This window comes from Hyphomicrobiales bacterium (genome assembly GCA_039973685.1).
Classification (GTDB): domain Bacteria; phylum Pseudomonadota; class Alphaproteobacteria; order Rhizobiales; family JACESI01; genus JACESI01.
The window spans coordinates 1-57,671 of record JBDWKL010000042.1 but is presented as its reverse complement, the minus strand read 5'-3'; the positions used below and the strand labels follow the sequence as shown (position 1 = coordinate 57,671).

Here is a 57,671-nt window from a genome sequence, read left to right as displayed (position 1 = left end):
AAAACACTGAGTGCGCTCAAAAAATAAAACACTGGCTTATGTGTTTGATCTACTTTTTTCGAGAAAACGAAAAAACACACCGCGCTAATGAGCAAGGCGATGTTTTGGATTATTTCAGCCAAACCATTTTCAGCAAAGGCACTGTTAAGCGCCTGCTGAGGGAAAACATCCAGATTGAGCGCCGTGAAAAATATAACGGTAATTAGAACCAAAATGCACGTGAGACCTAAAGATAGAGGGTATCTATTTGAACTCGTAATAAACCGCATTTAACAATCACCCTCTGTCCTATAAATTATCGCAGATCAGATCTGGCAATATGACAGATTTCATTCACCTTCGTTGCCTGCATAATAGGGTGGCTAAGCAGCATTGCAAGCTTCTTGCGCACGTCACGACATCTTAGATTATCTGACATAGCCAACCGACGCTAAGCGCTATCATCCGCCAAATAGAACTGGAAACTCATCCGCAACCAACGGCTCATTGTTTTGCAATGTGACCTGCGGGAATGGTGGTGATGTTACGATCCCTTCCCTGCGCACAAAGCTTACCCCATCACCCACCAACCGCAACGAGAAGGCTCGTCGTTCGCTGGTAGCACTGGTGTTGGCTGGTGCGCCATGGATGGTTTTATAATCAAAGGCCACCGCATCACCAGGCTCCACCGCCCAGCCGACGATATCGTAAGCGTCTCTGTTGCCATTGATATCAGGAATGTTCTCCAACCCGTCATCTTCGTTCAACGCGGAACCATCAAAGCGCTGCGGGCGATATAACGTGTCCCACTTATGCGACCCGGGAACAAACTCCAGTGTGGTTTCTCGAGGCACCACATCAAGCGGAATCCATAGGCTGAGCGTCTTAGGTCCAGACACACAATAATAAGGCGCATCGTGATGCCATGGTGTCGGCACACCAGTTTCAGCCTCTTTAACCAGAACATGTTCATGAAACAGCTGAACCTTCTGGCTTTCCATCAGTTCCGCTCCAATTTCAGCAGCGGTAGAATTGAAGATGAAATCCTTATACTCAGGAATCCGGTCCCAGTTGCAATAATCGACAAAGAAGCGCCCACCTCCGTTTTCGCCCTTGTAAATTCGAGCTCCTTGATCGTGGTCTTTCATGTTGGCTGCAACGCCATCTTGGAGGGTTTTGATCCAATCAGAAAACACCCCACGCAAAACGGTCACACCGTTATCGCGGAACTCCCGTTTTGCATCCTCAGTGATATAGCTACCCATGGCGTCCTCATTGTCGTTTTAGTCCGTTGGCAAAGCTTACACGCCGACACAGAAAAAGAAAAACAATTCAATCAATGATCAATAACCGAAGGAGTGTTGCCTGTTTATTGAGTGCGTGGCAGGCTATCTGCGGCGATACAGACATGGCCTAGTTAGAAACCGACATGACAAAAAGGTTTGATGAAACGATGCGAACTCTCAAATTTGTTCTGATGATCATTGTGGTTTTTGCAGGTTTTAAACCAGCTTTAGCGCAGACTATCCCAACAGAAACACTTAAGTCTGTGGTCTCGGTGTTACCCGTTTGGCCCAACCAACCACAAGGCGGCACGGGTGCACGGGCTGGTACTGCGCCTGAGGGTAGCGGCGTTGTGATCACCAAAGAGGGGCTGATCGCAACGGCATGGCATGTCATCGCGCCCGCACGGCGTATTGATGTGCGCCTGCATGATGGCCGCATAGTGCCTGCTGAATTGGTTGGCAAAGATGAAGCAAGCGATATCGCGCTTTTGAAAACAGAAGCGGCACTCGTCCCATTCAAACTCGCAGATGAACCAGCAATCTCATCCTCCGTCTGTGCTATCGGCAATGCCTATGGGCTCGATCTTTCAGTCACTTGCGGCGTTGTATCAGCGGTTCGTGTAGGTCATGCGGGTTTTAATACCGTCGAAGATTTCATCCAAAATGATGCGGCGAGCAATCCGGGCAGTTCTGGCGGCGCACTGGTGAACGAAGCAGGTGAACTTGTCGGCATGCTATCAGCAATTTTCGCCTCACAAGCTGATACCAATGTGGGTGTTAATTTTGCTGTTTCTGCAAGATTGTTAGATCGCGTTGTAACGGCCTTACAACAAGATGGTGCGGTGGAATACGTGCAAGCAGGTTGGCAAGTGACGCGGCTGCGTCCTGTACAGGCAGCTGAGTTCTCTGGTGCTCTTATCCGCAATGTTACGCGCGATGGCGTCGCTGAAACCAGCGGGCTTCTGGCTGGTGACATTATCACGCGCATCAATGGCCGCCTGATCCGCCGCCCACAAGATGTGCGCTCTGAGATGGCACTTGTGCAAAACGGCACAGAAGCGAAGGTGCAAATCATCCGCCAAGGCCGTCAAATCAACGCGTCGCTGAGTTTCGAACAAGAGGAACCGAACAACGCTCCCACTGAGAGCACGGAGCAAGTTCCAATCGCACGGTCGACCGACCCAGATTGCCCGCATCCAGCCGCCGTGTGCCTTACTCGTCAGGCTGTCTTCCCCATTGAGAGCTTTGATCCAATTGCGAGTGCTGTGCGTATCGGGCCTGACCTTGTTGTCACAAACCGCCATGTGATTGGCGACCGAAAAACCGCCAACATCCTGACGCCAACAGGTCCCGTTAAAGGCGATGTCATCGCTTCTTCTTATCGAGGTGATCTTGCCGTGTTGCGTGTTTCTGGCTTGCCTGCAGATGGTTTGATTTTGAAGCCCGCAGATGGCCAAACCGATCATTATGACAAAGGCACTTATTTCGCCGTTGGCGCTGATGCGGCCCGTCAGCAAGTGCGTGTGTTCGACGCGGGACAAACGATATTGCCGCCAGCAAATGGCGCTCCCTTTGGCAGACACCACGTGACGTCACGCATGCAACCTGGAGTCAGCGGTGGCGCGTTGATCAACGCCCAAGGTCAACTTGCTGGTATTGCTGTTGGTGGTGGTGAGGGCCGATACGAAGCCCTGCCCCTGCCCCAAGTCAACAAATTATTGGCAGGCGTTGATGCTGATGATGCTCCAACCACTCAGCAAACATTAGGCAAAGCTTTTGTCCGCTGTGTCGCAGCTGTCGATGCTGCGCGGGACACACCAAGAGGCCAAGCCCATGACGCATCACTCGTTGAGGCACTCACAGACTATTGCCTGACAAGCGAAAACCCCGGTGAAATGGTGAATGCAGGACGATTACTTGGTATTGGGCGAGCGACAAATGAAGCCATTAACCTGCATGAAGCCGTTGTTACGCGTGTACCAAACTCAATCAATGCGCGCCTATCTCTTCTTGTCTCCCTACAGCTAGGCGGCCGTTTCATGGAGATGCTTCCCCATGCACGATGGCTGATGGATGTTATCGCCGATGACCCACAAGCTCTACGCTTTGCTATTCAATCTGGCGTATGGGGTGATGATAAAGCACTGGCTGAAAGAGCCTATGCAAAATTGCTGAAAGCTGATCCACGCCAAGCTCAAGCGGCACGGCGTTTCATTGACAATGCCCCGCCAGCGCCACCGCGCCGTTAAATATCGCAGAACACCACTAGTCTTGGCTCGGATCGATAATCCAACCAACCGCGACCAAACCGTCCTTGCGTGGTTTTGTAGCACGGGCAAAGATTTTGGCTTTCAAATCGGCGGCTGAAAGCGCGGGCGATTTAGAGAGCATGCGGGCTGCAAGAGCTGCAACGCGCGGCACGGCATAACTGGTGCCAGATGCCCTACCCTTTGCCCCTCTAAAATCAACAACGGGCTGGTTTTCAGCGGGCACCATTAAATCCACACTGGTCTCTCCCCAATTCGACCCTTCAGCCAAATGTCCAAACGCATCTGACGATGTCACTACGATGATATTGTCGAGCTTCAATGCACTCGGCCAAAGTGGGTTCGCGTCAATGTCCTCGCCATTATTCCCCGCCGATACGATGGCAAGCATATTAGGGTTAGCCTCCATTGCTGCTCTAAAGGTCACCCAATCTGATTGCTTGCGACTACCAAGCGGCATTGAAATAATACGCGCGCCTGCCTTTGCTGCCTGTTCAACAATTTTGCCCATACGGCTCATATTAGGACGAGGATAACGATAAGGAATGAGCGCTGCATCGGGTGCTTCACGCGCAATAATGGAAGCCACTGGCGTACCATGGCGAACGGGTTGAAAAACGTTTCGCGCGGTATCGCCATCATAGGGAAGTTGATCAAGGTCCCAAAAATCATAACCAATTGGAATAGACGTTTCATCGCGTGCCAAGCGGTTTCGAAACAGCGGCAAATCATAAGCAAGACCACTATCAATGAGAGCAATCCGCACCCCACCCGCATCCCTGCCCGCAGGCCAAGAGGCTTGCAATGTCTCGCGCCAAAGCGTGGTTTTCAAGTCTTGATCAAGCTGTTCGAGCAGGATGTTTTCGCCGTCTTCATAAATGATACGTCGCGCCGAGCGCACCATGCAATTGCCGTCGGTTTGCGCTTGCATAAGGGGGCGTGGCGCGCGCCCTTCTTTTGCGTCTTCAAAAACATCAGCAGTGAACCGGCGAAGTTGCTCGTTTGCGTGAATATAGGTCAACCGCAATTCACGATTATCTGGCAACGCAAAGGCAATTTCATGGCGTTTGAAACGAGCGTTTTCCGGCGACTTCTCTTCCCGCAAATACCACGCACCGATTAATTCAGCTTGTAAGGATGGGCCATCGATTAGATTGGCGGTACAGGCATTTTTAACAGCTTGCTGTAACCATTCGCTCGGCTCATCAACTCGCTCTTGAGCCAAGACATCGAGGGCGGTCAACATCATATAAAAAGCAATCGCAAAAGCGAAAACCGATCGTTTCCAATACAATGCTAAAATAAACGACAAACTGAGGCACCTGATCAATCGCCCTTGAAATGGCGAATAAGATTGTTACCTGCAATCATCAAACGCTCAACGAGATCCGTCAAGTCAACGCAAAGGCGTCACGAAGAACCAATGACGAACTATTTTTTTTGTTGCTGAATGCCTTTGATGACACTGAATAAAGCGAGCAAACCTGTAATTATAGAAATAATGTAGACGCCGCTTTCCATCTCAAACAATGATGGGTGTTGTTTTTCATCGACAAAATAACACAAGCCAAACCAAAGAAATGTACTGAGCGCCATCAAAACACTCGCGCTCAGAAAGAACCTGATTGCTGGAGCTTTATCTTGATCCATTTTAAGCATTCCTCTCCAAAAAAAGCAGGGTTAGCCCGCATCATTGTGCGATCAATTCCAACTTCTGCTCCTCATTTACAATATTCTCGATTTAATCCGTGATCATTCCTCAAAGTGCTTTGCTGTTATAATTCAATTCAATTCCTCGCCGCTGAAAGCGAGAAACAAATCCGACAGCGCGACATAAAGGTATTACAAAATTGTCGATTTAGTATAGAATTATATGGCGTTCAAATATAACTATTCGCTCATTTCAGCGTTCAACTCCCCTCGTGGTAAATGAAATACAAACTTTTGGAAGGGTGAAAAGTGAATAAAATCCTAGGAAACTCCTTGGTAATGGATCAAGCGCACGTTGGCGACCTGCGACCAGAAGACTTTACTCACCTGCAAACCGCGTTCGACCTGCTCCCGAAGGTGATCTTCTATGTAAAAGACCATAATCGCCTGTGGGTAACATGCAACAAGGCAGCTTTGAGCCTTTTGCGGATGTCCGAGCTATCTGATGTGATTGGGACGGGGGAAGAAGATTTTTTCCCACCTGCGGTCGCTACAGCCATCAAAGAAGACGACTTGCAAATTATCGAAAATGGCGAATGCATTGTCGACCGTGTTGAAGTTATCACAAATGAGCAAGGCAAGCTGGTTTGGGCAATGACGAGTAAGATACCAATTGTAAATGCAGAGGGCATCGTGCTGGGCATTATGGGTCTCACTCAAATACTCGATGTGAATGCCCAACTTCCTGCTGGTTTTGAAAAACTCAAAGTTGCCATTAAGAAAATCGACGAATCCGTCGAAAAAATGCCGACGGTCCCAGAACTTGCTGCTTTGGCCGACATGTCAGAAAGCCATTTTCGACGTAGTTTCAAACAATGTTTCGGCATTGCACCGCAAGATTTCATTATGCAACAAAAACTGCATCATGCAGCAGAGCGTTTGACCACAACAGACCTTTCAATCGCACAAATTGCAGTTGCCTGCGGCTTTGGCGATCAGAGTTATTTTATTCGTCAATTCGGTCGTTTTTTCGGAGAAACTCCAGGCAAATATCGTCTTAAATGGCAGTAGACAAAAAACCTCTATCCGCCTCTCAAGGGTTGAGATAAGGTTCACTAAATTCAGTCGCCAGAACAACTTATGGACTTTGGGCAAATGGGTACAGAAACAGTCAACACTTTGGTTGTTGGAGGTGGTCAAGCAGGCTTAGCCATGAGCGAGCATCTTCGTGACAATGGGGTTGAGCACCTTGTTTTGGAGCGCGATAGAATAGCCGAACGCTGGCGCACCAACCGCTGGGATAGTCTGGTTGCCAATGGCCCTGCGTGGCACGATCGTTTTCCGACAAAAGAGTTTGATGACATAGATGGCGATGGCTTTCCCACGAAGCATAGTGTCACCGCTTATTTTGAAGAATTTGCCAAACAGATCGAGGCACCCATTCGGTGCGGTGTTGAGGTTTTGTCGGCTGAGAAAGATCAGGCTGACACAGGCTTCATCGTTGAGACCACGCAAGGAACCATCCAAGCAACAAACATCGTTGCTGCCACTGGCCCCTTCCAACACCCTGTTATCCCGCCAGTTGTTCCTAATGATGTTGATGTTTTACAAATGCATTCAACCGCCTATCGCAACCCTGACCAGCTGCCCGAAGGCGCGGTTATGGTTGTTGGCGCAGGATCGTCTGGCTCACAAATTGCCGATGAACTGTTACGCTCAGGCCGTAAAGTCTATCTTTCCGTTGGTCCACACGACCGCCCCCCGCGAAGCTATCGTGGCAAAGATTTTTGCTGGTGGTTGGGCGTCTTGGGCAAATGGGAAATGAAAACACCACCTGCAGGCCGCGAGCACGTAACCATTGCTGTCAGCGGCGCTCATGGCGGACACACGGTTGATTTTCGAGAGCTTGCAGAACGTGGCATGAACCTTTGTGGCATGACGCAGGCTTACAATGATGGCACGCTCACTTTCGCAAGCGATCTTGCAACAAACATCAAAGAGGGTGATGACAATCTTCTCTCTCTGCTTGCTGAGGCAGATGAGTATGTAACCGCACAAGGTCTCGATTTACCCTTGGAAGAAGCCGCTAAGATAATCCGACCAGAACCTGAATGTTTGGCGAACCCAACATTGTCGATTGATTTGAGCGAAGAAGGCATTACTACCATCATTTGGGCAACAGGTTTTAAGCAAGATTTTGACTGGCTAAAAGTTGACGCGTTCCATGAGGATGGCAAGCCTCACCACGCTGACGGCGTATCCAAGCATGGCGGCATCTATTTCCTAGGCCTTCCTTGGCTCTCAATGCGCGGGTCGTCCTTCATTTGGGGCGTTTGGGTAGATGCCAAAAACCTCGGCAGCCATATTGCCAACCGCAACCAGACATTGGGCCTGTAAGTAGTATGAACACCCTTGAGATACTAAGGCAGCTCATTGCGTTCCCAACAGTTAGCATTGATCCCAATCGCGCGCTGATCGACTATTGTGATCAAATCCTCCGAGGTATCGGCGCGAAGACAGTGATCATCGAAGATGAAACTGGTACAAAGGCCAACCTTTTCGCGACCATTGGCGCAACGGATAGACCCGGTGTTTTATTATCAGGACACACCGATGTTGTCCCAATTGCGGGTCAAAATTGGACGAAGGAACCGTTCACCCTCACCCAAGAAGGTGACAAACTCTTTGGGCGCGGCACCACGGATATGAAGGGCTTCGTTGCGAGCGCTTTAAGTGCGGCAATAAAAGCATCAAAGCGAAGTCTCAAAACGCCGCTGCATCTGGCACTTTCCTATGACGAAGAAATCGGCTGCATTGGCGTTCGGTCTATGATCGACATGTTAAAAGAAGCACCATTCAAGCCAGTGTTTTGCATCGTTGGTGAGCCAACCCTTATGGCGGTAGCAACAGGCCATAAAGGCAAAACAGCTGCCCGCGTTCAATGCACGGGGCAAGAGGCGCATTCCGCCCTTGCGCCAACCGCGCTCAATGCAATCCATCTAGCGTGTGACATGATCGCCTTTATTAGATCATTGCAGGAAGATGTGGCGGCAAACAATCTCCACGATGATGACTACGACATCCCCTACACCACCCTACATGTTGGCAAAATCAATGGTGGTGTCGCGCTTAACATCGTACCGAATAATACGGACTTCTTTTTTGAAATCAGAAACCTGCCGGAAGATGATCCAGCGATCTTGATGGAGAAAATCACGGCACATGCTGATAAGCTTATTCAGCCTTTGAAAGCAGAATTCCCGCAAGCATCCGTCGATATTGAGATCACCAACACTTACCCGCCTTTAGGCACGGCAAAAGACGCGGATGTCGTGGACTTCGTAACCTCGCTCACCGGCAAAAACGCCACCATAAAAGTAGCCTTTGGTACGGAAGGTGGATTGTTCTCGACAGAGCTTCGCATTCCAACTGTTGTTTGCGGGCCAGGTTCTATGGATCAAGGCCATAAGCCAGACGAGTACATTGAGCTAGATCAACTCACACAATGCGATGCGATGATGGATACTCTCATTAATCGACTTGAAGCAGGAATTTAACTCACCTACTGCGTCAACTTATCTTGGCGCGCCAACCACACGACGAAATCGTGGATTGTGCCCTCATAGTTTTCCTCGGCCAATGGCCCACCAACGGCATGAACAGAGCGCAGCGAGCGTTGCATTGCTTCGAGTTTCTCGCGGTCTTCGCGGTTCACCTCTTCCCACAAATCAATGCGCTGCTTGATCGTTTCTTCATCCAAATCATCGCCATAAGCTGACATCGTCCATTTCACTTCGATGGAATCAGCAGAAAGAGGGCGAATGGACAAAGAGACAAGCAGTGATGCCGCAATGCTTACGACTTGGCACGGGAAAACAGAATAAAGCGTTGATCGATGCCGCGCTTCCTCATTCAGCCCAACAGCCCCATGCCCACGAGGTGGGATTTCATTGGGATAGCGCGCGAAATAACTGGTAAAGCCGTTACCAGAGGCCGCTTTCTCGCACAGTCCTGTCGGCGTGTAGCCATGCAGTGTTTGTGGGTGAACAACGGAGAGATGATATCCCTCCATGAAGTTCTCAATCAAGCATTTCCAATTCGCATTCCAAACCTCTGTGGCAGAATGCACCACATGGAAATTTGTCGGGTCATAGGCGCCGATCAACTCATCTAGGCCCGTGAGTTCCGCATCAATATCGGCCGGATGGTCGTCGAGCGACACATAGATAAACCCAAACCGCTCAACACAATGAAACGTACCAAGCTTGCATGTCTTGGGATCAAACGCCGCGTTCTTCATGCGCCCCGCGCGTACAAGCCCACCATCGGTGCCATACATCCACGCATGATAAGAACACACAAACCGCTTGGTGTTACCGTTGCCCGTTGCAAGCGGCATTCCGCGATGGCGACACACATTTGAAAGCGCTTTGATATTAGTCTTATCACGCACAACGATCAAAGGTTCATCGAGCAGTTGCAGTGTCAGATAATCCCCTTGATTAGGGATCTCATCAGCCCGCCCGATACAATGCCACCCACGGCGTAAAAGTGTGGCACGTTCGTAGTCGAAAAAATGCGGGCTTACATAAAACTTACCCGGTAGCCCCCAAGGGCTATTCTCGGCTGATTTTGCTATTCCATCTAGTTCCTGTCGCATGGACGAAACAGATGCGGTCAAGGCGCTGAAAGCAGTTAATTGCTCACTCATCTCCCGGAACCCCATATGATGGCGCTCCTTGTGGGTTAAGCGCACGTTGAACATAGGCTTCTAGCTGAGGCTTATATACGTCCCAAGCATTTCTAATTGAGACTATCGGACAATCTTGCGTCCAATCACATCTTAAATCCGACACAGGCCAAGAAACTTTGTCGCAAATCTGCATTCCTGCTGAGTGAATAGGCCCTGCTTCACCACCAGCATCTAGTCCGGCTTGCATGGCAGCAAGGAGCCGATCACCTATATGACCCGTTGCATTTTCAAAGCCTGAAACGATTGCAGCAGGCACTTCGGCGTTGGCTAATAGGTTGCCAGCAGCCACAACATCCCTGCCCTCTGCCTGCGTCCAAATACCGAGCGAATTACTGCCGGAATGGATCGCTGTATTGCCCTCAACATCAATGGCCAGAACCTGCCGAAACTCAAGGTGCTTTTGGGTGGCTTTGATCTCTGCAATCGCCTCGCTCGATGACATGCCCTTCGCCATTAAATCAAGCGTCAAAGGCCCAAGCGACGGGTCCGTGACATTTTGGCTAGCAACAGCACCAACGCCTGCGCGGGTATAAGAACAGCGCGCTGCAACTGCCGGAGAGGATGAGGCAACAGCAACGCCAAACATGCCAGTTTCAGCACAGCGAGCGACAAGAGAAAACGTCATTCTGGGATCACCGCCGTGCCATCAATTTCAACCAACCACTCAGGCCGCGCTAAAGCTTGCACCACAAGGCCAGTGGATACGGGATGCACGCCTTTGATATATTCACCCATGGTGCGGTAAACAGCTTCGCGATGGCGAACATCGGTGATGTAGACCACCACTTTGACCAAATGCTCCATCTCACCGCCCGCTTCTTCAATAAGCTGCTTGATGTTCTGCATGACTTTGTGGGTCTGCTCCACAGGGTCATGGCTCTCAATGTTCTTAGCATCATCCAAATTTTGCGGGCATTGGCCTCGCAGCCATACGGTCTTGCCGCCTTGGGTCACGACAGCCTGACAAAGGTCATTATCCAAATCTTGCTCTGGATAGGTTTCCTTGGTGTTGAATTTTCGAATTCGGGTATGCGCCATAATTGTCTCGTTTTTAATGGAGGCTGACAAGCAGCTTAGAAGAATGCCTATAGAGGTAATTAGCCAGCTTGTTGCATTCTTGAATTGAGATAATGGGCAAAATCATAATTTGGCCGCTCAAGGTGAGACAGATGACCAGGTTTTGCAGCCCTTGAACTAAGTCCTTTATAGACCTTCTCAGTACAACCCTTATCTTCTACATTCACCTCATCAAGCAGCGTTTTCAACTGCTTGAAGTTTTCCCGTGCGGATGGATCGTTGGCGTAGTCCTCCGACATGCCGCCACCAAAACCGATCTTAACCTGCCCCACACCTTCTGGCTGCAAAGTTAAGTACCAAAAATATCCCGGCGTCAGGGTAATCAACAAGCTTGGGTAAATCGCCAACAGGTATGTCATGCGACGGCGATCCCCGCTCAAGCGCGTATTATTTGGGTGCGCCATTGCGATCTTTAGTGAATCGTCTTTGAGAATTGTGTGATAGTTGAACGCCTTTTCACCTGCCGGACAAATCATTTCTTCCAGCTTAGAAAGCCCACCAATGGTACCCGAATGACAAACGGGCAAATGGTAGCTCTCCATGAAATTCTCAGCGAGCACCTTCCAGTTTGTGTCCCAAACATGGGTTTCAAAAAAGGTCTGGCGATAGTTCGTCATGTCATAGTCGCCAACCAGTTCCTCGACCTTCACAAGCTCGTCAGCGACTGGTTTCGCGTCTGGGTTCAACGTGACAAATGCCCAGCCGAGCCATTCCTCACAGCGAACTTGCGGTAACTTATAGTGATCTTTGCAAAAACCGTTGTTCTGCGTCATCGCTGGTGCGCCGCGCAATGTGCCATCAAGGTTATAGGTCCAAGCATGGTAAGGGCACACAATAGCGCGGGCATTGCCCTGCCCTTCAAGCAAGGTGGACATACGATGCAAGCAAACATTCGACATCGCCTTCAACGTGCCGTCTTTATCTCTCAAAACAATAATCGGTTGATTAGCGAGCTCAAGCGTCAAGTAGTCGCCTGCGTTTTCTAAAGAAGAAGCGCGACCGACACAGAACCAATCCTTTGAAAACACGTCAGAAAGCTCACGCTGCAAAAATTCATCCGACGTATAGACAGATGTTGGCATTGCATGCGCTTCTTCAAAAGGAACAGACACATTGTCTGCAAGTTCTAAAACGGCGTCTGTCATCAAAAGCTCCCGGAACAATTCACCAACACGGGTAAAGGTAGAAATCCACGGGATACATTGCCATATTTTCAACAGCGATCAAGCAGATTTTCGTTTGTTGGCTTTATCCCCTATTTTAGCCAAACAAACAAAAATAGGATGTCTAGTTTCCGACAGAAATAACAGCTGCTTGCGCCCCATCTACGATCGAGGCTGGAATGATAGTCACGCCTTTCACAATCCCGCCAACGACGGTCTTAATAGCCGATGGAGATGATTGCGCAGACAAAGTATTGCCGTCCTTCAACCCTCGACCAATCAAGCCCACAATGTCGGGTGATGATGCAAATTTTGTATGGTTCGTGCTTGAAGCGCCTTCAATCTCAGTCAAATCGATTACTTTCAAACCGAGCTTTGCAAGTTCAACTGGATCCGTTGCTCCGACACGATTAACGCCACCAGCCAGCCGTTGGGAAAGGTTAAGCGCACGATCATCATTGGATACAAGAACCGTGAACCGATCTTGCAGGCTTCTAACGCTCTTTAATTGCGTCTTGAAGAAATCAATATCAATATCAGGTGATGCCAGCACAACATGACGAAGCCGCCCTCCAGTGGAGCCTCTTTGTCTCAATTCCAAGGTACGCATGGCTTCCAATGTAACTAAATTACCCATGGAATGCGCGACAACATCAAAATGCGTAGCATTCACATCACCCAAAATAACGCCGAGACGGCTCAGCTGTTCACGCGCTTGAAGGGCACTATTGATATCATAAAGATAATCAAACGTGCTGCCCCTTGATGCCCAAGAAAACAACACCGGAATACCTTCATACTTCGTATCATGAACGAATTGAGCAACGCGCAGAACAGCAGCGCTGAAATTCGTGTTATATCCATGGACGAAAACGAGAATATCCTTTTGCTGTCCAAATCGTGACGCTAATTGATTATTCAAGTTCGCTTGAAAAGCTACAGGACTTTCAATCAAATTAGGTTCTGACAAAATAAAGCTTTTAGTGGGGTCAATGATTTTACCATTGAGCCGCTCAATCGCACCTTCTTTATGTCCTGCAGGGATCGAAACATCGATAGAACCAAGCTGCATGGTCGGCGAGCGTTCGCCACTGAAGTATTCGAGCTTATTGCTGGATTTTTTCCGCGTTGTGGCGATGTAAATTTTTCGAACTGTCGCGCCATTTTGTTGGGCTGCCGTAATATGCTCAGCACCCAAGCCAACCACATCACGAGGAATACCCGCACAGGCACCCAAAAGCACAGCCATCAATAAAACGACAACAATCGACGCAAATTTATTGGTTGGGATATTTAACAATTCTAGATCACTCAGTGCCAAAATAGATGCGGGATATTGTGTGAATCAACATTCGCATAATTCAACGTCATTCAGCAACTAAATCTCATTAACATTTAGTTCATCAAAAAATCTAACGATTAGGATCATATTCCATCGATACAAATACAACCGTCGGTTACTCAAAATAAACACTTATGTATTATGACAACACTCATATTCATACTAATTTGAGCGCGGCTGATGAGAAGTTATTTAATCGAATTAATGACATTTTTTACGGGCAACTTGCCAAGTTCCGCCGGTATTACAAAAAACAGTGAGACCGCTGGCAGGATACGAGCAAGCCAAATTGCTGCGCTGACAAACGTTACCCCATTGATGATGCTTGCTAACATCGTAAATGCTGGGGTCGTTTTGCTCTTCATTCAAAATGATCCTTATGCGGAATACCTACCTATCTGGGGCATAGCCCTTTGTTTCTTCTCTGCCCTTGGTATTTATAAATGGCAGAAAGTTCGGGACCGTAAAAGCTATTCGGCGTCAATGCGCGCGCAAAAGAAATTCCTGCAAAGTGCGGCATTATTTGGCTTGATATGGGCCTTTATTCCGATGGTTTACTATCCTCATTCGGGACCGGGTACACAAGTACTCGTCATCGCGATAGCTGGCGGTATGATGGGCGGCGGCGCCATGTCGCTATGCTCCATCCCAAAAGCCATGCTAATTTGGCTTTTATCAATGGGAGCTGGCTGCGCTATTGGGCTTGCTATCGCGGGAAAACCATCAGACTACGGTTTACTCGCTCTCCTAGTTTGCTTCATCATAATGTTGTTGCATTCAGGCCGATCGCTTGCTCTGAACTACCTCAACAATTTGATTAGTGCCTTCAGTTTGGAAGAAAAGAACGACACCATTAGCGTCCTTTTGAAAGATTTCTCTGAAAACACGAGTGATTGGTTATGGCAATCGGATGAGTATGGAACACTCATACATGGTCAAGAAGGTTTTGAGACGTATCTTGGCACAATACCGCAATGTTTCTGTGTAACAGGCAAAAAAGAAACGGCCGACTTTGTTAAGATCAAGGGCGCCAATATGATTAAAAAATATTGGTCGAACCGCGAGGCATTCATGGATGTGCAAGTCAACGCCTTCGTCGATGGCAAGGTCCGTTGGATCAGCATCGCTGGCAAGCCACTATATGATGTGAAAGATAACTTCATCGGCTTTCGCGGTGTGGCATCAGATATTACCGACAAGAAAGAAGCGGAAGAGCGCATTGCCTATCTGGCACATAATGATGCCCTTACCGGCCTGGTAAATCGAACTCATTTTTCGCGCTCAATAACAGAACACATCAATAGCAAAGATGAAAAAGGCCTTTGGGCAGTGATGTTCTTGGATCTTGATGGCTTTAAATTGGTCAACGACAGCAAGGGCCATGCTGCAGGTGATCAACTATTGGAAATTGTCGCTAAGCGCATAAAATCACTGTGCACAGACAACGACGTGGTCGCCCGACTAGGTGGTGATGAATTCGCTATTTTGTGCCGAAGCGCTAACAGCATTCAGGCTTTAACAACTTTTGCCGAAAAACTAATCAATGCAATTAAGCAACCCTACCAATTGGTTTCGGATCACAGTGTTTCAGGTATAAGCACATCGATCGGCATTGCATTGGGAGATCACGGCGCGGCTTCAGAAGAAAGCCTCCTCCACAACGCTGACCTTGCGCTATACCGAGCTAAGCATGAAGGAAAAGCCACTCACCGGTTCTTTGATTTAGAAATGGATCAACTTGAACGAGAAAGACGACTTTTAGAACAAGATCTTCGCGAAGCTCTTTCAAAAGATCAGTTGTCAGTCTCATTCCAACCGTTGGTATCAGCTGAGACCAAAAAGACTGAAGGCTTCGAAGCCCTTGTTCGTTGGAACCACCCAGAACGCGGTATAATCTCTCCAACTGAATTCATCCCAATTGCAGAACGTATGGGTCTGATCACCGAAATTGGCCACAAGGTCCTTTGTGAGGCTTGCTATCACGCGGCTAGTTGGCCAGCTCATCTATTTGTTTCAGTCAATCTATCACCGCAACAATTCATCAATAGCCGCATTGTAAAATGCGTAACCGAAGCGCTGACGACAACGGGACTAGAAGCACATCGTTTGGAACTTGAGGTGACCGAGGGGCTACTCATTGAAAACACTGAGAATGTCACAAACGTACTAAAAGAACTGAAGGAAATCGGCGTTTCAATAGCCTTGGATGATTTCGGCACTGGATATTCTAGCCTGTCATATTTGCTCAAGTTTCCTTTCGATAAGCTCAAAATTGATCGCAGCTTCCTTATGGCGATTGAGACAGACGAAATGGCGAAAAACGTGTTCGCAGCCATTGCTAAATTGGGCAACATTTTAGAACTCAAGATTACGGCTGAAGGCGTTGAAACAAAAGAACAAGTGAAAGTGCTGGAATCGTATGATTGCACACAATTCCAAGGCTTCTTGTTTGGTCGCCCTCTCACTATTGAGGATATGCCTGCATTTTTGATGCAAGAACATAATTGCACAAATGATGTAGACACCCAAACCGACGATGAAAGCAAAATGCTTGCTTAATTTGGTATCAGGGGGCGAAGAGGCGCCAATGTTTTTCGATTAAAAACGAAGAGCCTCTATCAAGTCCCTTGTCATCACGACAAATGATGAAATCGCTAGACGGGTCTATACAGGTAAACGCCCCGTCTATCCGCTGTAACATTGAAGCTTCAACCAGCGTCTCATCGCGATCAATCGTTTTACCGTCAGAGCTCTTAAGCATTATCCTCGCCGTAGACCACCCAAGCGGCTTTAAAACCTCATCACATGTAATGTTATCATTCTTGTTAAACCCCAAAAGTGCAAATTGGGGTGAATGACTTCCTTCTTCAACGTGCCCTAAAAGCTTGGTGTCCACCTCTCCTCGCCTAAACCCAACACCTTTGATGAAGGCAGGCTCCGCTAACCGATGCAGCGGAGAAAAATGAGGTGTATCAATCAAGGGGCCGTCAAACCATTTCCAATCACCCAGCCCTTCAACCTCCACCTTGTCACCGATATGGCGCACAACAAGGGTCATATGGTTGATCATGCAACCGAAACCGTCTGTCACGTAGAGCGGAACGGGGTCTTCATGCGCAAGATTTGGAATATCCATTGCAGGGGCAAAATTCAAAGAAACAACCGCCGCGCTAAACCCTTGCCGCTTCATCATTTGTTTTAAGGATTCTTGAAGCGGGAAATACCCGTCTATCGTGTCTTCAAAGACATGGCCTGCGAGCGGGATGATGGTGGGTTTGGTTTTCATACCTAATATAGATTGAAATACTCATCCTGTTCCCACTCAGAAACAGTCATCAAATAGCGCTTCCATTCAGCCCGTTTGATATGGCTTAGATAATCGACAAAGGCATCACCAAGCGATGCACGATAGAGAGCGCTGCCCTCAAACGCCTCAATCGCTTCAGCCAAGGTTTCAGGCAACAATTGCGCGTCACTATCATAAGGCGAGTTGGTGGCTTCTGGTGGTGTCGCACCGCGCTCAATTCCATCCAAACCCGATAATATTTGACCAGCAAAAGCAAAGTAAGGGTTCGCAGTAGAATCTGCCACGCGGTTTTCTATTCGGCTTGCGCCATCACCTTCAAAAAGCAGCGCACGAACCATAGCCCCACGATTATCATAGCCCCACTGAATACGGTTTGGAGCAAGTTGGAACGGCGCGAACCGTTTATATCCGTTCACCGTCGGTGTTGTTAAAAGACAAGATGCCATTGCATGTTCCAGCAAACCCGCAATCCATCCCGACGCCTCTTTCGTCAGCTCGTTCCCTTTGCTCGGTGTAAAGCAATTCTCACCTGTCTCAATTGAAGAGAGTGATTGATGCATGTGCCAACCGTTTGCCGCCGCATTTGGCAATTTTGGCTTTGCCATGAAACTAGCATGTAGCCCCTTCTGGCTACTGATCTCTTTCACCATGGTGCGGAATGATACAAACCGATCTGCCTGCGTCATTGGGTCGGATGGTTCGAAGGTAAATTCAAACTGGCTCGCCCCCATTTCAATTTCCATCGTACGAACCGCAAGCCCCATCTGCTCACCAGCACGACGAAGCTCATCAAGGATCGCTTCTACTTCGCGGTAGCGATGTTCGGCCAGAAACTGACCGCCTTGGGTCAAGTTGCGCGTTTTAACGGCTTTAGGCGGCATTGTGGCATCAGAGTGATCCATGCCGTCATCAACACGCTCATAGAGCTGGAATTCCACCTCTAGGCCCATCAGAGCGCTATAACCAGCATCACTGAGCTTTGTGACGGCGTTCGACAGCACTTGGCGGGATGAAACACTGATCGGCTGGCCTTCGCGGTCAACCAGATCACACATGATCAAACGAGAATGCGGCGACCACGGCAATGTCACCATTGTCTCAGCACGCGGCACCATCAACACATCGCTCGCCCCATTAAGCGCAAGGCTGCCGATGGAAACATCATCATCCCATACGGGAAATACGGTCTTTTGCGATGTATCTTTAAGCAACAAGGTAGACGGCATACCAACGCCAGAAGCAAAGGCAGAAGCAAGCGCACTTGCTACAATGTTCTTACCGCGCAAAATGCCGTGCTGATCTGGAAAGACCAAGCGCACCGTTTCAACCTTGTCAGCTTCTACTTGCGAGATACAGGCAGCCGCGCTTTCAATATCGCTCTCAGTCAAAACTGATTTCTTAGCAAGCAACCCTGCTTTGATTTTAGCAATTAGGTCTTGGCTCATTTTAACTGACCGACGCATCCCACGAACAAGCAGCACGTCGTTCCATATCTTGTTCCCAACTGGCATTTTGCCAATTGTCTGTGGACGCAACCGCATCATTGGAAAGTGGTCCGACCACCATTGAGGCGTCTACTTGTTGCATCGGCAATGCATCTAATTCGCCAGCTTCCACGGCTGCTATTGCTTGTCTCAACATACGGCGATGACGAATAATCGCCACATCCGAACGCCCCAAATGCTCACGCGTACGGTCTTGAATAGAACCCATCATTTCAACCGCCCACTGATCGTGCACGTTGATATCTAGCCCCATGCCCGTATAGGTGACATTGCGCTGTTCGTCAGGGTCATAGTGATAATCGTTCGACTTGTTCTTGATCGGCGCATATTCTGGCAAAGTGTGTTCCGCCAAGCGCTGTTCACGCATCAGCTCTTTATTCACCGGCGTGTCGAAGCTTGTGAACATCGTATACCAATAGCAATTCTCATCATCCACAGGCACATGCCACTGTGTGATGGTCATCTCACGCGACATCGGAATGCAAATCGCTTCGGGGAAAATCGCGTTAGTCACCCGCACATGGGTCAGTTCGTTTTCCATATGGCGAAGGGCGGTAATCTTCAGCCCATAGTCGGTTTCATCCACTTTCAATTCTGGGCGTGGATACTCACGCAATATCTGCGTCATCGGCATATTGGTGTGTGCCGCCTTATCGCGGAACTGTTTGCCGTAGCTATCGTCTGGGTCTTCATCTTCTAAGAAACGATGCAAAAAGCTTGCGTGGGCCGGATCAATACCAATCTCTAGCGCTTGCATCCAATTGCATTCCCACAAGCCTTTGAATGCAAATACATGCGTATCAGGCGCTCTAAAGCAATCAAAATTCGGAAACGCGGGCGGCGCGCCCTCACCCATAAACGCAAAGAAGATGCCGCGCTTTTCGACAATCGGATAAGTCGGGCCGCTCTCATCAACAATCACCTGTTCAGGGTGAAAGGTTGGACGCTCATCAGGGTTGGACTGGCGTGTGACTAAGTGTAGCTCACCATTGGAGCCGCGACATAACGCCAATCGTTCGCCCATCAAATTGACAGGCAACAGCTTATCGCCATCAAGCTCATCAACCAAGGCTGCAGGCTGCCAATATTGCCGAAGCACCTTGCCAGCAGATGTTTGCGGGCCAATGCGCGTCAACTGATCATTCAAGCTTTGCGGTATCATGATGCACCTTCGACTGATTGTATTTTTGGAAGACCCGAAGGTTCACCTTCTGCCGTGTAGGCATAGATTTGACCATCAACCTCGTACAAAGGCAACATCGGCACTTTAATCGCCTTATACATGTGCGACCCCTCAGGCTCTGCAGGTTGTTCGACACATTGGCCTGTGCGGTCAAAATGCCAGCCGTGGAACGGGCAACGAATGCCGTTATCTTCTAAGCGCCCATAACAAAGATCAGCACCGCGATGCGGGCAATTGCGCCCAATTAAGCCCAACTCACCTTCGTCATCACGAAAGAGCAAAAGCGGCTTTTCATCGATTAAAATTGGAAGAAGCGGACGCGGACGATCAAGGTCGCGACGATGCGCAATAAAGACCCAGCCGTCTTGGCGGTCAGATGTTCCATCAATAATGGAATGATGCGGAGGCATGGCGTAATCTCAAACCGTATAAAGCAGTTTGTAGACTAACGATCAAAATTTGAATGTAAAGAACATTAGCCGACCCCAAGGATCGGCTAATGCGTAATTGTATAAGCGGAAAAAAGTACCGTTTAATCTCTAGGCTTACCAGCTTTAAACGGCTTGCCGCCGCCTTCGCTGCGAGCGCGATTTTTCTTGCTTGATTTCTTACCTATAGGTGGCTTCGCGCCTTTTGGCTTGCGGCTTAGTGTATGTTCACCGCCACCCCCATCTCCACGACCTCTTGGCGCTTCGCCGCGAGGTTTAGGTGCATTACCGCTGTCATTTGAAAAATCGCTCGGCCCTTGCTTGCCTTTGCTTCTTTTAGACGCTGGCTTATCACCACGGAATGGCCGATCGCCTCGTTCTCCACGCTCTGGACGATCACCGCGCTCACCACGCTCTGGGCGATCACCACGCCCGCCACCTTTGCCACCTTTACCGAATGGCTTAGACGACTTGGAATGTCTTGGCTTACCGAACTTGCCATCCTTCTTAGAATGTCTTGATGGTCTTTCACTGACACTCGGCGCACCAGCAAGCTGTGTGATAGCGGCGCCTTTTTCAAGCTCCATTCTATCACCTAAATCAGAAAGAAACGCCTCTACTTTGGCTTCAGCGATTTCGACATAAGAACAATCATTGTCAAGTTTGATTGCACCAATGTCGCGTCTGTTCAGACCACCAAATTTACAAACCATTGGCAAAATCTGGCGTGGTTCTGCGCCTTTATTGCGGCCACCTGTAATGGAGAACCAAATACTTGGTCCAAACTCTTGGCGCGGTTCTGGTGTAAAGTCGAGTGTCGGGTTGTTGCTTGATAATTCTTCAGGCGATGAGCGTTGCGCCCGATAAAGCCTTAGATAAGCCGTCGCCAATTGAGCCGGTGTGAAGGTTGTCTCTAACTTGCTAATAACCTCTTGCTCTGATTCAGAGGCAGGCGTCTGCCACGTATCATCATTGAACAGGCGCTCAGATTCTCTTTCCTTCACCGCATCAGCAGAAGGTGGCTGGATCCAATCAGCTTGGAGTTTCGCCATATGCAGCATGCGTTGTGCTTTTTTGAAGGTCTTCTTCGTCACGATGAGCGCACTAACACCCTTGCGCCCTGCCCGACCCGTACGGCCTGAGCGGTGCAACAAAGTTTCGTGGTTGTTTGGCAACTCAGCGTGAACCACCAAATCAAGGTTCGGCAAATCAATACCGCGCGCGGCCACATCAGTCGCCACACAAATTCTAGCGCGACCATCACGCATAGCTTGAAGCGCGTGGGTGCGTTCTGCTTGTGACAATTCACCCGATAATGACACAACCTTTAGACCGCGATTAGAAAGGCGGGCGGAAAGACGGTTCACCATTGCGCGTGTGTTGGCAAAGACGATTGCGTTTGGCGCATCATGATAGAGCAACGTGTTGATCACGGCTTTTTCTGTATCGTGCGGCGATGTGTTCATCACGTCATAGCGAATATCCGCGTGCTGGTCTGATTTAGACTGCACAACAACACGCTCAGCACGGTTTTGATAATTTTGCGCCAGACGAATGATGGATTTTGGAACAGTCGCAGAAAACAACAATGTTTGGCGTTCTTCAGGCGCTTCACCGAGAATGAACTCCAAGTCTTCGCGAAAACCAAGATCAAGCATCTCGTCGGCCTCATCAAGGACAACGGCTTGTAGCTGGCTAAGGTCGATACCCTTGCGCTGAATATGGTCACGCAAACGACCCGGCGTTGCAGCAACAATGTGAGCACCACGGCCCAGCGTGCGGCGTTCTTCGCGCACATCCATACCACCAACACATGATGCAATCTCGACGCCTGCTTTTTCATAAAGCCACGCCAATTCGCGTTTCACTTGCAGCGCAAGTTCGCGGGTTGGGGCAATAACAAGAGCGAGCGGCGCCCCTGCTTTACCGAATTTTTCGTCATCGCCCAGAATGGTCGGGGCAATGGCCAAACCAAAACCCACCGTTTTACCCGAACCCGTTTGGGCTGAGACCAACATATCGCGGCCTTCTAATTCTGGGTCTAAAACGGCATTTTGAACAGGTGTAAGTTCCGCATACCCGCGGTTATCGAGTGCTTCTTGCAATACTTTTTTCAAAGGAATTCTTTTCTTTTATGGGCTGCTCAGCAGCCATTTCGGTCTAAAAGCGATCGCTTTTTGATCTTGTGAGGCTCTAGTAGAGTGAATTGCAGCCAATGTATAGGGCAAATGGGCAGTTTGTACCATTTGTCGGCTTGTTTGCTTAACGTTGGGTCCCCACAAACGGTTATGTAACCACTTTTAGCCGCTAAAATCGCCGCCACCCGCCACTTCACTGCGTTTATTGCGGATATGATCAACGGTGTACTTATCACTCTCCCGCATCATAAACAGCGCGACGAAGGCGGCAAGCGCTGTCACCGTGGTGAGATAGCGGTTATGGGGAAAGGTCGAATAATTCATCATGCGCGGAATGGCGGCTGCAACGCCTGTTGAATGGATCACCACCACGAAGCCATAAATCGCGGTGCGCTGATACCCGATGATAAAACACACGGCGACAATCAACTGCACCACACCCACACCATAAGCAAACTCATTGGTGACAAATTCCCAGCCGTAAGTCTTGTTATAAACACTCACCATCCACTCAGGCCGAATGAACTTTAAACTCGCCCAAGCAAACAAAAAAAACGCCCCACCGAGCCGGAGAACCAACAACGCCGCCGATAGATTTTTAGGTGCCATGATGTGTTTTCTCATTTCCCATTTTTAATGATGGCATAAGCACACAGAAAAGGAGCACAATCAAATGGCCTGCGAGCATTGAAGCTACGAATCTTCTAAATTTACGAATTAAAAATACAAACAGAATAAATTAATAATAAAAATCAAATGCATTACAATACATTTGAAACCACAAAGAAAAATAACCACGTAATAATTAGGAGATATTATGGAAAATAACAATGAAGAAATACACAATACTATTACCGGATCATTTGAAGTAATTCATGACACTTGGGCGAAGGAAAACGTAGATCGCGTGGTGAAAACCCTCACGAAGATCAAACCCGAGCTGTCAGACACTCCAGTACATATTCTTAGAGCGCCGATCCACACCGCTTTCGTGACAATTGAACAGCAAATTTACGTTTCGCATAGATTATTAGAACTCTGTGCCGATGATGCAGTATTAGCTTTCATAATCAGTCATGAATTTGCTCATCTAAAACTTGGCCACCTTGATTACGATAACGGGTGGATTTCAGAACAGGCTCCTGAGTTTATTGACTCGCTTGTTGGAATGTTAAAAATCAACCTCAATCGTTTAGTGAACGGATGTGATGATGAAGCCGAAGCTGACCTTTATGCGCTACGTCTTTGTATTCAAGCTGGATATGATGCAGAGAATTGCTTAAAAATCTTCGATATTTTGGAGAAGGTCGCGCTCGACCATGGTGACATTGAAGGCGTTTATGGTCCCGATTCACTCTATGAAGATTTACATGGCGAACAGAGTTGGTCGGATCGGCTTGAGATATGGTGGTACTATAAAAATCGAGGCTACCTTCCCGTTATTCACCGTAAAAAAGTGTTGCTCGATATGCTCAAAGAAGATCAGCTAGATCAATGTGGATAACAAATAGCATTGAACGATAAACCTCGCAGCTACGCTGATGTGCGTTTGGGCGGTACAAACAATAAGATATTCAGCGCGCCAGCCCTTCCAAACACACATCAACAATCACCAAGCACCCATCCCGCAAGCTCTCCCGCTCCATAAAGCACAAGCTCTCTGCCCCCTTCACGCCCTCAACCACGGCGCGGTCATCCTCAAGGTGCGGTACGTGGATGAAGCCAGCAAAGCGCGGCGGGGTTTGCCAGTGGTCGGTGCTGAGCGTTTGGTAAAGCAGGTAGTTGCACAAATACCCGCCCGCATCATGGGAGTGTTGTGCGTTGAGGCCTTTGGTCTTTAGCGTCTCGCCAATCAATCGAGTGGGAAACGTCGACGGAATTTCGCTCGCCCCATCTGCAGAAATACACGCCGCTGGACAATGGCCATCCACATCTGGCTTATCCGTATGCAGCGCGTTTTTGCCCGTGGCCTCCAGCTTAAAACCCGTGGCGTTTTGGTCTAGCCCGAAGTGCAGCACCACGTCTGGATTGAGTTGTTTTGAAAGCTCCGCCAAGTCACGATCCACTTGGGCATAGCTCGTCTTAAACAGGTGAAAATGAAAGTCCGCGTTAAACCGCGATAGGTCTTGCGCCTTAAGCCATTCAATCAAGCTCTCGGTCGGGTTTACTGGCGCACCAGGAAATTTCGAGAACCCCGTTATCAAAACCTGCAGCTTCATTTCTTACCCTTCGCAAACCATTCAACACCTACTAGCCCCATGCCCCAACAGAGCACAAGCGTTCTTTGTCTGGGTCAAAGGTTTGAGCGTCGCCCTCACCGTCCATCACCTTAAGCGCACTCTCCTTGAGCGCCGTTTTGATGGCTTGTTTCTGCTTTGCATGCTTGTCACCCTTCGCAAGACAAATCGCGCCCTCATGGGTGTAGGCATAGCACTCACCAGATTTCGGCTCGATAAAGCGCACCTTCGATAATCGCTCGACACAGCTTTCCAAAAAGGCAGCATCATTGGCGCTCTTTTGGTCTTCAAATATCTCATCTGGCGAACCAGCTTCAATGTTGATGTCTTGAAACCGAGCAATTTGCAGCAAGGCCTCAATGTCATAGACAATCATCTCATCATTCCAGCCAAGCGCCACGGTTTTTGGCTTCGTTCCTTTCTTGACCGAGTTATCCAAGAACTCAAAATGCACCGCTTTTGCTTTTGATTGGACCCAAGAAAAGAACAGGTTCGGCATGCCCGTATAGGCCTCGATATTGTGATAGAGCAGATCATCAACCGCCTTATAACGCCCTGTTGTAAGCCCCCGTCCCCATGCGCGTTCCACAAGAGCATCTGGCGGTGTCACCATGAAGAACAGGTAGATCGTATGACCAAACCTCGTGAGTAATCGACTGCTTGCTTCATCAACGGGGTTGGTTGAAAAACTATCAAAGCGGAACCGATCAATCAGCAAATGGGAGATGCCGCGCTTGCTCGCTTTTTCGCTCATATAGTGATCAAGCTTGCGGTCGATGATTTCCAATTCGCGGCCTGTTAGCATCGCGCCATATTTATAATCATCACCAAGGCTCTCATACTCCAGCAGATACTTGCGCCAATAATCGGGGCTGATGAGCGCGAAGTCCTCCCACGGCACACCAAGCCGCTCCGCCATGCGCCGTTGTTCTCCGCGTATCGTGCTTTTGCCAGAAGCGGACGCGCCTTTAACGTTGAATATCACTGGCTCTTTCTGGTTCGGCAACACACGATATTGTTCGCGCCTTGCTGCCTCATCAATCAACGGGTCGAGCGTGTGATTGATCTCGTTCGCGCCGTATTGATTGAGCACCAAACGAACGCAGACATCGCGGATCAAATCATGTTCCGCAACGATGCGACCACGTTGACCGATATGGGAACCGACAACACGATGCAGCGCTGCAAGACACGCCTTTTTCAGCGCATCGGCTTCGGTCGTCTGTATGTTTTGCCAATCATTCAATGCATTAAGTTGGCGCTCTTCTTCGCTCACACGCGGCGGTTGTTTGTCTTTTGGGGCGAAGAATTTGAAAAGCCCACGGGGCTTCTTTTCAACTTCACTAGGTGCTGGATGACCAAATTTCCCAGCTAATTCGACGTCGATAATTCGAGCAGCATCGCTTCTGACTTGCTTATATTGGGCCGTAAAATCGCCAAGCTTCGGTTTTACATGCTCTGCAAATAATCGCTCCACCATGCCACGCAAGCTAATGCCGAGGTCTTCGTAAGCTGGCCCATCTTTAAGTGTGAAATCCGCCGTTATGCGAACCAGCAGCCGATGAATAATCAGCCGTTCTGGCGTAAAAGTCGCAAGCAGCTCTAAGGGCAAGCCGAAGGTGTCACGCAGCTCAACAGCTTGCTCATAGGAGACCTCGCCATTTTCAGGCCGATACAATGTCACCAGCGGCATTAGTCTGGTTGGTATTTCAGACTGAAGCCCAGGGTTCCACGGACCAAAGGGGGCATCATTATCCACAGCACCCCCCTATTTCTTAACTCGTTGCCTGCGGTGGCTTCTTGCGAAAACCATCTCTGATTTTTTTGATAAGCGGCAAGAAGATCAGAATGATCGCAATCACTGTAATCGGCCCCGCAATTGGACGGGTGAAGAAGATTGAAAACTCGCCATCTGATAGCAACAAAGATTGCCGCAAGGTCGGCTCCGCAATTGGCCCAAGCACAATCGCCAAAACGGCTGGTGCAAGTGGGTAATCCAACAATCGCAGGAAGAATGCACCAAGGCCAAATATCAACATCAGCCACACATCAAACAGGTTTTGATAAGCCGCATAGGTACCGACCAATGACAAAACGAAAATGAGCGGCGCTAAGATTGTAAACGGCATCCGCAACATCCAGAGGAATATCGGGATGAACGCCAGATTGATGATCACAGCCACGAAGTTAGAAATATAAAACGAACCAATCAACGGCCAGACGAACTCTGGTTGATCACGGAACAACAATGGGCCGGGTTGCAACCCCCAGATCACCATACCCGCCAACAACACAGCCGTGGTTGGAGAACCTGGAATGCCGAGTGTCATCATCGGCAACATAGCACCCGTTGAAGCGGAATTATTCGCCGATTCTGGTGCGGCCACACCATCAATCGAACCTTTGCCGTATTCCTCAGGCTTTGACGATGTCATCTTGGCAACGCCGTAAGACATCAAGGCCCCCGGTGTTGCGCCAGCTGCTGGCAGAATACCAACGAAAAATCCGAGCGCAGAGCCAATAGCTGTCCCACGCCACGCATAACGGAATTCTTTGATCGCCGTAATGATACGGTCAAAATTGATCGTCACCTCAGACATGGTATTCTTGTCTCGAGACGAGTTGATCGTCCATATCATTTCACCAATCCCGTAAACGCCGATGGCAAGAACAAGGAAGCGAATGCCGTGGGTGAAGCCAGTGATGTCAAAGAAGATCAAGCGCGGTTCGCCTGAGATAATATCAAAGCCGACGGTTGCCATCACCAGACCAAAACAGATTGAGATGATGGTCTTTGGAATATCATCACCACCAAGCCCAACAAATGTTGCGAACGCCAAAAGCATAAGTGCGAAAATTTCAGGATTACCGAATTTCAGCGCGACAGCTGCAAGCGGCGGGGCGAAGGCGGTGAAGAGAACGTTTGAAACCGTGCCGCCAACAAAGGAGGCGATCGCCGCCGTCACCAGCGCTTTATCCGCCTGCCCTTTAAGTGCCATTGGTCGCCCATCAAAGGTGGTTGCAACCGCTGTTGACGCGCCCGGAATGCCAAGCGTTATCGAGGAAATCGCCCCCCCATACATGGCGCCATAATAGATGGCAGCAAGAAAAATCATCGGCGATGTCGCCGTTCCCGTCCAGCTTTGAATAACAAAGGTGAATGGCAATAAAATCGCGACACCATTTACAGAGCCAAGGCCCGGCATAGCACCAACAAACAATCCAACAATCACACCGATAATGGCCAAGCCGAGATTAACAGGCTCAAGTGCGATCAAAATTCCATCTATGAGGGATCCAATAACTTCCATGGGTGGGCTCGCGACTAGAGAAAAATATCATAAAGAGGGATGAAAAGCGGTTCGAGATACCCCTTGGGCAGCACGATCCGCATAGCAACATCGAAAAAGAAGAAGCTCACAACAGGCACTGAAACAGAGATGATTAGGCACTTAAGCCAAGTATGCCGACCGAGCACGATCATGTAATACATCATGAAAACCGGTATCGCGCCGTAGAAGCCGAGCACATGGATCAGCGCCATAAAACCCAGCAGGCCGCCGCCAACCATGATCACCATTTTCTTGCCGTAGTTATCTAAAAACGGCTCTTCAGATTGTGAAGGCGGTGAGGTTTTCTTGTACCAATTATAGCCAACCCATCCTGAACAAATCAGCATGACGAAGGAGAGCCAAAACGGCCAAAATCCGCTGCCAGGCCCCTCACCTTCGATGAAGCCAACATTGGCAAAGCGTTTCACATCAGGGTTCCACGATGGTGGTTCCCCACTCTTCCACATTAAATAGATGGAGAGGATACCCAACAAAACAGCGGTAACGATCTCAGCTCGTCTCATCAAATATCCTCCCAGTAATCGAATAATCGAGCGCTTATTTAATCGCGCCAGATGCTTTTAGTATTTTCTTGTGGCGCGTTACCTGAGTATCCCAATAAGAAACCAGACCATCACCTGCGAGGAAATCACCTTGAAGCGACTTGTCGCTCTTATATTTCTGCCAATCAGCTGAGTTGAACACTTTGGTGAACAAGTCGCTGTAATAAGCAGTTGCTTCAGCGGACATGCCTGGTGCACCAACAACAGCGCGCTGCATGAAGTATGAGAAGTCCGCGCCTTTTTCTTTGGCGGTTGGAACATCTTTGAACAGTGGCAGGCGCTCATTTGTAAACGCGACCAATGGGATCACATCACCAGACTCATAAAAGCCCAATGCTTCAGATGGATTGTTCACTGATGAGGTAATTTGACGACCCGCCAAATCTTTCGCAACAGCACCACCACCCTTGTATGGGATGTACTTGATAGATAGCCCGAAATTATCGTTCAGGAAGTCTGTAATGATGTTGTCTTCTGAATTCTTGCCAGTTCCGCCCATAACCCAGTCAGAACCGCGTTTTTCCGCTTCTACAAGGAACTGTTCGAAGGTTGTGATGCCTTCATCTTTGTGGACCCAAAGCAAGAAAGTATCTTCTGCCATGCGGCCAACAGGTGCGAACTTCTTCACATCAACACCAAGACCAGGCTGGCGAAGCGGGGTTGTGAAGAACGAGTTCAACGTCACCATAATTGTGTGGTCAGGATCACCCGCGTTTTTCATATGCACCAGTGCTTCAGCACCAGAACCGCCAGATTTATTGGTTGGCACGAGTGGCCGATTTGCAAGGTTTTCTTTTTCGACAATGGCTTGCATCAATCGAGCCATCTTGTCAGCCCCGCCGCCTTTACCGGCCATAATAACAAAATCGATAGGCTTATTCGGTTCAAAGGCGCTTGCAGCCCCTATGAATAGTGTCGCTGTTGCTGCAATTGCACCAACAATTCCTCCCAATAGTCTCTTCGTTTTAGCCATAATATCCTCCGTGGCTTATTGGCAAAACACGGCAACCCTTGGATCTAAAAATCCACTTTGGGGTTATGTGTTCAGCCTTTTTCTAGTTTTAGTATTCCCTTCGTCTTATGCTCCTGTTGCCGCCTCCCAACGGCCACATTTGCTTCTTGAATTACCTGCTAAATCAAGCAGATCTCTACTCAATCAGATAACTGATCGAATTTAACTTCCCAAAAGATCACCTTTGGACAAATTTACGCTAGCAGCCCATTCAGCCGCAGGAATTTTGCCGCTGCCTACTGGTTTAACGCGCTTAATCAAAACCCGCCCGCCAATGGCTTGCACTTCAACGCCGTTGTCAGAGACACTGATCACCTTGCTGGAGATACCGTCACCAGCAACACGTTCGCAGTCATAAATACCGACCTCATCACCGTTGAGCGTTGTCCATGCACCTGGTGCTGGGTTCGTTCCTCGGATCAAATCATAGACGTGTTTTACGGGCTTATTGAAATCAACACGTGCATGTTTTTTAACACAACGGCGCTCATAGCTCGCCTTGCTCTCATCAGGAACAATGCGCGGCGGATTGCCAGCGCGGAACAGGTCGCAGACTTCGAGAACGGAATCGACTGCTACTGGATAAATCTTCTTAAAATAAAGATCGATCACCGTGTCATCAGGTCCAATCTCGCATTCCCACTGAAGAAGACTATCGCCTTCATCAAGCCCATCAGAAGGATAAAACCACGAAAATCCAGATTTCGTTTCACCCATAATAATCGGCCAATTAACAGCGGATGGTCCGCGATAAAGCGGCAAGAGCGATGGGTGGAAACAGATAGAACCAAGCTTCGGCGTATCGCGTGCTGCTTCTGGCACAAAAACATTCACAAACGCCATTACCATGAGATCAGCCTCATGTGACGCAAGCGTAGCTAGGGCTTCCGCATCATCGAAATTTGCGGGCTGGAATACGGGTAAACCCTTTTCCGCTGCAAATTCTTTTATCGGGTCTACAGGTTTTCCCTCGCGGTCTGGTTCGCAATAAACCGCCACCACTTCGTCCGTTCCTGCATCAAGTATTTTGGCCAATGCATCTTTGCCAAAAGCCTGTTGTCCCATCACGATTACACGCATTGCAGAACCTCTTCTTTATCTTGATAAAACAACGCTACTTCACCTCGCCCACGGCACCAGAAGCAATAATCTCTTCCAGAGCGTCGCCTTCAAAGCCGAGTACATCTTGCAGAATTTCTTTGGTATGCTCGCCCAATAATGGAGAGCGTTCAACTTCCACATCGCTGTCAGACAGTTTGATTGGGCAACCAACAGAAAGATACTCACCACGCTCAGGGTGCGGCACTCTCACCATTGTTCCCGTTTCATAAAGGCCTTCATCTTCCGAAATTTCCTTCATGGATAGAATTGGGCCGACTGGAATATCAAGCGGGTTACACATCTCCATCACCTCGAACTTCGTCTTGGTCATGGTCCATTCTTCGATTGTTTCAAAGATCAAGTTCAGCTTATCAAGACGTGCTGGCGGTTTGGCGAAACCTTCGTCGGCTTTCCATTCTGGCTTGCCGATAACGTCACAAACCTTTTCCCAAACCGCTGCTTGGATGATGAAATATGTATAAGCGTTCGGGTCTGTCTCCCAGCCCTTACACTTCAAAATTCGGCCCGGTTGGCCACCACCTGAATCGTTACCCGCACGCGGCGTCGCATCACCAAACGGGATGCCTTCGCCAAACTGCGAATATTCATTCAACGGACCGGAAGCAAGGCGTTGTTGGTCACGCAATTTCACCCGCGCCAAGTTCAAAACACTGTCCTGCATGGCTGTCGTAACTTTTTGACCTTTACCAGATTTTTCACGCTGGAAAAGAGCCGTAACGATACCCATCGCCAAATGCAAACCAGTACCACTGTCGCCGATCTGTGCACCCGTTACCAACGGCGGTCCATCGAGGAAACCCGTTGTTGAAGCTGAGCCACCCGCGCACTGTGCAACATTCTCATAGACTTTGCAGTCCTCATATTTACCCGGACCAAAACCCTTGATGGAGGCTAGAATAATCTTCGGGTTGATCTCTTGAATACGCTCCCAAGAAAAACCCATCCGGTCCAATGCACCTGGTGCAAAGTTTTCAACCAGCACATCGCATTCTTCGATCAAGCGGGTCAGCACTTTTTTGCCAGTTTCGTTCTTAGAGTTCAGTTCAATCGACCGCTTGTTGTGGTTCAACATGGTGAAATAGAGACTGTCAGCACCCGGCACATCGACAAGCTGCTTACGGGTCGCATCACCGACACCGGGACGTTCTACTTTCAAAACATCCGCGCCAAACCAAGCGAGGAGTTGGGTGCATGTGGGGCCTGATTGAACGTGTGTAAAATCGAGAACCTTGATACCGTCTAGAGCTTTCATTAGCTTATAAACCTATTGTTTTGTTTCGTTATTTCTTTTTACCAACCACGCTTTGCGGGTTGAGATTACCGATGCGGCCACTTTCAGTGCCAGCGTTCTCATCAATCACTGCATTGACGAGCGTTGGCTTGCCACTATCAAGCGCATCATTGACGGCTTTAGCGAGTTCATCAGGTGATGTTGCATAGATACCAACACCGCCAAACGCTTCCATCATCTGGTCATAACGGGCATCTTTAACAAACACCGTTGTTCCTGGATCGCGCCCTGTTGGGTCTTGGTCCGTCCCGCGATAAATGCCGTTATTGTTGAACACCACGATGCAAACAGGCAAATTATAACGGCAGATGGTTTCAATCTCCATGCCGGAGAAACCAAAGGCGCTATCACCTTCAACGGCTAGGACTGGATGTCCGGTTTCCATGGCAGCCGCAACGGCAAAGCCCATGCCAATCCCCATCACGCCCCACGTGCCCACATCAAGGCGCTTACGTGGTTTGTAGATATTGATGATAGAACGGGCGAAATCGAGCGTATTAGCACCCTCATTCACAAGGATAGTATCTGGCCGCTCTTCCATAATTTTACCCAAACGACCAAGCGCACCATGGAAATCCATTGGCACATTGTTGTTCATCAATTTAGGCTCCATACGAGCAATATTAGTCGTCACCTTTTCGCGGATGGCATTGGTCCATTGCTCTGGCGGCTGTTTCCAGTCACTGCCCATTTGATCTTTAAAGGCTGAAAGACAAGATCCAATATCACCCACCACAGGGGCTGCAATTTCGATGTTGCTATCCATCTCGGTCGGCTCAATATCCAACTGAATAAATTTCTTAGGCGAAGTGCCCCACTGTTTGCCCTTACCATGCGACAAGAGCCAGTTGAGGCGCGCGCCAACAAGCATCACAACATCAGATTCTTTAAGCGCCAAAGACCGCGCAGCACCGGCTGATTGTGGGTGAGAATCTGGCAATAAACCTTTCGCCATGCTCATCGGCAAATACGGAATACCCGTCATTTCAATGAATTCGCGAATTTGCTCATCAACCTGCGCGTAAGCAGCACCCTTACCCAAAATGATCAGCGGGCGTTCAGCGCCTTTCAGCACATCAAGCGCGCGGGTAATCGCACTCGGAGCTGGAAGTTGGGCGGGGGCTGGGTCAATCACTTTCACAAGTGAATTTTGCCCTGCATCAAGATCCATTGTTTGGGAGAACAGTTTTGCAGGTAGATCAAGATATACCCCGCCCGGACGCCCCGAACATGCGGCGCGAATTGCCCGAGCAATGCCGATACCAATGTCCTCAGCGTGTAGAATACGGAAGGCAGCCTTACAAAGCGGCTTGGCAATCGCCAATTGGTCCATTTCCTCATAGTCACCTTGTTGCAGGTCAACAATTTCACGCTCTGAAGAACCTGAAATGAGGATCATCGGAAAACAGTTGGTTGTGGCGTTAGCAAGTGATGTCAGACCATTCAAAAATCCAGGGGCGGAAACTGTTAGGCAAATCCCTGGCTTTTGAGTGAGATAACCAGCAATTGCCGCCGCATTACCAGCGTGCTGCTCATGTCTGAAGGAAACAACCCGCATTCCTTCCGCTTGCGCCATACGGCCAAGGTCGGTGATTGGAATACCGGGAACATTGTAAATTGTGTCGATATCATTGAGTTTTAAAGCATCGATGACGAGATGGAAGCCATCGGTCAACGCTTGTTCATTGGTTGCTTCAGAATTTTCAGTATTCGACATTTCGCCGTCCTTATAGTTGCCTTAGCACCAGAACTAACTGGCTGCTTTTGTTCGCTCGTTCATTCGTTCTAAAGTAATCCACGTGCGCCTAATGTGCTGGTGCAATCGCATTGTGTGCTCGCGCACCAAACGGCTCGCAAGATCGCCATCTCGTGCTTCCAACGCTTCAATAATGTGCATATGATCGGCAACAGAACGTTCTGCCCGATCATTTTCGCCCATAGCCCGCCGCCTCACCGCATGCATGTGCAGGAACATCCCATCAGCCGTCTCTTTCAAAAGAGCACACTGTGAGATTTCCAAAATCCGTTGGTGAAATTTGATGTTTGCTTCTGAATATTCTTCGATGTGCGCATTGGCTGCGCTGACCGAATAATGGGCTGCTAGCTCTCGCAAGCTGGCGATATCTTCGTCGCTTGCAACGTCGCTTGCAAGCCGGATCGCCATGCTTTCTAAAGCTGCCCATAGCACAATCATTTCAAGTATTTCGGTCATTGATTTACGCCGAACGAAGACACCTTTACGTGGCTGTATCTCAACAAATCCGTCCATTTCCAAACGGGTCAACGCCTCACGCACTGGCGTTCTAGAAATACCGAGTTGCTCAGCAAGTTTACGCTCATCAAGCCGCAAGTCGGTCGCATCATCATAGATATTCATATCCATAATCGCTTCTCTCAACACCTGATGGATGTGATCCTTCAGCGTGAAAGTTGACGGTATTGGTTTGAGTTTTTCACTAATAGACAACGCGAAACGCACCACAGATATTAATAATAGTTAATGTGGTATACCACATACACAGCGACTAGATGTCAACATCTGATCGCTGATTTTCGCATTAAATTTTCTGCATTCGAACAAACGAGAACTTTAATTGAGATCAAAATGCCACTACATTTGACCTAGAGACCACAAGTTGGCACAAGCAGAAACGATAGTTTCTTGAAGGACTTAAAATGTCAAAAAGCCGCAACTTCTATAACTTACACGAACATGGCTTTTTACGTGTGGCAACGGCAACGCCCAATGTTGTGGTGGCTGATCCTGTTTCTAATGGCGCGGCAACGCTCGAGCTTTTGGAAAAGGCACATGATGACAATGTAAGTCTCGTGATTTTTCCAGAGCTTGGCATTAGCGGCTATACGCTCGATGATCTCTTCTTCCAAGATGCCGTGCTGGATGCGTGTGAGGCAGCGCTCGGAGAGCTTGTCGAAGCGAGCTTAAAGCTTGCCCCCGTCTTCGTTGTCGGCATGCCGCTGCGCGTTCATTCGCTGCTTTATAATGTCGCCGTAACAGTCCACCGCGGCGTTGTCTTAGGCGTCACACCTAAAATGTATCTGCCGAATTACCGCGAGTTTTATGAGCATCGCCAATTCACAGCAGGCACAAACATCAACGCAAATACAGTCTTGCTCGCGGGACAAGAAGCGCCGTTCGGCGATGATCTCATCTTCCAAGCAAGCGATATCGCAGACTTCACCTTTGGTGTTGAGGTTTGTGAAGATGTTTGGGTGCCTGTGCCGCCGTCGTCTTATACAGCAATGGCAGGCGCGCATATCATTGCCAACCTATCCGCAAGCAATGTGACAGTTGGAAAATCCGACTACCGCCATGCCTTATGCCGCGTGCACTCTGCCCGCAATTACTGTGCTTATCTCTATTCCGCAGCAGGCCGAGGTGAATCCACCACCGACCTTGCTTGGGATGGTCACGCCATGATTTATGAAAATGGCGCTTTGATGGGTGAATCAGAACGCTTCTCCCTTGAACCACAATTGGTAAGTGCGGATATTGACCTTGAGCGGCTACGCCAAGAACGTATGCGCCACACAACCTTTGCTGATTGTGCAGGCCATGAAGGGTACAAGGCGGTTCGTCGCATTTCCTTTGCTTTGAAGCCCAACCGTCAAGAAGATTTGGGCCTTCGTCGTCCTCTGGACCGTTTTCCTTATGTGCCAAATGAGGATGCGAAACTGGATGAACTGTGTTTTGAAGCCTACAACATTCAAGTGGCAGGTCTTGCAAAACGGCTAAAGTCGGCCTCGATCGACAAAATCGTTGTCGGCATTTCTGGCGGACTTGATTCAACACAAGCGCTATTGGTTGCAGTTCAAGCCTTTGATGAATTGAGCATCAGCCGCAAGAACATCCTCGCCTATACCCTGCCCGCTTTTGCAACATCCACTAAGACGAAATCATCAGCATGGGATTTGATGACGGCGCTGGGGGTTACAGCGTCAGAAATTGATATGGAGCCAGTTTCCAAACAAACGCTTTCAGATATTGGCCACCCTTATGCTGAGGGTGAAAAACTCTATGACGTGACCTTTGAAAACGTGCAAGCAGGTGCCAGAACGGCAACATTGTTCCGCTTGGCAAACCATCACAATGCTTTGGTTCTTGGTACGGGTGATCTATCAGAACTCGCCCTTGGTTGGTGCACTTACGGTGTGGGCGACCATATGAGCCACTATAACGTCAATGGTTCAGTCTCTAAAACGCTTATCCAGCACCTCATCCGCTGGGTCTCAGTGTCTGAGCGATTTGGCAAGGATGCATCAAGCGTGCTTGAACGTATTTTAGATACGGAAATTTCGCCTGAACTCGTGCCCGCAAGTGATGATAACAACGACAAACCAGCGCAACGCACCGAAGATTATATCGGCCCTTATGAGTTGCAAGATTTCAATCTTTATTACATCTCCCGCTTTTCGCTGAAACCGTCAAAGGTCGCGTTTTTGGCGATGCATGCGTGGGGAGATAAGAAGCAAGGCCATTGGCCGCCGCACATGGAAGATGATGCAAAGAATGAGTATTCGCTCAAAATCATCCGAAAATGGCTGCGTGTGTTCTTGTGGCGCTTCTTCCAAACCAGCCAGTTCAAGCGCTCTGCTGTGCCTAACGGGCCGAAAGTAGCCTCTGGCGGCTCACTGTCACCGCGCGGCGATTGGCGTGCACCCTCAGATAGTTCTTCGGCTGTTTGGATTAAGCAGTTGGAAGATAACGTTCCAGACAAATAAAAAAGCGGCCTTAAAGCAGGCCGCTCTTTTTAATTAGAAGTTTAGTTCGTGTGGCGCTTATTGCTCAACAGGTTCGTAAAACAATGCATCAATGTCATCGTTGTTCAAGCCTGAAAATGTGCCATTTGTTGAAGAGGCTTCAACGTTTGCTGTATTTGTATTTTGTTTTTCAGCAAATGCACCGCCTGTAAGAGCGAATGAAGATACGATCAATGTTGCGATAAGAGTTTTCATAATGTTGTCTCCTGAGCTTAATTTCTGTTTTTGTCTTCCCGACAATATTAATTTGGGAACAGGAGCGATCACTTACAATTCAAACAAAACCAAGATTATCACGACCAAAAGTAACGCGTTCGTGAACAGCCTATTGCAACGCCTATTTCCAAAATCCACCCAAGCAGACGCTTAACGCCCTAGGGCCAAAAATCTAAAGCGGGTCAATATCACCGCGTTCCCAGCCTTCGCGACACTCATTATAATAATCAGCAAAACGGCCCTGCTCGATAGCATCACGCGCGCCTTGCATCAGGGTTTGGTAGTAAGCCAAATTATTCCACGTCAAAAGCATTCCGCCCAGCGCCTCATTGGCACGAACCAAATGATGCAAGTAAGCACGACTATAACCGCTTGATGCTTCACAGTCGGCTTGATCATCCAGTGGGCGGTGATCTTCTGCGTGGCGGGCGTTTTTAAGGTTCACCTTGCCAAAGCGTGTAAAGGCTTGTCCGTGGCGCCCTGCCCGTGTTGGCATAACGCAGTCAAACATATCCACGCCGCGCGCGACCGCTTTCATCAAATCATCCGGCGTTCCAACACCCATGAGATAACGGGGTTTATCTGTTGGTAGCAGCGGGCATGTGACATCAAGCATAGACATCATCACCTCTTGCGGTTCACCAACCGCAAGCCCGCCGATGGAATAGCCTTTAAGGTCCAGCCCCTTTAATGCGAGTGCCGAGCGTTCGCGCAGCTTCTCGTTGTCACCGCCTTGGACGATGCCGAACATCGCTTGTTGCGGGCGATCACCAAAAGCAACTTTACAACGCTCCGCCCAACGAAGGGAGAGTTCCATAGCGCGTTCAATGTCATCAAACTCACTTGGAAGTCCGACACATTCGTCCAACTGCATTTGAATATCTGACCCAAGCAGACATTGAATTTCGATAGACCGTTCTGGCGTCATCTCGTGCTTGGAACCGTCAATATGAGATTTAAAGGTAACACCTTGTTCCGTGAGCTTACGCAAGGTGGCAAGGGACATCACCTGAAAACCGCCTGAATCCGTCAAAATAGGATGCGGCCAATTCATAAACTTATGAAGCCCGCCAAGCCGCGCCATCCGCTCAGCACCAGGGCGAAGCATCAAGTGATAGGTATTACCCAGCACCACATCGGCACCAAGATCACGCACTTGATTTGGATACATCGCCTTGACGGTCGCAACTGTACCAACGGGCATGAACGCGGGCGTTCTAATGTTTCCGCGATGGGTGACTACCTCACCGCGACGTGCATTGCCATCTGTTGCTTTGAGATTGAATGAAAAAGGAACACTCATGGATAAACCTATCGCAAATTATCCGGCAAATCTGCACGCCATAAAAGCGATGCGTCGCCGTAAGAGTAAAAACGGTAGCCGCTGCTGATCGCATGGCTGTAAGCTGTTTGCATGGTCTCAAGCCCGCAAAAGGCAGATACCAACATAAAGAGAGTTGATCGCGGGAGATGAAAATTGGTCATCAACATATCCACCGCGCGAAATTGATATCCAGGTGTAATGAAAATATCTGTCGCATCATGATAAGGCTGGATGGTGCCGGTTTCATCGCTCGCACTCTCAAGCAAACGTAAGCTTGTGGTACCAACCGCAATAATCCGCCCACCATTAGCTCGCACCGTATTAAGAGACGCCGCGACTTCAGGTGAAATTTCGCCGATCTCCGCATGCATTTTATGAGTTTCGGTATCATCAACCTTCACTGGCAAAAACGTACCCGCACCCACATGAAGGGTGAGAAAATGGCAAGATACGCCTTTGGCTTTCACCTTCTCAAGCAAGCGCTCGGTTGTATGAAGCCCCGCCGTCGGCGCTGCAACCGCGCCCGCCTTATTGGCATAGATCGTTTGATAATCTGCTGCGTCCTGCTCATCTTCACCGCGTTTTAACGCGATATAAGGCGGCAATGGCATATGTCCGACGCTCGCAATGGCTGCATCAAGCTCCGCGCTGGCTTTCGAAAAGCTCAGCGTCACCTCGCCGCCGTCTACCTTCTCGCTCACAGTTGCTTCCAAATCGGCAAAAACCAGACGATCACCAATTTCTAATTTCTTGGCAGGTCGCGCGAAGGCTTTCCATTCGTTAGCGCCTGTTCGCATGTGAAGGGTCAAGGCAATCTTCGCTTCAATCGGCCCTTTGGGACCAGAGCGAACGCGCTTACCTTCGAGCTGTGCTGGAATGACTTTCGTGTCGTTGAACACAAGCGCATCACCCTCACGCAAAAAGCCAACCAAATCCAAAACACTATGATCACTCAAGGCATCTTCTTTATGAGGATTGACCACCAAAAGCTTCGCCTCATCGCGCGGCCGCGCAGGGCGCAGCGCAATGGCCTCTTCCGGTAGATCGAAATCAAATAAATCGACACGCATTGTCGAAAACCTTCACAATTGTCCAAAAAAAATGGCTCCCAGCACGCTGAAAGCCATCCTTAATCGTCTTATCAACCAAACTAGAGGTCGGCTGCAACCCGTGATGTGATAATTTTATCAGGGTCAGATACAGGTTCACCGCGTTTGATGTTGTCGACATTTTCCATGCCTTCAATCACTTCACCCCAATAGGTGTACTGACCGTTGAGGAATGACGCATCGCCAAAGCAGATGAAGAACTGTGAGTTCGCACTGTTCGGGCTCTGAGAGCGTGCCATAGAACAAGCACCACGGCCATGATGGCCATCGTTAAATTCTGCTGCAAGATCAGGTTTGTCTGAACCGCCAGTACCTGTGCCTGTTGGGTCGCCGCCCTGTGCCATAAAGCCTTCAATAACACGGTGGAAAACCACGCCGTCATAAAATCCTTCACGGGACAATTCTTTGATCCGGTTTACGTGGTTTGGAGCCAAATCTGGGCGCAGTTTAATTTTCACTGTGCCAGCCGTTGTTTCCATTACCAAAGTGTTTTCCAAGTCGTCCATTCTTACCACCTTTTAGTTAGTCGATATTTGTCGTCCTATTTGAAAATAGGTCTGGTTATTTTGAGACAATAGTTGCCTTCGTGATTTTGTCGCGCGTTGCTACTGGCACTACGCCACCCTGCCCTTGGCCGCGTTCAAGTGCGTCAACCGCATCCATGCCACTGATAACGCGCCCAAATACTGTGTATTGGTTGTTCAAGAAATGACCTTCATTGAACATAATGAAGAACTGCGAGTTCGCGCTGTTTGGATTTTGCGTTCTAGCCGCACCAACGATACCGCGATCAAACGGAACATTGCTAAATTCGGCAGGAAGGTCAGGTTTATTAGAACCACCAGAGCCAGTACCAGTTGGATCGCCACCTTGCGCCATGAAACCTTCTAATACTCGGTGAAAAACAATACCGTTATAAAAACCTTCAGCAGTCAGCTCTTTAACGCGTTGCACATGCTTTGGCGCAACATCAGCTAAAAGTTCAATTTCAACCTTACCTTCGGTTGTTTGCAATACCCAAATATCTTTCGCAAATGCTTGCACGTGGGCTACAGATACAAACGCCAATGAGAGGGCTGCGGCAGAGGCCGTCTTCAAAATTTTTAGCATTGAGTTTCCTTTATAACGAGAAGTAACCAGACCTATTTCAAGTCAGGCAAATTTTTGTTGGAGGGCTTTTTTGACCGATACCGGCACAAATGACGAGATTTCTCCACCCATACCTGCGATTTGACGCACAAGCGTGGCAGTAATGGGGCGAACTTCAGGGCTTGCTGGCACAAAAACAGTGGTGATGTCAGGTGCCATTGCGCCATTCATACCCGCCATCTGCATTTCATAATCTAAATCGGTGCCGTCACGCAGGCCGCGAACAACGATGGAAGCCCCCTGTGAGGCAGCTGCATCGACGAGTAGATTATCAAAGGAAACAACGTTGATCGTGGCTTTTGCTAATGCTGGCGTTTCAGCCACCACATCTGCAATCATTTGCACGCGCTCATCAAAGCTGAAGAGAGGTTTTTTACCTGGATGCACACCAATGCCAACAATCACTTCATCAGCCAGCGCAACGCTCTGCACAAGCACATCAACATGGCCGTTGGTTACAGGGTCAAATGACCCAGGATAAAATGCAATCCGTTTCATGGCCGTGGTGATAGCCTTTGTCCAATCATTCTGCAACGAAAAAGAGGGAAATTCGCCATTTCCCTCTTTGCTATTGTTAATTTTTAAACGTCACCTCGAGGTGCGTTACTCAGCAGCAGGGGTTTCATTTCCAGCTTCTGGGTTGCCATCTGGGCTACCTTCTGGTGCGCCGCCTTCAGCATCATCTTCTGCATCGTCATCATCACCAACATCAGAAATCCGCTCTACAGAGACAACGCGCTCGTCATCTGCTGTTGAGAAGACCGTGACACCTTGTGTTGATCGACCCGCAACGCGAATGCCGTCAACAGGTACGCGGATGAGTTTACCAGCATCAGTTACCAGCATAATTTGGTCACTCTCTTCAACTGGGAAGGAACCAACCACATCGCCGTTGCGTGCAGAAACTGTCATGGCAGCGATACCTTTGCCGCCACGGCCTGAGACGCGATACTCATAAAGTGAGCTTCGTTTGCCATATCCGTTGACTGAAAGTGTCAGCAGATACTCCTCAGCAGCACTCAAGTTTGCATAGCGTTCTGTATCTAGTTGACCAGATGCTGCTGCTTCATCCTCATCAGATGGCGCATCGTCAGCGACCCCTTCAATCAAGCGTTTTTGCTTGAGGTACAAGGTGCGTTCTTCCGGTGTTGCATCCACATGGCGCACCACTGACATAGAGATAACTTCGTCGCCATCAGCCAGATTGATACCGCGAACACCCGTTGAATCACGGCTTTGGAACACCCGCACATCGGTTACTTGGAAGCGAATACACTGACCGCGAGCGGTTGTGAGCAAGACATCATCATTTTCAGAGCACGGTTCTACGCCCAAAATATCCATGTCTTCGTCAAGTTTCATCGCAATTTTACCGTTGCGATTGACCGACACGAAGTCAGACATTTTATTACGGCGCACAGTACCGCGATTTGTCGCGAACATAACACCGAGGCTATCCCAGCTTTCCTCATCTTCTGGCAGCGGCATGATCGTGGTGATCCGCTCATCTGGTTGCAGAGGAAGCAAGTTGACCAGTGCCTTACCGCGCGCATTAGGAGCAGCGAGAGGCAAACGCCAGACTTTCATCTTGTGAACAATGCCGCGCGATGTGAAGAACAAGATTGGTGTGTGGGTATTTTCAACAAACAGACGGGTTACAAAATCCTCGTCTTTGAGCGAAGCACCCGAACGCCCCTTACCGCCACGTCGCTGCGCACGATACGTATCAAGTGCCACGCGTTTAATGTAACCACCGTGGGTAACAGTGATCACCATATCTTCGCGCTGGATCAGGTCTTCATCTTCAAGATCTGCACCACCTTCGAGAATTTCAGTACGGCGTGGCGTTGCGAATTCTTCTGAAATTTCAGTAAGTTCGTTCGTGATGATCGCCATAACACGTGCGCGAGAGCCGAGAATTTCAAGGAAATCACGGATCATCGCACCGAGCTTATTCAGCTCTTCATCAATCTCGTCACGACCAAGCGCTGTGAGGCGTTGGAGGCGTAGATCGAGGATCGCGCGGGCTTGTTCTTCTGACAGCATATAGGTGCCATCTGTTTCCAAGCTGTGGCGCGGATCGTCGATAAGCTCAACCAATGGCGCGACGTCTTTCGCAGGCCAACGGCGTTCCATCAATCCGGCACGCGCCGTTGCTGGATCAGGCGCATTACGAATGAGCGCAATCACTTCATCAATGTTTGCAACCGCAATCGCCAAACCAACCAACACATGCGCCCGTTCGCGCGCTTTATTAAGCTGGAATTTTGTACGGCGTGTAACCACTTCCTCGCGGAAATTGACAAAAGCGCGCACCAAATCAAGCAGGTTCATCTGCTCAGGCTTGCCGCCATTAAGGGCTACAATGTTACAACCGAATGAAGATTGCAGCGGCGAGAAGCGATAAAGCTGATTCAGCACCACATCAGGCACCGCATCGCGCTTCAACTCAACAACAACACGCATACCAGAGCGGTCACTCTCGTCGCGAATGTCTGAAATGCCTTCAACCCGCTTATCACGCACCAATTCAGCGATCTTCTCGATCATGCTGGCTTTGTTCACCTGATACGGAATTTCAGAAATAATCAGCGCATCGCGGTCTTTGCGAATTTCTTCCACTTCAACACGGCCACGCATAACAACGCTACCACGGCCCGTATTATAAGCAGAGCGAATGCCAGAACGGCCAAGAATTTGCCCACCTGTTGGGAAATCTGGACCCGGCACATATTCCATCAAGCCTTCAATCTCGATAGCAGGGTCTTCAATATAAGCCTTACACGCCGAAATCACTTCACCCAGATTGTGCGGCGGAATATTGGTCGCCATACCAACCGCGATGCCGCCAGACCCGTTGACCAAAAGGTTCGGGAATTTTGCCGGTAGAACCGTCGGTTCCATTTCGGAGTTGTCGTAGTTTTCTTGGAAATTGACTGTGTCTTTGTCGATGTCATCCAAAAGCTGATGAGCGACCTTTTCAAGACGAATTTCCGTGTAACGCATCGCCGCTGGTGGATCACCATCCACAGAGCCAAAGTTACCTTGACCATCTGCCAACGGTAAACGAAGCGAGAAATGCTGCGCCATGCGCACCAAAGCGTCATAAATCGCGCTATCACCATGGGGGTGATATTTACCGATCACATCACCAACAACACGCGCAGACTTGCGATATGGCTTGTTCCAGTCATAGCCATTTTCGTGCATAGAATAGAGAATACGACGGTGAACAGGCTTCAAGCCATCACGCACATCTGGTAAAGCACGACTAACGATCACGCTCATGGCGTAATCAAGATAAGAGCGCTTCATCTCATCAATAATGGAAATGCCTTCAACACCGCTTGGGAGATCGCCTGAAGGGTTTTCAGTTTCTTGGTCTGACAATGGTTTGCCTATCGATAGGGTTTGCCTAATGGCAAATTTTTGTAAATGTGCGCCATATCCACGACACACGAGTTGATTCCCATCAATTATAGGCTATCCTGCCCTTGAACACCAATTTTGCAACCAATCAGAGCCTATATTTTACCTCGATATTTCAATAATTTAGAAGATATCCAGAGGTAATAAAAATAAGCTGCATTGCATGTTGCTTATTTTGCTTAGCAATCGCTTAGAATCAGAGGTACCCCATGCCAATCGAATGGCTCATAAATTCCTTTACAACACTGTTTGTGATCATGGACCCAATCGGCCTTGCGCCGATATTTTTAGCCCTGACAATGGGTATGAGCAATGCAGATCGACGGGCAATTGCTTGGCGTGCGTCTTTGGTATCTGCCGTAATTTTGATTTTGTTTGCGCTGGTAGGCGGCGCATTCCTTGAAACACTCGGCATTTCCCTACCCGCATTTAGAATTGCAGGTGGTTTACTGCTGTTTTGGACCGCCTTTGAGATGATTTTTGAAAAGCGGGTGGAACGCAAGACCAATGCGGCTGAACGCACTGTCAGCAAGTCAGACATTCAAAACCTCGCGGTCTTCCCGCTCGCCATCCCGCTCATGGCAGGACCGGGCGCGATTTCAGCAACTGTGCTTATTGCATCAGGGCAAAGCGGATGGATCGGCCTTGGCTATTTGATCGGCTTGATTTTGGTCATCGTCGCGATTTGTTACGTGGTCTTTCTAGCATCGACCGGAATTGACCGCTTTCTCGGCGACATGGGCCGCACGCTGCTCTCCAGACTGCTCGGCGTTATATTGTCCGCCCTCGCCATCCAGTTCATCGCTGATGGCGTTATTGCAATTGCTGGGGCTGTTTAGAAGGATTGGCAGAATGAACCGTTTCACTCGTCCCTGTGGCTCATCACGTCCCCGTGCATTTTTGTTCGGATTGCTTCTCACTTTAATATCGCTCCAACCTGCATCCGCCGACAGCTCCTCCCCACTCCTCGCCGCCTTTTATGACCGACAAATGGCAATCATCGACGGTGTGGCTTATGCGTGGCAAGGCAACGACACGCCAAAGCGTGTAACAGATGAAGCCATCCAAGTTGGTGTCGGGCGTTCGGCTTTCTATGTGCTCAATCGTTCACATGAACTGCACCGCTATAATGATGATTTTCAACAGCCAGAACTTTTGATGAGCAGTGTTGTAAAATTTGCGGCGGGGCGCACAGGCGTGCTTGCAACAAAGGCCGATGGCTCTCTCTGGCTGATCGCCTCTTCTTCCACGAAAAGCACAAAGATTGCCGACAATGTGGACACGGCAGCCGTTGGCGATGGGGCAAATTACTACATCACGAAGAGTGGCGGCTTATTCGTCAAAGGCAAAGCACACCGAGGCCAATATGGGGATGGCAGGCTTAAATCAACCGACGAATTCGTTGAAACCGCGTCGCAAGTCTCTCAAATTACAGCCCATACAGGCCACGCGATATTGCTCAATGATAACGGCGAAGTCTTAGGAACCGGCGGCAACATTTTTGGCCCCGTTGGAAAACACGGTTTAGGCGATAAGGCTATCAAGTGGAGCAAGATAATGGGCGGCGCGAAAGGTATCGCGACAGGCTCCTCACATTCGGTGGCCATCAGTCAAGACAACACGCTGTTTGCTTGGGGCAGCGAATATGGCGTCGAACCAGTCGCGGTTATGAAAGATGTGCAGGCCGTGGCGGCTGGTTCATCGACGACCATTGCCCTGACGCAGGATGGTAGGCTTTGGCAATGGGCGCGCGGGGAAGATGCGGAGATAGTTTTGTTGGATTGAGTGGTACGGTTATGCTTGGGCCGTCTCAATCAATTCGAAGATACCGTCTTGATAAAACGTTTCGCCCCAAATGGGGTGATTAAATGCCATTATATAACGAAATTTTCCATCCCCCTCATCACGGTGCTCAGCGAACAACTTGCCTGGAGTGAGAATTGACGGCACCGGCATATTAAAGCTTAGAAAACGCAGAAAATATCCAGTGCTTTCAAAACACAAGCTTTTACCTTCGGTCCAGATGCGCATTTTTGTATGCAGCATTTTCTCTCCTTGGGCACCCACAGCATCCATCAACCCTTGGTCCTTCGTGACCACCTTTGTCGTCTGAACAAGCTGGTTACTACCATCAGGAAAGGTAAACTGCCTATGCCAACACCTTAAGCCATTTCTTGTTGGCTCCACACTCACAGTCGTTGTTACATTCTCCCCTTGTTTCCAGACAAGAGGCGCTCCCAACAATCGGCTTAAATGTGCGAATACGCCCCCAATCAGAGAGCGCCTTACACAGCCTGTTCCTCTAAACACTGTGGCTGATGGCGACGTCAGTAATCTATCCATTCGTGCGCGAACTGTCGGGTGCACATTTTGCCAGCCTCCCTCCACCAAGGAACGGAAATCATTGTGAAGGGCGCTGTCTTCAGGTTGATTAAATTGTTTTATTTCTTCAGCCGTGTGGTTGTTCAAAATCACTCCTTAAAGATCGAGCCTCTTGCTCAAGCGGTTTGTGCAGCAGGTTTTTTACAAAATACGCCGCCCCTTTTTTAACGGCAAATCTTTGCAATGGCTCAAAATACCAAACTGGATCAATTGCACGATCGAACGCAACTTTGAGTGTTACCCGCGTTTCATTTTCGCTGATGGGATCCAATGTTAGTTCAGTGCCATGAAGCTTCATATAGCTAGCAATATAGCTGGTATCTTTAATCGTAGTTTTGAAGTGATTATCTGCGACCTTTGCAAAGGTTACCTCAATATTTCCCCTGTGAGTGTTTGTTGCAAACCACCGATGATATTCAAATTCATAAGTACGAGTTTCCCCTTCGTCTAAACGAGCACTGCCGACTTTCTTAGGCATTGGGAACAACCATAGCATCCAATGCCGTTTGGCTTTCGGTTCTGCAGGTCGTTCGATCCGTCGTTTAATATCCGCAACGCTGCTCGCAATTATTTGCGTGTGTGTGACTTCGTTATAACGATTAAAAGTCGTTACATCTGTCGCACCTTCAAGGGAGACAAGGGCAACAATAAAAGGAATCACGTGAGCATTCATGGACCCTTTGCCGTAACGATAGAAGAAATAGTCGGAGATAAAGGCAATCAAAAAACCGACGAAAAATATCGGCATAAACATAATCACGCACACATAACCTTCCATCAAAACGAGTGATGAACCGAACAGAAATATCAACCCGACCCGCAAGTTATTCCAAAAGCGCCTTAGCCAAGTTGAACCATCGGTTTGAGGGGTAAAATAGTACAGAATCATCGACAGACCAAAAGGCCATGCAATGTAGAGCAAACTGCTATGAAATGTGTCCGTCCATATTAAAAAGCGTATAAAAAAAAGAGACAGCCCAAAAGATAAAAACAACTTGAAGTAAGGTGTCGCTCTATCGTGTTCCTTTAAAAACTCCATGAAACACCTTCCGATTTACATTCAAATAAATATTTATATAATCTTCAAAAAATCGCGCATTTTTTCATATTTATACTGACATGATTCAAATTCAAGGTAACCCATATCAATAAATTTGGCAAAGCTCTAAATAAAAACACTTCCAATTTATCACAAAAATTCAAACCACACAGCACCACCCTCACTCAGGCAACACCACCGTCATTTCCTCGCCACCCAGCCCGTGCACCTTATCACCAGCACGAACGGTGACGGACTTCACGCCAACAGGCACCTTGATCACATCTGAACGGGTGAAGGGTTGTTCTTCGACATGGGGGTGATGCAGGATGCGGGTGCCGAGAACTGTGCCATCTGGCGAAACCACATCCCAGCGGTCTGCGTAATGGTCCCAGCCTTCGTCGCCATGTTTTACGGTTACATCAAAGCGATAGGTATTAGCTGCGGTTTTGCTGACTTTAACGCCAACCACATCAGCTGGTCCCGCATAAGCCGACGCAGGGAATAAAGGGGCGGTTACACCAATCACAGATGCAATCAATATTTGCATTAAACGCATAACCGAACCCTCTTGTTGTAATCAGCCAACGAGCGGCCAAAATTCACTCAAAAGCAGGTCGCCTTAAAATGGAATTTCATCATCCATATCATCAGCAGGACCGCCCATTGGAGCAGGAGAACCCATAGCGGCTCCACCAGCTGCAGCGCCGCCCATTTGGCCACCGCCGCCGCCATAGCCAACTTGACCGCCGCCGCCATAATCACCACCACCGCCGCCGCCGCCTTGATTGTCGTTACGACCATCAAGCATTGTTAGGTTTGAGCTAAAGCCTTGCAGAACAACCTCAGTTGAATAGCGGTCTTGGCCTTGCTGGTCTTGCCATTTGCGCGTTTGCAATTGACCTTCAAGGTACACTTTAGAGCCTTTGCGCAAGTAGTTTTCAGCCACTTTACAAAGACCTTCTGAGAAAATCACAACACGGTGCCATTCGGTTTTATCACGACGCTCACCAGTGTTTTTATCACGCCAGCTCTCACTGGTCGCAATGCTTAGATTAGCGATAGGGCGACCATCTTGTGTACGCCGAATTTCAGGGTCCGCACCCAGATTACCAACCAGAATTACTTTATTGACACTACCAGCCATATCGACCCTCACTTATACATTTAGCCCTGTCATCATGTGACCAAGCAGAAAGCTTCCATTTGGCGCAGACCATAACAGGCCAGCCACCTCCCCGCGCCCTAGATTATCCTTTTCCACAGTCCGTTTTGCAAGCATTTTGTTCCCTTATTGTTCCTTTCTCCGCAAAAGATGATAAAACACTGTGAATCAGCGTGGAAAAATCGCAACAAAGTAACATCAAAGCCCTCGACAAAGTGGCCATGCGGCCTAAAACATCTAAGAAGAACAAACTCTCAGGATTGTGCCAGTGGCAACTTTTGCAAACGAACAGACAAGAATGATCACCGTCAAAGGCGCACGGGAGCATAATCTTAAAAACGTCGACCTAGAAATTCCGCGCGATCGGCTGGTGGTGATGACGGGTCTGTCTGGATCTGGCAAATCATCGCTCGCGTTTGATACCATCTATGCTGAAGGCCAGCGCCGTTATGTGGAGAGCTTATCGGCCTATGCACGCCAGTTTTTGGAAATGATGCAAAAGCCGGATGTTGACCAGATTGATGGCCTGTCACCCGCGATTTCCATTGAGCAAAAAACCACGTCCAAAAACCCGCGATCGACTGTCGCAACCGTCACCGAGATATATGACTATATGCGCCTGCTTTATGCACGCACAGGCATTCCCTATTCGCCAGCAACGGGCCTACCGATTGAAAGCCAAACCGTCAGCCAAATGGTGGACCGCGTTATGGCGCTGGAAGAAGGCTCACGGCTTTATCTGCTCGCGCCCATCGTGCGCGGCCGCAAAGGCGAATATCGGAAAGAAATGGCCGAATTGATGCGCAAGGGTTTCCAGCGTGTCAAAATTGATGGCGAGTTTTATGAGATCGCTGATGCACCTGACTTAGACAAGAAATTCAAGCACGATATCGACGTGGTGGTAGACCGTGTTGTGGTGCGCGATGATTTGGGCACCAGACTAGCAGATTCACTAGAAACCGCCCTTCGCCTCGCCGACGGATTGGCCATTGCTGAACTTGCCGACAAGCCCTTGCCAGCAGACGAGACAGCGGGCGTCAATAAATCCAAGAATGAGACCCACGAGCGGCTGATTTTCTCAGAAAAATTCGCCTGCCCCGTATCCGGCTTCACGATTACGGAAATCGAGCCAAGGCTTTTCTCGTTCAACAACCCCTTCGGTGCCTGCCCGCGCTGTGATGGCCTTGGCACAGAACGCCGCGTGGATGGGCAATTGGTAGTGCCTGATGAAAGCGTCAGCATGGCCAAGGGGGCGATTGCGCCTTGGTCGAAGTCGACCTCGCCTTATTATATGCAAACGCTGGAATCCGTCTGCCGCCATTTGGGCGCGAAAATGTCGACGGCTTGGGAAAAGCAACCGGAAGAACTGAAGCAAGCAATTTTGTTCGGCACCAAAGACACCGTCACCTTCACTTACGATGACGGGTTGCGGTCTTATAAGACCAAAAAGCCATTCGAAGGCGTCGTCAATAATTTGGAACGCCGCTGGCGCGAAACGGAATCGAATTGGTCGCGTGAAGAAATTGAAAAATTCATGGCTGCCACCCCATGCGAAGCCTGTAACGGCAATCGCCTAAAACCCGAGGCTTTATGCGTCAAACTTGCAGATTTCCACATCAGCCAAGTAGCGCAACTATCAATCCGCAAGGCGAAGGAGTGGTTTGACGCCCTTCCCGATCAGTTAAATGACAAGCAAAACGAAATCGCATCACGGATTTTGAAAGAAATTAGGGACCGACTGAAGTTCTTGGATGATGTAGGGCTTGATTATCTCACCCTGTCCCGCAACTCCGGCACACTTTCAGGTGGTGAAAGCCAGCGTATTCGTTTGGCTTCTCAAATTGGCTCCGGTCTCACGGGTGTTCTTTATGTTTTGGACGAGCCATCCATCGGCCTACACCAACGTGATAATGCCCGCTTGCTTGTTACGCTCAAGCACCTTCGTGATCTTGGAAACACGGTGATTGTTGTTGAACATGACGAAGACGCTGTGTTGACTGCCGATTATGTGGTCGATGTTGGCCCAGCGGCTGGCATTCATGGCGGGGAGATTGTTGCTAAAGGTACACCGCAAGAGGTGATGGCGAACCCGAATTCGCTGACGGGCCAATATCTATCCGGCACAAAAATGATTCCCATGCCGGAAAAACGTCGCAAACCAGACAAGAAGCGCCAAATTCGCGTTGTCGGTGCGCGTGGCAACAATCTGAAAAATGTAAGCGTTGATATACCGCTTGGTCTTTTCACCTCAGTGACGGGTGTTTCAGGCGGCGGAAAATCTACCCTCCTGCTCGACACACTCTATAAAGCCGTTGCCCGCAAGCTCAACAATGCTCGCGCCACACCAGCCGAACATGACCGAATTGAAGGTTTGGAGCATCTTGATAAGGTGATCGACATCGACCAATCGCCAATTGGTAGAACGCCAAGGTCCAATCCCGCCACTTATACAGGTGCTTTCACGCCAATTCGAGAATGGTTTGCCGGATTACCGGAAGCAAAAGTGCGTGGATATGCGCCTGGGCGATTCTCTTTCAACGTAAAAGGTGGCCGTTGCGAGGCTTGTCAGGGCGATGGCGTCATCAAAATCGAGATGCATTTTTTGCCAGATGTCTATGTGACGTGCGAAGAATGCAACGGAAAACGCTATAACCGCGAGACTTTGGAAGTGCAGTTCAAAGGAAAATCCATTGCCGAAGTGCTGGATATGACGGTTGATGAAGCTGTCGAATTTTTCTCTGCCTTCCCTGTCGTGCGCGACAAATTGACGACATTGCAACGGGTTGGCCTTGGTTATGTGAAGGTGGGCCAGCAGGCAACCACGCTATCAGGTGGTGAGGCACAGCGGGTAAAACTGGCAAAAGAGCTTTCAAAACGCGCCACTGGCCGCACGCTCTATCTTTTGGATGAACCAACAACTGGTTTGCATTTTCATGATGTCGCTAAGCTATTGGAAGTTCTCCATGAATTGGTAGAGACGGGCAATAGCGTCATCGTCATTGAACACAACCTTGAAGTAATAAAAACTGCCGATTGGGTAATAGATTTAGGCCCAGAAGGCGGTGACGGCGGCGGAGAAGTAGTTGCAATTGGCCCGCCTGAGAAAATCGTCGATGAACCGCGCTCTTATACAGGTCAATTTTTGAACGAGGTCTTGAAAAGACGCTTGGGAACACCCCATGCGTCTCACAACGCAACAGCAGCAGAGTGATTTTTAGACTTTATTAACAAAGTTTAGCTAATCTAATTCTAACGTATGGCGAGGTATGCTTCTGGCGCATAGCTGACATTCTTCTTTTGCGCTGCACAATAGAACTGAAGTTGCCTATATAAGGTTCAACAACAAGGCGCGAACCAATTGCGCCACCCAAGAGATACGAAGCGAGACAATCCTCCTCCCAGTCGACCTTCGTTGTTAGATGAACTATCCTCCTCCCAGTTCATCTATAAGTAAAACGCCCGCTGCATCCTCCTCCCGCAGCGGGCGATTTTTTTTGGCCAAAGCCAATTCTCCTAAACATCAAAACATTGAGCATCAGCAAGCTGAGATCGCATAAACAGTTGCGTTCATCATCGAGTGCGCATAATTTGCACTCTCTTTGACAAGCCCTCCAAATCAACGGACGCGATAATCACCATGACCGAACAATCACCTATTCACATTATCGGCGGCGGGCTTGCAGGCAGCGAAGCAACTTGGCAATTGGCTGAGCGCGGACAAAAGGTCATTCTCCATGAAATGCGCCCTGTTCGCAAAACCGACGCGCACCACACAGATGGTTTAGCCGAACTCGTTTGCTCCAACTCTTTTCGCTCAGATGACGCAACTTCAAACGCTGTCGGCGTACTTCATGCTGAAATGCGCTTGGCTGGTTCGCTGATCATGAAATCAGCAGACGCAAACCAAGTGCCTGCAGGTGGTGCTTTGGCCGTTGATCGGGTTGGTTTTTCTGACGCGGTAACAAAAGCGCTCGAAGAACATCCAAATGTGACAATTTCGCGCGAAGAAATTGGCGAACTACCGCTGGATGACTGGGGCCAAGTCCTAATCGCGACTGGTCCGCTCACCTCTGACGCTTTGGCTGAACAAATCCGCGCAAAAACGGGCGAAGAAGAACTCGCCTTTTTCGACGCAATCGCGCCCATCGTGCACAAAGAAAGCATCGACATGGATCAAGCGTGGTATCAATCACGCTATGACAAAGTCGGCCCCGGCGGAACGGGCGCTGATTACATAAACTGCCCACTCGACGAAGAGCTATACAACGCCTTCATGGATGCGCTGACAGAAGGCGACACCACCGACTTTAAAGAGTGGGAAGCAAACACGCCCTATTTTGATGGCTGCCTGCCGATTGAGGTGATGGCATCGCGTGGGCGCGAAACTCTTCGCCACGGTCCGATGAAACCGATGGGCCTCACCAATAAACATGATCCAGAGGTTAAACCCTATGCCGTCGTGCAACTGCGCCAAGATAATGCGCTTGGCACGCTTTATAATATCGTTGGTTTTCAAACCAAGCTGAGATACGGCGCGCAAGCTGACATCTTCCGCATGATACCAGGCCTACAAAACGCAGAATTTGCCCGCCTTGGTGGCCTGCACCGCAACACGTTTTTGAATTCACCGAAATTGCTCGACGAGACATTGCGCCTGAAAAGTGACCCGCGCATTCGTTTTGCTGGCCAAATCACGGGCTGCGAAGGCTATTTGGAATCGGCTGCAATCGGCATGCTAACAGGCCGTTTCATGGCCGAAGAAACACAAGGCACAACGCCAAGCTTACCGCCAGAAACATCGGCGTTCGGCTCCCTGCTTGGGCATATCACTGGCGGTCATATCGCGGATGAAGGCAAAGGCTCAAAACGCTCATTCCAACCAATGAACATCAACTTTGGCCTCTTCCCGCCAATCGAAGTGCAAAAGCCAGTTGACGGCAAACGCTTCAGAGGCAAAGAAAAAGCCCGCGCTAAAAAGCTCGCCATGGCAAACCGCGCTTTAGCCGACACAAGAGCATGGCTTGGTTTGGAAGCTTCAGAAGCGGCCGAGTAAACCGTCTTTTACTGGAATAGATTGAAAGACGTTTCAGGCGTTAGAAAGATCATTCTTGGCTCATCAGGCAACGTGTTTATCGAAACATTGATCGCGTTATCGTTGCGAGTTTCAATGAGGTGCCGACCTTGCATCTCTTCCAAATAGGACAATAAGGTGCGCTTATCATGCCAATGCATAGGCAGAATAATCCGCACCCCAAGGCGCTTAATCAGGCGGTCAATATCGTCATGGCTTAGAGTTTGAATACCGCTTATCGGCATCATCAAAACATCAAGGCGACCAATTTCTGCCAATTGCTCTTGTGATGGGTATTCATGCAATTGCCCTAAATGCCCGATGCACAACCCATCCGTCTCATACACAAAAATCGAATTTTCATCAGGCCGAAAGCCTGTTGCCTCAGAGGTGAAATCAGTTGTGACATTGCGAACAATCGTGTCATTTATCCGCACATAGTGGCGGGAAGGCTCACCATCCTTGGCCCACCCTTGGAGCACATGCTTGATGTTCTCATCAGGTTCAAACGTAAAATGTCCGGTGTGAACTGTATTCATCGTGGCAATATCTGGCAGCTGTTTTGAACCAAGAAAGCCCGTGAAATCCGTCGCAATATTCAAACCAGCAGATGTTTCAATTCTGAATGACGAATGCGCCAAATAAGTGATGGTTACGTTTTGCTTGGATTGAGCCAAAACAGTGCCATCGTTGAAGGACGCCTGCTTAATCCCATTTTCAAACTGCGCAACAGGCCTGCAAAAACTACCTTGTGAGCTTTGGGCATAAACGGGTGCTGTCCATACGGCACTAAGGGTTAGAAGTGACGCACATATTCCAGAAAATCGCATTGGTTCCTCAATTTCATTATCCAAATTATGAATTTCAGCCGCTGGGGCTCTCGGCAATAAAAACCGAGCATTTCATGCTCGTATCGAACACAACGGTATGAGAGCAAACCGCCTGCAAATTTGCAAGCATTAGGAATTTAATTCAGACAAAACAAAGGAGCATAATTAAATCAGCAGAGCATGTGACCTATATGACCACACTCAGATCCCGCCACGCCATAGCGCCCATTGCGCTTTAAGCTGAGAAAGCTGCACGGGGCGATCCAAGAGTGTATCGATATTTTTCTCAATTAACTTGAGATACGGCTCAATCATAACAACGGGAAGAAACACCGGCTTTACATCTCGTGGTAACATACGAGCCGCATTGAGTGCTTTGTCTCGGTGTTCGCGGGCAAGGTTGCTGAAATGAACGATTGCCTCACGTAAAGCGGGCGACATTTTACCTTCGGTCAAATCGTCACGCGCGGTGCCAAAGGAGGCTAATAGATCACTTGGCAAGAACACCTGCCCTCGCCTTGCATCCGCGCCAAGGTTTCGAAGTGTCACCATTAGCGAATAAGCAACACCCGCATGACCAGCAGCATCAGCCAATGCGCTTTGTTGATCACTTGATGCAATCAGTGCTGAAAGTTGAAACAGCAACGAGGTCGTCTCACCCGCATAGACTTCAAAATCTGCCATTGTCGGCATGAGATCGTGATAAAGGTCAAAAGCGCGAGCGAGCAGGATCTTGTCGAACGTTTCGCTGGATAAATCGTGCTTTTCAATCACATCAAGCAGCAAGGCAGCCAAGGGATTGGCCCGCGCATCGGCGGATTTTTCTTGAATCGCATCCCGCCACCATTGCAGGCGAATTTCGCCAGGTATCGGCTCACTCACCACATCGCGGATGCGGCTAATTTCAGCGTTAAAAGCATAGAGGATCGCTACATCTTCGCGGTAATCTGCGGGAAAAAGCAAGCTTGCCAGAAAGCGGTCGCGGTCATGCTGGCGGAGTAACTCCGTCGCCTCCGTCAAGCTGGAACGATCATGCGCCATAATCAATCAACCGCGATTAAACCGCAGCCGACCGCGCGGTTTTCGCCTAAAAGCACATTGTAAGTTCGAATAGCCGCCCCTGTGCTCATTGGATCAACGACTATGCCGCTGCCTTGAAAAAGAGCGCGGATTTCTTTGGGCATTGGCAAAAAGTCTGGACCAAGGCCGAGCAGAAAAACATCCAAGCCGCTATCACCCAACACCCGTTCAAAATGCTCAGGTGTTAGCTCGCTCGCATCTTCAATATGCCAAGCAAAAATGCCTTCAGGCAAACACAGGATAGAACCTTGATGCGACATCTCGGCAAAGCGAAAGCCGCCATTGCCATAGGCTTCTACTGGTGCGCGGCCTGGGAAATGCGCTTCGTGCATTTCAATGCCGCGCGAGCCATGGTGTTCATCCATCATACTTCAACAGCTGGTCCGGCACTATCTTCACCCTCTTTCTCAACGCGCGTCTGGTCAATTTGACCTGGACGAAGGTTCATCAAGATCAAGAACGGCGCCGCGATAAAGATTGAAGAATAAGTACCAATGATCACACCCCAAATCATGGCGAACGTGAAGGATTGGATCACCTCACCGCCGAGGAAATAAAGCGATAAAAGCGCAAGCAATGTAGTGACAGACGTCAAAGTTGTCCGTGACAATGTTTCATTGATCGCAAGGTCGAGCACCTCAGCCACTGGCCGCTTTTTGAATTTGCGCAAATTCTCACGAATACGGTCATAAACAACCACCGTATCATTGAGCGAGTAACCAACGATTGTCAGCACCGCCGCAATGGTTGAGAGGTTGAAATCGAGCTGTAAGAGCGCAAACAAGCCAATGGTGATGATCACGTCATGTGTGGTTGCAACCACAGCGCCAACAGCAAAGTGCCACTCGAAGCGGAACCAGATATAGACCAACACCGCAAACAAGGCTGCAAGAACAGCAATAGAGCCTGCTTGTGTGAGCTCTTCAGAGACACGTGGTCCAACCACCTCGACACGGCGATATTCAACGTTGTCTTCACCCAAGGAAGCGCGAACCTTCTTCACAGCCTCTTGCTGGGCCGCCTCGCCGCCATCTTGTTGCTGAATACGGATCAAAATGTCATTTGGCGCACCAAACTCTTGAACCTCAACATCACCCAAACCCAATGAACCAAGGTTCGATCTAATTTCGGCAATGTCCGCAGGACCGTCAGTGGTTTCGATCTCCACCAAAGTACCGCCTCTAAAGTCGATACCGAGGTTGAGGCCATTCACCAAGAACAGACCAAGTGACAAGACAATCGCAATGATCGAGATTGGAAAACTGAACTTACGGTCTTTCATGAATTTAAAAGTCGTATTGTCTGGAATGAGGTTCAAAATCCAACGCAATGACAGCGTTTTTGGACGTGAACGCAAAATCCATTTTGCAACGATAAAGCGTGAGAAAGTGCAGGCACAAAAGACCGTGGTGATAATACCAATAGCAAGCGTGACCGCGAAACCTTTAACCGGACCTGAGCCTAAGAAGAACAGGATAACAGCCGCGATAAACGTTGTAATGTTCGCATCCAAAATTGTGCCGAGAGCTTTTGAATAGCCTTCTTGCACCGCATTCACTGTTTTGCGTCCAGCTCTAATTTCTTCGCGAATACGTTCAAAAATCAAAACGTTAGCATCCACCGCCATACCAACGGTCAACACGATACCCGCAATACCCGGAAGGGTAAGCGTCGCGCCAAGGAATGAGAGGACTGCGATAATCAGGGAGATATTGGCCGCGAGAGCGATATTCGCGACGACGCCAAACTTTGCATAAACCAGCACCATGAAGACGATGACCGCGATCGCGCCGACAACAGCCGCGATGAAACCAGAATCAATATTATCTTGACCAAGACCCGGCCCAACGGTGCGTTCTTCGATCACAGTAAGATCGGCAGGCAAAGCACCAGCACGCAGAAGGATCGCGAACTGATTGGCGGATTCAACAGTAAACTGTCCTGAGATTTGACCAGAACCACCCAAAATCGGTTCTTGAATAGTCGGCGCTGAAACAACCTTGTCATCCAGAACAACCGCGAATGGACGGCCAACATTTTCCTGTGTAGCACGGCCAAATTTTCTGGCACCTGCTGTGTTGAAGCGGAATGTAACAACAGACTCGTTGGTTTGTTGGGTGAAGGCAGGCTGCGCATCAACCAGATCATCACCAGATACAATAGTACGGTCATCAACGAGATATTTAAAGCCAGCAGCGCGCTCTTCTTCACTGTGCGCCTCTAGAATGCTGGAACCTAACGGTGGGCGTGTCGCTTCTGCTTCAGCAACAGTGACAGATTGATCCACCATACGGAAAGAAAGCTTCGCTGTTTCACTCAACAGTGCTTTCAAACGCTCTGAATCGCCAAATCCAGGCACCTGAACTAGAACACGGTCTGTGCCTTGACGCTGGATGGTTGGTTCTGTTGTACCAAGCTCATCAATACGGCGACGGATTACTTCAACGGATTGCTGAACCGCAG

Annotated in this window: 50 protein-coding genes (1 of these 50 running past the window's edge); 11 read left to right on the top strand and 39 right to left on the bottom strand. The window is 49.1% G+C overall.

Going from position 1 to position 57,671, the window contains the following annotated elements:
* Both ABJO30_10825 and ABJO30_10820 read right to left on the bottom strand, forming a co-directional pair.
* On the bottom strand, positions 1-269 hold the 5' portion of the coding sequence (locus ABJO30_10825; protein ID MEP3233311.1) for a hypothetical protein. Its footprint begins 376 nt before the window's first position; only the first 269 of its 645 coding nucleotides appear in the window; the start codon lies at positions 267-269; its stop codon lies beyond the left edge, outside the window.
* A gap of 171 nt (positions 270-440) precedes the next feature.
* A complete protein-coding gene (locus ABJO30_10820; protein MEP3233310.1) occupies positions 441-1,244 on the bottom strand; it encodes a phytanoyl-CoA dioxygenase family protein in 804 nt (267 codons plus the stop codon).
* Between the two features lie 188 nt (positions 1,245-1,432).
* Here ABJO30_10820 and ABJO30_10815 point away from each other — a divergent pair, with 188 nt between their 5' ends.
* Entirely contained in the window at positions 1,433-3,514 is a 2,082-nt protein-coding gene (locus ABJO30_10815; GenBank protein ID MEP3233309.1) for a trypsin-like peptidase domain-containing protein, read from the top strand.
* A gap of 16 nt (positions 3,515-3,530) precedes the next feature.
* Here the strand turns inward: ABJO30_10815 and ABJO30_10810 are convergent, their stop codons facing one another.
* Together ABJO30_10810 and ABJO30_10805 are read right to left on the bottom strand one after the other, a co-directional pair.
* Positions 3,531-4,781 (bottom strand): S8 family serine peptidase, encoded by a 1,251-nt coding sequence (locus tag ABJO30_10810; GenBank protein MEP3233308.1) that lies wholly within the window; start codon positions 4,779-4,781, stop codon positions 3,531-3,533.
* A 182-nt stretch (positions 4,782-4,963) separates the two neighbouring features.
* Positions 4,964-5,182: a hypothetical protein gene (locus ABJO30_10805; protein ID MEP3233307.1), complete on the bottom strand. Its 219-nt coding sequence runs from the start codon at positions 5,180-5,182 to the stop codon at positions 4,964-4,966.
* A gap of 339 nt (positions 5,183-5,521) precedes the next feature.
* Here ABJO30_10805 and ABJO30_10800 point away from each other — a divergent pair, with 339 nt between their 5' ends.
* From ABJO30_10800 to argE, 3 genes are all read left to right on the top strand, one after another.
* Positions 5,522-6,253, top strand: a complete 732-nt coding sequence (locus tag ABJO30_10800) for a helix-turn-helix domain-containing protein (GenBank protein MEP3233306.1) — start codon at positions 5,522-5,524, stop codon at positions 6,251-6,253.
* An 84-nt stretch (positions 6,254-6,337) separates the two neighbouring features.
* Positions 6,338-7,579, top strand: coding sequence for an NAD(P)/FAD-dependent oxidoreductase (locus ABJO30_10795; protein MEP3233305.1), 1,242 nt, complete (start codon positions 6,338-6,340; stop codon positions 7,577-7,579).
* A 5-nt stretch (positions 7,580-7,584) separates the two neighbouring features.
* A complete protein-coding gene (argE, locus tag ABJO30_10790; protein MEP3233304.1) occupies positions 7,585-8,739 on the top strand; it encodes an acetylornithine deacetylase in 1,155 nt (384 codons plus the stop codon).
* Positions 8,740-8,744: 5 nt separating this feature from the next.
* Here the strand turns inward: argE and ABJO30_10785 are convergent, their stop codons facing one another.
* The 5 genes from ABJO30_10785 to ABJO30_10765 form a co-directional block, all read right to left on the bottom strand.
* Positions 8,745-9,893, bottom strand: a complete 1,149-nt coding sequence (locus ABJO30_10785; GenBank protein MEP3233303.1) for an aromatic ring-hydroxylating dioxygenase subunit alpha — start codon at positions 9,891-9,893, stop codon at positions 8,745-8,747.
* Positions 9,886-10,560, bottom strand: a complete 675-nt coding sequence (locus tag ABJO30_10780; GenBank protein ID MEP3233302.1) for a DUF1028 domain-containing protein — start codon at positions 10,558-10,560, stop codon at positions 9,886-9,888. Before ABJO30_10780 ends, ABJO30_10785 begins: the two co-directional genes overlap by 8 nt.
* The gene (locus tag ABJO30_10775; protein ID MEP3233301.1) at positions 10,557-10,973 is read right to left on the bottom strand and encodes a RidA family protein; all 417 of its coding nucleotides are present in this window, start codon (positions 10,971-10,973) and stop codon (positions 10,557-10,559) included. The genes ABJO30_10780 and ABJO30_10775 overlap by 4 nt, the downstream gene beginning before the upstream one ends.
* 59 nt (positions 10,974-11,032) lie before the next feature.
* Positions 11,033-12,157: an SRPBCC family protein gene (locus tag ABJO30_10770; GenBank protein MEP3233300.1), complete on the bottom strand. Its 1,125-nt coding sequence runs from the start codon at positions 12,155-12,157 to the stop codon at positions 11,033-11,035.
* Positions 12,158-12,299: 142 nt separating this feature from the next.
* On the bottom strand, positions 12,300-13,475 hold the full coding sequence (locus ABJO30_10765; protein ID MEP3233299.1) for an alpha/beta fold hydrolase: 1,176 nt from the start codon (positions 13,473-13,475) through the stop codon (positions 12,300-12,302).
* A 222-nt stretch (positions 13,476-13,697) separates the two neighbouring features.
* Between ABJO30_10765 and ABJO30_10760 the strand changes: the two genes are divergently transcribed.
* Positions 13,698-16,076, top strand: coding sequence for an EAL domain-containing protein (locus ABJO30_10760; protein ID MEP3233298.1), 2,379 nt, complete (start codon positions 13,698-13,700; stop codon positions 16,074-16,076).
* 7 nt (positions 16,077-16,083) lie between these two features.
* On the opposite strand, the gene ABJO30_10755 is transcribed toward ABJO30_10760, so the two are convergent.
* From ABJO30_10755 to ABJO30_10730, 6 genes are all read right to left on the bottom strand, one after another.
* Positions 16,084-16,803 (bottom strand): hypothetical protein, encoded by a 720-nt coding sequence (locus ABJO30_10755; GenBank protein ID MEP3233297.1) that lies wholly within the window; start codon positions 16,801-16,803, stop codon positions 16,084-16,086.
* 2 nt (positions 16,804-16,805) lie between these two features.
* On the bottom strand, positions 16,806-18,269 hold the full coding sequence (locus ABJO30_10750) for a glutamine synthetase family protein (GenBank protein MEP3233296.1): 1,464 nt from the start codon (positions 18,267-18,269) through the stop codon (positions 16,806-16,808).
* A 1-nt stretch (position 18,270) separates the two neighbouring features.
* On the bottom strand, positions 18,271-19,491 hold the full coding sequence (locus tag ABJO30_10745; protein ID MEP3233295.1) for an aromatic ring-hydroxylating dioxygenase subunit alpha: 1,221 nt from the start codon (positions 19,489-19,491) through the stop codon (positions 18,271-18,273).
* Positions 19,488-19,922 carry a Rieske 2Fe-2S domain-containing protein gene (locus tag ABJO30_10740; GenBank protein MEP3233294.1) on the bottom strand — a complete coding sequence of 145 codons (435 nt, stop codon included), beginning with the start codon at positions 19,920-19,922 and terminating at the stop codon, positions 19,488-19,490. Before ABJO30_10740 ends, ABJO30_10745 begins: the two co-directional genes overlap by 4 nt.
* A gap of 122 nt (positions 19,923-20,044) precedes the next feature.
* Positions 20,045-22,057 carry a DEAD/DEAH box helicase gene (locus ABJO30_10735; protein ID MEP3233293.1) on the bottom strand — a complete coding sequence of 671 codons (2,013 nt, stop codon included), beginning with the start codon at positions 22,055-22,057 and terminating at the stop codon, positions 20,045-20,047.
* Positions 22,058-22,240: 183 nt separating this feature from the next.
* Positions 22,241-22,687, bottom strand: coding sequence for a hypothetical protein (locus tag ABJO30_10730; GenBank protein MEP3233292.1), 447 nt, complete (start codon positions 22,685-22,687; stop codon positions 22,241-22,243).
* A gap of 208 nt (positions 22,688-22,895) precedes the next feature.
* Between ABJO30_10730 and ABJO30_10725 the strand changes: the two genes are divergently transcribed.
* Complete coding sequence (locus tag ABJO30_10725) at positions 22,896-23,582, top strand: M48 family metalloprotease (GenBank protein ID MEP3233291.1); 687 nt, start codon at positions 22,896-22,898, stop codon at positions 23,580-23,582.
* Between the two features lie 70 nt (positions 23,583-23,652).
* On the opposite strand, the gene ABJO30_10720 is transcribed toward ABJO30_10725, so the two are convergent.
* The 9 genes from ABJO30_10720 to ABJO30_10680 all read right to left on the bottom strand — a co-directional run bounded on the left by ABJO30_10720 (position 23,653) and on the right by ABJO30_10680 (position 34,114).
* Positions 23,653-24,297: a hypothetical protein gene (locus ABJO30_10720; protein ID MEP3233290.1), complete on the bottom strand. Its 645-nt coding sequence runs from the start codon at positions 24,295-24,297 to the stop codon at positions 23,653-23,655.
* Positions 24,298-24,328: 31 nt separating this feature from the next.
* Entirely contained in the window at positions 24,329-26,074 is a 1,746-nt protein-coding gene (locus tag ABJO30_10715) for a hypothetical protein (protein MEP3233289.1), read from the bottom strand.
* Between the two features lie 16 nt (positions 26,075-26,090).
* Complete coding sequence (locus ABJO30_10710; protein MEP3233288.1) at positions 26,091-27,626, bottom strand: tripartite tricarboxylate transporter permease; 1,536 nt, start codon at positions 27,624-27,626, stop codon at positions 26,091-26,093.
* 14 nt (positions 27,627-27,640) lie between these two features.
* Entirely contained in the window at positions 27,641-28,171 is a 531-nt protein-coding gene (locus ABJO30_10705) for a tripartite tricarboxylate transporter TctB family protein (protein MEP3233287.1), read from the bottom strand.
* Positions 28,172-28,205: 34 nt separating this feature from the next.
* A complete protein-coding gene (locus ABJO30_10700; GenBank protein MEP3233286.1) occupies positions 28,206-29,183 on the bottom strand; it encodes a tripartite tricarboxylate transporter substrate-binding protein in 978 nt (325 codons plus the stop codon).
* 201 nt (positions 29,184-29,384) lie between these two features.
* A complete protein-coding gene (locus tag ABJO30_10695; GenBank protein MEP3233285.1) occupies positions 29,385-30,302 on the bottom strand; it encodes a methionyl-tRNA formyltransferase in 918 nt (305 codons plus the stop codon).
* Positions 30,303-30,336: 34 nt separating this feature from the next.
* Positions 30,337-31,596: a formyl-CoA transferase gene (gene frc, locus ABJO30_10690; protein ID MEP3233284.1), complete on the bottom strand. Its 1,260-nt coding sequence runs from the start codon at positions 31,594-31,596 to the stop codon at positions 30,337-30,339.
* A 28-nt stretch (positions 31,597-31,624) separates the two neighbouring features.
* Entirely contained in the window at positions 31,625-33,352 is a 1,728-nt protein-coding gene (gene oxc / locus ABJO30_10685; GenBank protein ID MEP3233283.1) for an oxalyl-CoA decarboxylase, read from the bottom strand.
* 33 nt (positions 33,353-33,385) lie between these two features.
* Positions 33,386-34,114, bottom strand: coding sequence for a GntR family transcriptional regulator (locus tag ABJO30_10680; protein MEP3233282.1), 729 nt, complete (start codon positions 34,112-34,114; stop codon positions 33,386-33,388).
* A 197-nt stretch (positions 34,115-34,311) separates the two neighbouring features.
* On the opposite strand from ABJO30_10680, the gene ABJO30_10675 reads away from it, so the two are divergent.
* On the top strand, positions 34,312-36,375 hold the full coding sequence (locus ABJO30_10675; protein MEP3233281.1) for an NAD(+) synthase: 2,064 nt from the start codon (positions 34,312-34,314) through the stop codon (positions 36,373-36,375).
* A gap of 57 nt (positions 36,376-36,432) precedes the next feature.
* Here the strand turns inward: ABJO30_10675 and ABJO30_10670 are convergent, their stop codons facing one another.
* From ABJO30_10670 to gyrA, 7 genes are all read right to left on the bottom strand, one after another.
* Entirely contained in the window at positions 36,433-36,609 is a 177-nt protein-coding gene (locus ABJO30_10670; GenBank protein ID MEP3233280.1) for a hypothetical protein, read from the bottom strand.
* 193 nt (positions 36,610-36,802) lie between these two features.
* Positions 36,803-37,933 (bottom strand): tRNA guanosine(34) transglycosylase Tgt, encoded by a 1,131-nt coding sequence (gene tgt / locus ABJO30_10665; protein ID MEP3233279.1) that lies wholly within the window; start codon positions 37,931-37,933, stop codon positions 36,803-36,805.
* An 8-nt stretch (positions 37,934-37,941) separates the two neighbouring features.
* Positions 37,942-39,024, bottom strand: a complete 1,083-nt coding sequence (queA, locus tag ABJO30_10660; protein ID MEP3233278.1) for a tRNA preQ1(34) S-adenosylmethionine ribosyltransferase-isomerase QueA — start codon at positions 39,022-39,024, stop codon at positions 37,942-37,944.
* Positions 39,025-39,104: 80 nt separating this feature from the next.
* Positions 39,105-39,578 (bottom strand): peptidylprolyl isomerase, encoded by a 474-nt coding sequence (locus ABJO30_10655; GenBank protein ID MEP3233277.1) that lies wholly within the window; start codon positions 39,576-39,578, stop codon positions 39,105-39,107.
* A gap of 46 nt (positions 39,579-39,624) precedes the next feature.
* Positions 39,625-40,173: a peptidylprolyl isomerase gene (locus ABJO30_10650; GenBank protein ID MEP3233276.1), complete on the bottom strand. Its 549-nt coding sequence runs from the start codon at positions 40,171-40,173 to the stop codon at positions 39,625-39,627.
* 42 nt (positions 40,174-40,215) lie between these two features.
* Entirely contained in the window at positions 40,216-40,710 is a 495-nt protein-coding gene (coaD, locus tag ABJO30_10645; protein MEP3233275.1) for a pantetheine-phosphate adenylyltransferase, read from the bottom strand.
* 105 nt (positions 40,711-40,815) lie between these two features.
* Entirely contained in the window at positions 40,816-43,602 is a 2,787-nt protein-coding gene (gene gyrA / locus ABJO30_10640; GenBank protein MEP3233274.1) for a DNA gyrase subunit A, read from the bottom strand.
* Positions 43,603-43,850: 248 nt separating this feature from the next.
* On the opposite strand from gyrA, the gene ABJO30_10635 reads away from it, so the two are divergent.
* The gene (locus ABJO30_10635) at positions 43,851-44,480 is read left to right on the top strand and encodes a MarC family protein (GenBank protein ID MEP3233273.1); all 630 of its coding nucleotides are present in this window, start codon (positions 43,851-43,853) and stop codon (positions 44,478-44,480) included.
* Positions 44,481-44,493: 13 nt separating this feature from the next.
* The gene (locus tag ABJO30_10630; GenBank protein MEP3233272.1) at positions 44,494-45,426 is read left to right on the top strand and encodes a hypothetical protein; all 933 of its coding nucleotides are present in this window, start codon (positions 44,494-44,496) and stop codon (positions 45,424-45,426) included.
* 9 nt (positions 45,427-45,435) lie between these two features.
* On the opposite strand, the gene ABJO30_10625 is transcribed toward ABJO30_10630, so the two are convergent.
* From ABJO30_10625 to ABJO30_10610, 4 genes are all read right to left on the bottom strand, one after another.
* Positions 45,436-46,116, bottom strand: a complete 681-nt coding sequence (locus ABJO30_10625) for a DUF4166 domain-containing protein (GenBank protein ID MEP3233271.1) — start codon at positions 46,114-46,116, stop codon at positions 45,436-45,438.
* The gene (locus tag ABJO30_10620; protein MEP3233270.1) at positions 46,091-47,062 is read right to left on the bottom strand and encodes a hypothetical protein; all 972 of its coding nucleotides are present in this window, start codon (positions 47,060-47,062) and stop codon (positions 46,091-46,093) included. The genes ABJO30_10625 and ABJO30_10620 overlap by 26 nt, the downstream gene beginning before the upstream one ends.
* Before the next feature lie 181 nt (positions 47,063-47,243).
* Positions 47,244-47,621: a hypothetical protein gene (locus ABJO30_10615; GenBank protein MEP3233269.1), complete on the bottom strand. Its 378-nt coding sequence runs from the start codon at positions 47,619-47,621 to the stop codon at positions 47,244-47,246.
* 63 nt (positions 47,622-47,684) lie between these two features.
* Positions 47,685-48,209: a single-stranded DNA-binding protein gene (locus ABJO30_10610; protein MEP3233268.1), complete on the bottom strand. Its 525-nt coding sequence runs from the start codon at positions 48,207-48,209 to the stop codon at positions 47,685-47,687.
* Positions 48,210-48,525: 316 nt separating this feature from the next.
* Between ABJO30_10610 and uvrA the strand changes: the two genes are divergently transcribed.
* On the top strand, positions 48,526-51,438 hold the full coding sequence (gene uvrA / locus ABJO30_10605) for an excinuclease ABC subunit UvrA (protein MEP3233267.1): 2,913 nt from the start codon (positions 48,526-48,528) through the stop codon (positions 51,436-51,438).
* A gap of 426 nt (positions 51,439-51,864) precedes the next feature.
* Positions 51,865-53,280: a methylenetetrahydrofolate--tRNA-(uracil(54)-C(5))-methyltransferase (FADH(2)-oxidizing) TrmFO gene (gene trmFO / locus ABJO30_10600; GenBank protein MEP3233266.1), complete on the top strand. Its 1,416-nt coding sequence runs from the start codon at positions 51,865-51,867 to the stop codon at positions 53,278-53,280.
* Between the two features lie 8 nt (positions 53,281-53,288).
* Here trmFO and ABJO30_10595 read toward each other — a convergent pair whose 3' ends face one another.
* The 4 genes from ABJO30_10595 to secD form a co-directional block, all read right to left on the bottom strand.
* The gene (locus tag ABJO30_10595; protein ID MEP3233265.1) at positions 53,289-54,128 is read right to left on the bottom strand and encodes an MBL fold metallo-hydrolase; all 840 of its coding nucleotides are present in this window, start codon (positions 54,126-54,128) and stop codon (positions 53,289-53,291) included.
* A gap of 201 nt (positions 54,129-54,329) precedes the next feature.
* Positions 54,330-55,169: a phytoene/squalene synthase family protein gene (locus ABJO30_10590; GenBank protein ID MEP3233264.1), complete on the bottom strand. Its 840-nt coding sequence runs from the start codon at positions 55,167-55,169 to the stop codon at positions 54,330-54,332.
* Positions 55,170-55,171: 2 nt separating this feature from the next.
* A complete protein-coding gene (locus ABJO30_10585; protein ID MEP3233263.1) occupies positions 55,172-55,576 on the bottom strand; it encodes an MTH938/NDUFAF3 family protein in 405 nt (134 codons plus the stop codon).
* On the bottom strand, positions 55,573-57,671 hold a 2,099-nt coding region (gene secD, locus ABJO30_10580; GenBank protein MEP3233262.1), incomplete at its 5' end, for a protein translocase subunit SecD. The genes secD and ABJO30_10585, both read right to left, overlap by 4 nt.

What these genes read in the sequence shown, in the direction of transcription:
- frc (MEP3233284.1), bottom strand. Translation starts at nt 31,596, where the DNA reads ATGAAAGCTCTAGACGGTATCAAGGTTCTCGATTTTACACACGTTCAA.
- coaD (MEP3233275.1), bottom strand. Translation starts at nt 40,710, where the DNA reads ATGAAACGGATTGCATTTTATCCTGGGTCATTTGACCCTGTAACCAAC.
- ABJO30_10650 (MEP3233276.1), bottom strand. Translation starts at nt 40,173, where the DNA reads ATGCTAAAAATTTTGAAGACGGCCTCTGCCGCAGCCCTCTCATTGGCG.
- uvrA (MEP3233267.1), top strand. Translation starts at nt 48,526, where the DNA reads ATGATCACCGTCAAAGGCGCACGGGAGCATAATCTTAAAAACGTCGAC.
- ABJO30_10800 (MEP3233306.1), top strand. Translation starts at nt 5,522, where the DNA reads ATGGATCAAGCGCACGTTGGCGACCTGCGACCAGAAGACTTTACTCAC.
- trmFO (MEP3233266.1), top strand. Translation starts at nt 51,865, where the DNA reads ATGACCGAACAATCACCTATTCACATTATCGGCGGCGGGCTTGCAGGC.
- ABJO30_10755 (MEP3233297.1), bottom strand. Translation starts at nt 16,803, where the DNA reads ATGAAAACCAAACCCACCATCATCCCGCTCGCAGGCCATGTCTTTGAA.
- ABJO30_10705 (MEP3233287.1), bottom strand. Translation starts at nt 28,171, where the DNA reads ATGAGACGAGCTGAGATCGTTACCGCTGTTTTGTTGGGTATCCTCTCC.
- ABJO30_10760 (MEP3233298.1), top strand. Translation starts at nt 13,698, where the DNA reads ATGAGAAGTTATTTAATCGAATTAATGACATTTTTTACGGGCAACTTG.
- ABJO30_10745 (MEP3233295.1), bottom strand. Translation starts at nt 19,491, where the DNA reads ATGATACCGCAAAGCTTGAATGATCAGTTGACGCGCATTGGCCCGCAA.
- tgt (MEP3233279.1), bottom strand. Translation starts at nt 37,933, where the DNA reads ATGAGTGTTCCTTTTTCATTCAATCTCAAAGCAACAGATGGCAATGCA.
- ABJO30_10590 (MEP3233264.1), bottom strand. Translation starts at nt 55,169, where the DNA reads ATGGCGCATGATCGTTCCAGCTTGACGGAGGCGACGGAGTTACTCCGC.
- ABJO30_10775 (MEP3233301.1), bottom strand. Translation starts at nt 10,973, where the DNA reads ATGGCGCATACCCGAATTCGAAAATTCAACACCAAGGAAACCTATCCA.
- ABJO30_10720 (MEP3233290.1), bottom strand. Translation starts at nt 24,297, where the DNA reads ATGAAGCTGCAGGTTTTGATAACGGGGTTCTCGAAATTTCCTGGTGCG.
- ABJO30_10805 (MEP3233307.1), bottom strand. Translation starts at nt 5,182, where the DNA reads ATGGATCAAGATAAAGCTCCAGCAATCAGGTTCTTTCTGAGCGCGAGT.
- ABJO30_10630 (MEP3233272.1), top strand. Translation starts at nt 44,494, where the DNA reads ATGAACCGTTTCACTCGTCCCTGTGGCTCATCACGTCCCCGTGCATTT.
- ABJO30_10700 (MEP3233286.1), bottom strand. Translation starts at nt 29,183, where the DNA reads ATGGCTAAAACGAAGAGACTATTGGGAGGAATTGTTGGTGCAATTGCA.
- ABJO30_10770 (MEP3233300.1), bottom strand. Translation starts at nt 12,157, where the DNA reads ATGACAGACGCCGTTTTAGAACTTGCAGACAATGTGTCTGTTCCTTTT.
- argE (MEP3233304.1), top strand. Translation starts at nt 7,585, where the DNA reads ATGAACACCCTTGAGATACTAAGGCAGCTCATTGCGTTCCCAACAGTT.
- queA (MEP3233278.1), bottom strand. Translation starts at nt 39,024, where the DNA reads ATGCGTGTCGATTTATTTGATTTCGATCTACCGGAAGAGGCCATTGCG.
- ABJO30_10710 (MEP3233288.1), bottom strand. Translation starts at nt 27,626, where the DNA reads ATGGAAGTTATTGGATCCCTCATAGATGGAATTTTGATCGCACTTGAG.
- ABJO30_10740 (MEP3233294.1), bottom strand. Translation starts at nt 19,922, where the DNA reads ATGCCTCCGCATCATTCCATTATTGATGGAACATCTGACCGCCAAGAC.
- ABJO30_10585 (MEP3233263.1), bottom strand. Translation starts at nt 55,576, where the DNA reads ATGATGGATGAACACCATGGCTCGCGCGGCATTGAAATGCACGAAGCG.
- ABJO30_10695 (MEP3233285.1), bottom strand. Translation starts at nt 30,302, where the DNA reads ATGCGTGTAATCGTGATGGGACAACAGGCTTTTGGCAAAGATGCATTG.
- ABJO30_10780 (MEP3233302.1), bottom strand. Translation starts at nt 10,560, where the DNA reads ATGACGTTTTCTCTTGTCGCTCGCTGTGCTGAAACTGGCATGTTTGGC.
- ABJO30_10785 (MEP3233303.1), bottom strand. Translation starts at nt 9,893, where the DNA reads ATGAGTGAGCAATTAACTGCTTTCAGCGCCTTGACCGCATCTGTTTCG.
- ABJO30_10750 (MEP3233296.1), bottom strand. Translation starts at nt 18,269, where the DNA reads ATGAGCCAAGACCTAATTGCTAAAATCAAAGCAGGGTTGCTTGCTAAG.
- ABJO30_10810 (MEP3233308.1), bottom strand. Translation starts at nt 4,781, where the DNA reads ATGATGTTGACCGCCCTCGATGTCTTGGCTCAAGAGCGAGTTGATGAG.
- ABJO30_10635 (MEP3233273.1), top strand. Translation starts at nt 43,851, where the DNA reads ATGCCAATCGAATGGCTCATAAATTCCTTTACAACACTGTTTGTGATC.
- ABJO30_10670 (MEP3233280.1), bottom strand. Translation starts at nt 36,609, where the DNA reads ATGAAAACTCTTATCGCAACATTGATCGTATCTTCATTCGCTCTTACA.
- ABJO30_10675 (MEP3233281.1), top strand. Translation starts at nt 34,312, where the DNA reads ATGTCAAAAAGCCGCAACTTCTATAACTTACACGAACATGGCTTTTTA.
- ABJO30_10725 (MEP3233291.1), top strand. Translation starts at nt 22,896, where the DNA reads ATGGAAAATAACAATGAAGAAATACACAATACTATTACCGGATCATTT.
- ABJO30_10620 (MEP3233270.1), bottom strand. Translation starts at nt 47,062, where the DNA reads ATGGAGTTTTTAAAGGAACACGATAGAGCGACACCTTACTTCAAGTTG.
- oxc (MEP3233283.1), bottom strand. Translation starts at nt 33,352, where the DNA reads ATGTCGAATACTGAAAATTCTGAAGCAACCAATGAACAAGCGTTGACC.
- ABJO30_10795 (MEP3233305.1), top strand. Translation starts at nt 6,338, where the DNA reads ATGGGTACAGAAACAGTCAACACTTTGGTTGTTGGAGGTGGTCAAGCA.
- ABJO30_10615 (MEP3233269.1), bottom strand. Translation starts at nt 47,621, where the DNA reads ATGCGTTTAATGCAAATATTGATTGCATCTGTGATTGGTGTAACCGCC.
- ABJO30_10730 (MEP3233292.1), bottom strand. Translation starts at nt 22,687, where the DNA reads ATGGCACCTAAAAATCTATCGGCGGCGTTGTTGGTTCTCCGGCTCGGT.
- ABJO30_10610 (MEP3233268.1), bottom strand. Translation starts at nt 48,209, where the DNA reads ATGGCTGGTAGTGTCAATAAAGTAATTCTGGTTGGTAATCTGGGTGCG.
- ABJO30_10815 (MEP3233309.1), top strand. Translation starts at nt 1,433, where the DNA reads ATGCGAACTCTCAAATTTGTTCTGATGATCATTGTGGTTTTTGCAGGT.
- ABJO30_10820 (MEP3233310.1), bottom strand. Translation starts at nt 1,244, where the DNA reads ATGGGTAGCTATATCACTGAGGATGCAAAACGGGAGTTCCGCGATAAC.
- ABJO30_10595 (MEP3233265.1), bottom strand. Translation starts at nt 54,128, where the DNA reads ATGCGATTTTCTGGAATATGTGCGTCACTTCTAACCCTTAGTGCCGTA.